The sequence below is a fragment of the Niabella drilacis genome (assembly GCF_900101395.1).
Taxonomy (GTDB): Bacteria; Bacteroidota; Bacteroidia; order Chitinophagales; family Chitinophagaceae; genus Niabella; species Niabella drilacis.
Genome location: NZ_FMZO01000008.1, coordinates 173015 through 230685, shown reverse-complemented (window position 1 = coordinate 230685; position 57671 = coordinate 173015). Strand labels below are relative to the sequence as shown.

General features: G+C 46.6%; 46 protein-coding genes, 1 tRNA gene and 1 riboswitch (2 of these 48 running past the window's edge). Of the genes, 16 read left to right on the top strand and 31 right to left on the bottom strand.

Features of this window, described 5'->3' with window-relative positions:
* Window positions 1-869, bottom strand: partial view of a sensor histidine kinase gene (locus BLS44_RS15500; RefSeq protein WP_176954443.1) — the 5' portion only. 343 nt of this gene lie to the left of the window's left edge; 869 of the gene's 1212 nt are visible here — the first part of the coding sequence; its start codon is at window positions 867-869; its stop codon lies off the left edge, out of view.
* Window positions 870-1151: 282 nt separating this feature from the next.
* On the opposite strand from BLS44_RS15500, the gene BLS44_RS15490 reads away from it, so the two are divergent.
* Window positions 1152-2090, top strand: coding sequence for a sugar phosphate isomerase/epimerase family protein (locus tag BLS44_RS15490; RefSeq protein WP_090391124.1), 939 nt, complete (start codon window positions 1152-1154; stop codon window positions 2088-2090).
* A 138-nt stretch (window positions 2091-2228) separates the two neighbouring features.
* Here the strand turns inward: BLS44_RS15490 and BLS44_RS15485 are convergent, their stop codons facing one another.
* From BLS44_RS15485 to BLS44_RS15470, 4 genes are all read right to left on the bottom strand, one after another.
* Window positions 2229-3503 (bottom strand): DUF2264 domain-containing protein, encoded by a 1275-nt coding sequence (locus tag BLS44_RS15485; protein ID WP_090391123.1) that lies wholly within the window; start codon window positions 3501-3503, stop codon window positions 2229-2231.
* An 83-nt stretch (window positions 3504-3586) separates the two neighbouring features.
* On the bottom strand, window positions 3587-4873 hold the full coding sequence (locus tag BLS44_RS15480) for a glycoside hydrolase family 88 protein (protein WP_090391122.1): 1287 nt from the start codon (window positions 4871-4873) through the stop codon (window positions 3587-3589).
* 233 nt (window positions 4874-5106) lie between these two features.
* Entirely contained in the window at window positions 5107-6846 is a 1740-nt protein-coding gene (locus tag BLS44_RS15475; RefSeq protein WP_176954442.1) for a RagB/SusD family nutrient uptake outer membrane protein, read from the bottom strand.
* A gap of 46 nt (window positions 6847-6892) precedes the next feature.
* Window positions 6893-10036, bottom strand: coding sequence for a SusC/RagA family TonB-linked outer membrane protein (locus BLS44_RS15470; RefSeq protein ID WP_090391120.1), 3144 nt, complete (start codon window positions 10034-10036; stop codon window positions 6893-6895).
* Window positions 10037-10291: 255 nt separating this feature from the next.
* Here BLS44_RS15470 and BLS44_RS15465 point away from each other — a divergent pair, with 255 nt between their 5' ends.
* Window positions 10292-14425 (top strand): hybrid sensor histidine kinase/response regulator transcription factor, encoded by a 4134-nt coding sequence (locus tag BLS44_RS15465; protein ID WP_245729231.1) that lies wholly within the window; start codon window positions 10292-10294, stop codon window positions 14423-14425.
* A gap of 186 nt (window positions 14426-14611) precedes the next feature.
* Here the strand turns inward: BLS44_RS15465 and BLS44_RS15460 are convergent, their stop codons facing one another.
* The 9 genes from BLS44_RS15460 to BLS44_RS15415 all read right to left on the bottom strand — a co-directional run bounded on the left by BLS44_RS15460 (window position 14612) and on the right by BLS44_RS15415 (window position 24247).
* Window positions 14612-15589 carry a family 43 glycosylhydrolase gene (locus BLS44_RS15460; RefSeq protein WP_090391118.1) on the bottom strand — a complete coding sequence of 326 codons (978 nt, stop codon included), beginning with the start codon at window positions 15587-15589 and terminating at the stop codon, window positions 14612-14614.
* Window positions 15590-15811: 222 nt separating this feature from the next.
* Window positions 15812-17110 (bottom strand): voltage-gated chloride channel family protein, encoded by a 1299-nt coding sequence (locus BLS44_RS15455; RefSeq protein ID WP_090391117.1) that lies wholly within the window; start codon window positions 17108-17110, stop codon window positions 15812-15814.
* Window positions 17111-17144: 34 nt separating this feature from the next.
* A riboswitch (Fluoride riboswitch) is annotated at window positions 17145-17219 on the bottom strand.
* Window positions 17220-17359: 140 nt separating this feature from the next.
* The gene (locus BLS44_RS15450) at window positions 17360-18232 is read right to left on the bottom strand and encodes an isocitrate lyase/PEP mutase family protein (protein WP_090391116.1); all 873 of its coding nucleotides are present in this window, start codon (window positions 18230-18232) and stop codon (window positions 17360-17362) included.
* 816 nt (window positions 18233-19048) lie between these two features.
* Complete coding sequence (locus BLS44_RS15440) at window positions 19049-19822, bottom strand: hypothetical protein (protein WP_090391114.1); 774 nt, start codon at window positions 19820-19822, stop codon at window positions 19049-19051.
* A gap of 132 nt (window positions 19823-19954) precedes the next feature.
* Entirely contained in the window at window positions 19955-21592 is a 1638-nt protein-coding gene (locus BLS44_RS15435) for a hypothetical protein (RefSeq protein ID WP_090391113.1), read from the bottom strand.
* A 34-nt stretch (window positions 21593-21626) separates the two neighbouring features.
* Window positions 21627-22241 carry a M15 family metallopeptidase domain-containing protein gene (locus BLS44_RS15430; RefSeq protein ID WP_143019797.1) on the bottom strand — a complete coding sequence of 205 codons (615 nt, stop codon included), beginning with the start codon at window positions 22239-22241 and terminating at the stop codon, window positions 21627-21629.
* Between the two features lie 151 nt (window positions 22242-22392).
* The gene (locus BLS44_RS15425) at window positions 22393-23130 is read right to left on the bottom strand and encodes a hypothetical protein (protein WP_143019796.1); all 738 of its coding nucleotides are present in this window, start codon (window positions 23128-23130) and stop codon (window positions 22393-22395) included.
* Window positions 23131-23370: 240 nt separating this feature from the next.
* On the bottom strand, window positions 23371-24027 hold the full coding sequence (locus BLS44_RS15420; protein ID WP_090391109.1) for a hypothetical protein: 657 nt from the start codon (window positions 24025-24027) through the stop codon (window positions 23371-23373).
* Between the two features lie 10 nt (window positions 24028-24037).
* Entirely contained in the window at window positions 24038-24247 is a 210-nt protein-coding gene (locus BLS44_RS15415) for a hypothetical protein (protein ID WP_143019795.1), read from the bottom strand.
* Window positions 24248-24445: 198 nt separating this feature from the next.
* Between BLS44_RS15415 and BLS44_RS15410 the strand changes: the two genes are divergently transcribed.
* From BLS44_RS15410 to BLS44_RS15400, 4 genes are read left to right on the top strand one after another with little or no spacing between them, the layout of a single operon-like run.
* Window positions 24446-25555 carry a hypothetical protein gene (locus BLS44_RS15410; protein ID WP_143019794.1) on the top strand — a complete coding sequence of 370 codons (1110 nt, stop codon included), beginning with the start codon at window positions 24446-24448 and terminating at the stop codon, window positions 25553-25555.
* Window positions 25552-26226 carry a hypothetical protein gene (locus BLS44_RS26605; RefSeq protein ID WP_176954441.1) on the top strand — a complete coding sequence of 225 codons (675 nt, stop codon included), beginning with the start codon at window positions 25552-25554 and terminating at the stop codon, window positions 26224-26226. The genes BLS44_RS15410 and BLS44_RS26605 overlap by 4 nt, the downstream gene beginning before the upstream one ends.
* Window positions 26184-26975, top strand: a complete 792-nt coding sequence (locus tag BLS44_RS15405; protein WP_176954440.1) for a sensor histidine kinase — start codon at window positions 26184-26186, stop codon at window positions 26973-26975. Before BLS44_RS26605 ends, BLS44_RS15405 begins: the two co-directional genes overlap by 43 nt.
* A gap of 10 nt (window positions 26976-26985) precedes the next feature.
* Window positions 26986-27642, top strand: a complete 657-nt coding sequence (locus tag BLS44_RS15400) for a response regulator transcription factor (protein ID WP_090391102.1) — start codon at window positions 26986-26988, stop codon at window positions 27640-27642.
* Between the two features lie 88 nt (window positions 27643-27730).
* Here BLS44_RS15400 and BLS44_RS15395 read toward each other — a convergent pair whose 3' ends face one another.
* From BLS44_RS15395 to thrS, 4 genes are all read right to left on the bottom strand, one after another.
* Window positions 27731-28129: a hypothetical protein gene (locus BLS44_RS15395; RefSeq protein WP_090391100.1), complete on the bottom strand. Its 399-nt coding sequence runs from the start codon at window positions 28127-28129 to the stop codon at window positions 27731-27733.
* Window positions 28130-28200: 71 nt separating this feature from the next.
* Window positions 28201-28590: a hypothetical protein gene (locus BLS44_RS15390; protein ID WP_090391098.1), complete on the bottom strand. Its 390-nt coding sequence runs from the start codon at window positions 28588-28590 to the stop codon at window positions 28201-28203.
* Window positions 28591-28647: 57 nt separating this feature from the next.
* Complete coding sequence (der, locus tag BLS44_RS15385; protein ID WP_090391097.1) at window positions 28648-29961, bottom strand: ribosome biogenesis GTPase Der; 1314 nt, start codon at window positions 29959-29961, stop codon at window positions 28648-28650.
* A 140-nt stretch (window positions 29962-30101) separates the two neighbouring features.
* The gene (gene thrS / locus BLS44_RS15380) at window positions 30102-32042 is read right to left on the bottom strand and encodes a threonine--tRNA ligase (RefSeq protein WP_090391151.1); all 1941 of its coding nucleotides are present in this window, start codon (window positions 32040-32042) and stop codon (window positions 30102-30104) included.
* Between the two features lie 387 nt (window positions 32043-32429).
* Here thrS and BLS44_RS15375 point away from each other — a divergent pair, with 387 nt between their 5' ends.
* On the top strand, window positions 32430-33122 hold the full coding sequence (locus tag BLS44_RS15375) for an outer membrane beta-barrel protein (RefSeq protein ID WP_090391095.1): 693 nt from the start codon (window positions 32430-32432) through the stop codon (window positions 33120-33122).
* A gap of 41 nt (window positions 33123-33163) precedes the next feature.
* Entirely contained in the window at window positions 33164-34156 is a 993-nt protein-coding gene (locus BLS44_RS15370; RefSeq protein ID WP_090391094.1) for a WD40/YVTN/BNR-like repeat-containing protein, read from the top strand.
* A gap of 194 nt (window positions 34157-34350) precedes the next feature.
* Here the strand turns inward: BLS44_RS15370 and BLS44_RS15365 are convergent, their stop codons facing one another.
* From BLS44_RS15365 to rpsU, 5 genes are all read right to left on the bottom strand, one after another.
* On the bottom strand, window positions 34351-34935 hold the full coding sequence (locus BLS44_RS15365) for a DUF6799 domain-containing protein (protein ID WP_090391092.1): 585 nt from the start codon (window positions 34933-34935) through the stop codon (window positions 34351-34353).
* A 123-nt stretch (window positions 34936-35058) separates the two neighbouring features.
* Window positions 35059-35601 carry a YMGG-like glycine zipper-containing protein gene (locus BLS44_RS15360; protein WP_090391091.1) on the bottom strand — a complete coding sequence of 181 codons (543 nt, stop codon included), beginning with the start codon at window positions 35599-35601 and terminating at the stop codon, window positions 35059-35061.
* 302 nt (window positions 35602-35903) lie between these two features.
* Window positions 35904-36203, bottom strand: coding sequence for an HPF/RaiA family ribosome-associated protein (locus BLS44_RS15355; RefSeq protein WP_090391089.1), 300 nt, complete (start codon window positions 36201-36203; stop codon window positions 35904-35906).
* 149 nt (window positions 36204-36352) lie between these two features.
* Window positions 36353-37258, bottom strand: coding sequence for a tyrosine-type recombinase/integrase (locus tag BLS44_RS15350; protein WP_090391087.1), 906 nt, complete (start codon window positions 37256-37258; stop codon window positions 36353-36355).
* A gap of 56 nt (window positions 37259-37314) precedes the next feature.
* Window positions 37315-37512, bottom strand: coding sequence for a 30S ribosomal protein S21 (gene rpsU / locus BLS44_RS15345; RefSeq protein WP_018626743.1), 198 nt, complete (start codon window positions 37510-37512; stop codon window positions 37315-37317).
* Between the two features lie 124 nt (window positions 37513-37636).
* On the opposite strand from rpsU, the gene BLS44_RS15340 reads away from it, so the two are divergent.
* On the top strand, window positions 37637-38224 hold the full coding sequence (locus BLS44_RS15340) for a riboflavin synthase (RefSeq protein ID WP_090391086.1): 588 nt from the start codon (window positions 37637-37639) through the stop codon (window positions 38222-38224).
* Between the two features lie 27 nt (window positions 38225-38251).
* On the opposite strand, the gene BLS44_RS15335 is transcribed toward BLS44_RS15340, so the two are convergent.
* Genes BLS44_RS15335 through BLS44_RS15325 form a run of 3 tightly spaced genes read right to left on the bottom strand, consistent with a single transcriptional unit; the run spans window position 38252 to window position 45529 of the window.
* Window positions 38252-39352, bottom strand: coding sequence for an acyltransferase family protein (locus BLS44_RS15335; RefSeq protein ID WP_090391084.1), 1101 nt, complete (start codon window positions 39350-39352; stop codon window positions 38252-38254).
* A gap of 2 nt (window positions 39353-39354) precedes the next feature.
* Window positions 39355-44406: a putative type IX secretion system sortase PorU2 gene (gene porU2, locus BLS44_RS15330; protein ID WP_176954439.1), complete on the bottom strand. Its 5052-nt coding sequence runs from the start codon at window positions 44404-44406 to the stop codon at window positions 39355-39357.
* Window positions 44407-44419: 13 nt separating this feature from the next.
* Entirely contained in the window at window positions 44420-45529 is a 1110-nt protein-coding gene (locus tag BLS44_RS15325) for a putative type IX sorting system protein PorV2 (protein ID WP_090391150.1), read from the bottom strand.
* A 292-nt stretch (window positions 45530-45821) separates the two neighbouring features.
* Here BLS44_RS15325 and tyrS point away from each other — a divergent pair, with 292 nt between their 5' ends.
* Window positions 45822-47111 (top strand): tyrosine--tRNA ligase, encoded by a 1290-nt coding sequence (gene tyrS / locus BLS44_RS15320; protein WP_090391081.1) that lies wholly within the window; start codon window positions 45822-45824, stop codon window positions 47109-47111.
* Between the two features lie 237 nt (window positions 47112-47348).
* Here the strand turns inward: tyrS and BLS44_RS15315 are convergent, their stop codons facing one another.
* Together BLS44_RS15315 and BLS44_RS15310 are read right to left on the bottom strand one after the other, a co-directional pair.
* A complete protein-coding gene (locus BLS44_RS15315; protein WP_245729230.1) occupies window positions 47349-48023 on the bottom strand; it encodes an SGNH/GDSL hydrolase family protein in 675 nt (224 codons plus the stop codon).
* 135 nt (window positions 48024-48158) lie between these two features.
* A complete protein-coding gene (locus BLS44_RS15310; RefSeq protein WP_090391079.1) occupies window positions 48159-49553 on the bottom strand; it encodes an exonuclease domain-containing protein in 1395 nt (464 codons plus the stop codon).
* 35 nt (window positions 49554-49588) lie between these two features.
* On the opposite strand from BLS44_RS15310, the gene BLS44_RS15305 reads away from it, so the two are divergent.
* Entirely contained in the window at window positions 49589-50533 is a 945-nt protein-coding gene (locus BLS44_RS15305; RefSeq protein WP_245729229.1) for a class I SAM-dependent methyltransferase, read from the top strand.
* A gap of 266 nt (window positions 50534-50799) precedes the next feature.
* Here the strand turns inward: BLS44_RS15305 and BLS44_RS15300 are convergent, their stop codons facing one another.
* The 3 genes from BLS44_RS15300 to mdh form a co-directional block, all read right to left on the bottom strand.
* Complete coding sequence (locus tag BLS44_RS15300) at window positions 50800-51522, bottom strand: hypothetical protein (protein WP_090391077.1); 723 nt, start codon at window positions 51520-51522, stop codon at window positions 50800-50802.
* Window positions 51523-51591: 69 nt separating this feature from the next.
* Window positions 51592-52689 carry a lipase family protein gene (locus tag BLS44_RS15295; protein ID WP_090391075.1) on the bottom strand — a complete coding sequence of 366 codons (1098 nt, stop codon included), beginning with the start codon at window positions 52687-52689 and terminating at the stop codon, window positions 51592-51594.
* A 209-nt stretch (window positions 52690-52898) separates the two neighbouring features.
* Window positions 52899-53828: a malate dehydrogenase gene (gene mdh / locus BLS44_RS15290; protein WP_090391074.1), complete on the bottom strand. Its 930-nt coding sequence runs from the start codon at window positions 53826-53828 to the stop codon at window positions 52899-52901.
* Between the two features lie 190 nt (window positions 53829-54018).
* Here mdh and BLS44_RS15285 point away from each other — a divergent pair.
* From BLS44_RS15285 to BLS44_RS15265, 5 genes are all read left to right on the top strand, one after another.
* Window positions 54019-54089, top strand: a tRNA-Gln gene (locus BLS44_RS15285).
* Between the two features lie 73 nt (window positions 54090-54162).
* Window positions 54163-54378, top strand: coding sequence for a DUF4143 domain-containing protein (locus BLS44_RS27180; protein ID WP_090391072.1), 216 nt, complete (start codon window positions 54163-54165; stop codon window positions 54376-54378).
* A gap of 84 nt (window positions 54379-54462) precedes the next feature.
* A complete protein-coding gene (locus BLS44_RS15275) occupies window positions 54463-55443 on the top strand; it encodes a Gfo/Idh/MocA family protein (protein ID WP_245729228.1) in 981 nt (326 codons plus the stop codon).
* On the top strand, window positions 55443-56834 hold the full coding sequence (locus tag BLS44_RS15270; RefSeq protein ID WP_090391071.1) for a sugar transferase: 1392 nt from the start codon (window positions 55443-55445) through the stop codon (window positions 56832-56834). Before BLS44_RS15275 ends, BLS44_RS15270 begins: the two co-directional genes overlap by 1 nt.
* A 7-nt stretch (window positions 56835-56841) precedes the next feature.
* On the top strand, window positions 56842-57671 hold the 5' portion of the coding sequence (locus tag BLS44_RS15265) for a hypothetical protein (RefSeq protein WP_090391069.1). Its footprint extends 85 nt past the window's final position; 830 of the gene's 915 nt are visible here — the first part of the coding sequence; it begins with the start codon at window positions 56842-56844; its stop codon lies beyond the right edge, outside the window.

Here is a 57671-nt window from a genome sequence, read left to right as displayed (position 1 = left end):
GCATCGGGCAGATCGCTGATGGAAAACTCAAAAGCCCTCCCCTCCGGCTCCTGCTCCTTCAGTGTATTGAAATATTCGACGGCCATCGCCTTCATGGAAACATTAACACTGTTGAGCTCCTTTTTTGAGGTTGTGAAAAATGCCAGGAGGTTATCGATCAGCTGGCCCATATTTTTGGTACTCTGCTCAATAAGCCCCATTAACTCCCGGCTTTCATCGTCGAATTGCAGGCTGTATTCTTCCTGCAACAGCTGTACCAATCCCTGTATACCGGCTAACGGGCTCCGGAGATCGTGCGTTACCGAATAGGAAAAAGCCTCAAGTTGCTTATTGGCGACCTCCAGTTCTGCGGTACGCTGCTTTACACGTGCTTCCAGCTCTTCATAGATCTGCACGTTCTCCAGTGTTACGGCAGTAATGTCGGCCAGCGACTGTAGTATCTGTGCCTCGTCCTTTGTAGCCTGATGCATATTGGCCCAGTAGTTGCCGATGGCCCCGATGGGATCCATGATACGGATGGGTACCATTACCAGGCTTTTTACAAAGGTGGGCCGGTAGGCTTCGGTAGGGATCCGGCTGTCCTGGTATATATCCGGGATGATCACAGACTGCCGGTTGAGCATGGTCCAGCCGCTGATGCAGGTTTCTATCGGGAACCGGCTGCCTTTCCACAGGGGGCTGATGGCATCTTCATCCACATAGAAGCATTTATCTTTATCCCTCAGCACAAAGGTGGCGCCATCGGCGCCCGTCAATTCCCTCGCAGCCTTGCGCACTATGCGGGTGACCGTTTCCAGGTTCCGGGCAAGCGATAATTCCTGTACCACATTCACCAGTTTTTCCAATCTTTTACCAGGGGTGGTTTCCATAATGAGTGCGGACGGTTTTAGAGCCTGTTTAAAATTCATTCAATGGCTTTATTATGGCTGTTTTGGGCTGCAACTGCGTTAAATTTTTCGCCATAGTGGCCTACTATGCCTGCAAAATTTTCCTTGTTTCGCTCCAAAATAGCTTCATAATAAATTCCATCAATAAAATTTAAACAGGCTCTTAGTGAAAGTAATTTGTAAACGAATATAGAGAAATATGTTATAATAAAACGGAGCACCGTAACTTTGGAGCCATCAACGATAATTAAAAACAACAGATATATGCTTGCAGCAAACGACCAGTCCGGCCGGGTTTCACGCCGGGATTTTCTGAAAAAAGGCAGCATTGCCTCATTGGGATTATTAACCACGCCTTCTCTTTTAAGGTCCGCTGACCTGTTTAGGGGCCCCGGATCAAAGTTTTCGGGCGTACAGATCGGTGTTATCACCTACTCCTTCCGGAGCATGCCCGGCAGTTTACAGGAAGTATTGCAACATACAATAAACAGTGGTGTGAGTGCCGTGGAACTGATGGGTGAGGCAGTGGAAGCGTATGCAGGTTGCCCTGCAGATAAAGCACAGATAGCCAACTGGCGCGCTACGGTTTCAATGGACAAATTCAAAGCAGTAAAAAAGATGTTTGACAAAGCAGGAATAAAAATCTACGCGTTTAAACCCAATGCACTGGGCAGCAACAATACCGATGCTGAAATCGAGTATGCCATGCGTGCGGCAAAAACGCTGGGTGCAACTTCCGTTACCGTAGAGTTGCCAAGGGACCCGGCACAAACAGAACGGCTGGGCAAACTGGGTGCCAAACATAAAGTTTATGTCGGCTATCACGCACACACACAGGCTACCGATACCTTGTGGGATACGGCATTGGAACAATCGCCCTATAACTCTATGAACCTGGACTGTGGTCATTACATTGCTGTAAAGGGACATACCAGCGCTTCATTGCTCGCCCTGATCCGGAAACGGCACGACCGGATCACTTCCATGCACATAAAAGACCGGCAAACGGCAGCCAATGGTGGTGAAAACCTGCCCTGGGGTGAAGGCGATACACCCATAAAGGAGATCCTTACCCTGCTTAAAGAGAACAAGTATAAGATACCGGCTACTATTGAACTGGAATACAGGATACCCGCAGGATCGGATGCGGTTCAGGAGGTAAAAAAATGCCTGGACTACGCCCGGAAGGCACTACAGGGGTAGGTCTTGTTCCTGGTTCAAAGTTTAACGTCAGAGCCGTGTTTCACTTCTCACGGCTCTTTCTTTTGTTCCGAGCCTTCGCATGAGCATCAAGGTAAGCGGCAAAGATTCCGGATGGGGTTATCGCCGGGTAGCCGGCGGTTAATACTCCACCTTATAATCCTTCTTAACCGGTTGCCCGCTCCAGGCTCTTTTGCTGGTCCAGTCTGCCGGGGGATCTGTCCAGAATTTATTATCCGCCGGCAAACCCAGCGGTAAAAACCCCAGTGTGGCCATGTACAAGCTTCCGGTAGAAGTATATACGTCCGCCATCATAGGCTGATGCCCGTTAAAACCCAGCACCAGCCACCCGTTGGCATCAAAGTTCTGGTTGCCGTCAAACATATTGGTGATCACTTTCGTCAGCGCGCAGCGTACCTGGGCGGGCTGTATATGTTCCGGCAGCTTTTCCATAAGTGCTACCTGTCCCAGCGCCTGGAATGCGGCAGTACGATAGGTAACCGAACGCCCGAAAGCGGGATAAGTGCCATCCGGACCAATAATGCGTTCCAGGAACTCTGCGTGGCGTACCATCCGGCTCAGGGCCGTCTCATAATCGCGGGTGGTCACATGCACTTTCCCCGGCCGCTTTTCCAGCAGGGTTCTGATAAGATCGGTAAGCATCGGATGAATGACATAGGAGTTGTAATAGTCCATACTAAACAGATCCCCATCCTTATACCAGCTATCACCGGTATACCAGTCTTTCATTTTGTTCAATGCATAGTCTACCCGAACAGGGTCATAATCCTCTCCTATATACCGCAAAAAGCCTTCGATCAGCGCAGCAAATACCAGCCAGTTATTATAGGCTCCGCTGCGGTTACGCAACGATTTGAAGGCATCGATATAACGTCGTTTGGTTAGGCTATCCAGCGGTTCCCACAGGGCTTTTGGCGCCCTGAGAAAAGCGTGCGACAGGTATGCCGCATCTACTATGGGCTGGTTCTGCTTTTTAAAATTCAGGCAGTCCGGGTTTTCGGGGTCAACCGCGTTCCGGAGTCCCTGTAACAATTCGCGACGCATTTTTGCCCGCAATGCCCCCTCTTCCGTTGCATCATCCGGCAGCTCCAGCCAGGGTGCAATGCCGGCAACCGTGCGGCCCACGGCCTCCAGGTACGTTACATCTTTTACTACCAGGTTATAATCCGGCCCCTGCTCCAGCGGCAGGTTCTTCTTTAGTGTACCGGCTGCCAGGTTGTGCACTACGGGCCAGGCTATCTTATATAGCGCCTTTACCCATTGGGCACGGTCCTTTGCCCCCGTTGTAACGACAGTGGGTACCGGTGTTCCTTTTTGCCCGCGGCCTGCCTGTCCGTTTACCGGGCCCCATAAGAGTAACAGCAACAGAACAGGCAATTGAAGTTTCCGGATCATGTATATCATTTTATATCTTGTTTTAGAAGTTGTTTCAACTGGCCGCTATTGCAGCATTGTTTCCTTAAAAGTCTGAACAGCTTTTAAAATAACCTTTCGTTACGGGTAAGCTTCCGGTACCGGAGCAATGCTTCCAGGAAATAATAATCGGCATATACCAGGGGCACATCAATTTCATTATTATGGGGAATGCTGCCCACGCTGTGCTTCAGAATAAAGTTGCCGTTCGTGTGTTCCGCTGCCCGGTATCCCGGCCCTGCCAGTGTTTGCAGGGTTGCTTCGGCAAATTGGCGGTACACCCCGGCCTTCCCCTGGTCCACATACCCGCTCAGTTCCAGTAATGCCGACGCCGTTATGGCCGCTGCAGAGGCATCGCGGTAAGGGGTCTTTACCCGGAGCGCATTTGATTTTATGCCGGGCGTATACCCCGGTTGCCCGATATTGAAATCCCAGTACGGAATTTTATCAGCCGGCAGGTTCTTATTATTTATATAGTAGTCGGCCAGTCCCTTTGCTGTTGTAAGAAAACGTTCATCTTTTGTAAACCGGTAGATCATGGTAAAGCCATAAATAGCCCAGGCCTGTCCCCGGGCCCAGGTAGAATTATCGGCATAGCCCTGCGCCGTTTCCCGGCCCACCACCGCGGATGAAGCCGTATCATAACAAACAACATGATAGGTACCGAAATCCGGCCGTACCTGGTTTTTCATTGCATTAAGGGCGTGGGTAACGGCAATATTTTTAAACGAAGGATCGCCCGATGCTTCGGAGGCAAAAAACAGGAGCTCCAGGTTCATCAGGTTATCTACAATTACGGGGTAATGATAGGTCTTATTTCCATGCCAGGAATCAAAGCGGTTCCAGGATTTGATACTACCCACCCGGGGATCAAAACGAGTGGCCAGCGAGCGGGCCGATTGTACCAGTACATCTTTATATGCTGCATTTTGTGTAAGCCGCCAGGCATTGCCGTAGCTGCAATACATCATAAATCCCAGGTCGTGATGTTCGGTAAAGTTTTTCAGCGGCTCCAGTTTTTCCGTCCAGCGAAGGGCTTCTGCTTTCAGCGCCGCATTCTTTGAATATTCATAGGCATACCAAAGGTTGCCGGGAAAGAAGCCGGGGGTCCAGTCATATATGGAGGTGGTCACCAGCTGCCCGTTCTTACTGATCGTACGCGGGTAAGCGCCCCTGGGAGTTGAAAATTTTGCGTTGGCATCTTTCAGCAGCAACTGCAGCATTTTTTCACCGTTCAAAAGGTTTTCCTCCGCTAAATCGTTAACAGAAGCCCGTTGGCTGCCTTTAGACGCCGCACAGGACACCAGTACCATCACCACCAAGGGGAGTATAAAATTTTTTTTTCTAAGCATTGTTAAACATATAAGTTAAAGTTATTTACATGAAGACCGGCGAAGTGTACGTACAGGCATACAAAGCCAGGAACAGGCGAAAGCCAATCCCCTCCTATTCTATCATTGCAATACTAATACGCCCGAATCTATCGCCGGCTTGCAGGGAAGCTTCCTTATATAACAAGGAATGTAAAGACAACGCTTATCCGCAGGGGGCGCTTGTCTTTACATTCCTGTTTATCGGCCAGCCATTACCAATTTGGGTTCTGGGTGAGCGTATTATTGCTTAATCCAATCTGAGTAGATGGCAAGGGCGATAAATAATCCCGCTGCGGATTGAATTTCCTTTTATCTGCTGCCTGCATAAGCACATATCCATTCAGCATGGTCGGTTTTGTACTACCACCATAATCCAGGCCTTCAAAATATTTGCGTTCAAGAAGAGGCTTTACCAATTCTGTTTCTGCCGTTTTCCATCTTATCAGATCCCAATAACGGAACCCTTCATAAGCTAATTCAACAGAACGTTCCCTGCGGATCTCATCTCGCATGCTGAGTCCATTGGCCGTAACAAATGCATTGGTCAACAATGGTAATTTCAAATTATCATTGTTCGTAGCTCTTTTCCGAAGCAGGTTAATTGATTTATCCAGATCGATATCCGATATGCTATTACCTAATTCATAAACAGCCTCCGCATAGTTAAGCAGTACTTCCGCATAGCGGATGGCAATAAAATCTAAAAACAGGTTGGGGCTCGCCAAAAAGTCTGCCTGGCCGGTCCAGTACTTTTGCTGATGATAGTAGTAGGTATTTCGGTAAATAGGATTGCCGCCGGCTATCGATGCATAAGGATCGCCTACTTTAAACAATGTCTGCACCATTCTTGGATCCCTGTTCTGGTAATCGGTAAGTAAGCCTGTTTCTTTTCCATTGGAATCCAACGGAGATTTTCCGGCAGGCAACCCGTCCGAATAAAGCGCAGTTAGCACGAATGCCCGGGTTGCTGCATTACGGCCATCTGTCAAATAAGGCCGCATATATCCTCCGTTATTGGACACATTGTTTGTTATATCCTTTCCGTATAAGCGCGCCAGTATATTTTCCTTATTATTGGCGTAGGTTTCCCCGGGATACCGGAAAAGGTTTTGAAAACTTAATGCCCCGCCGGCGGTGTACAGGCCGTGCTTTCCTTCAGTCATTACTGCCAATGCCGCATCGCGGGCTATGGTAAAATGCTTTGCAGGGTCCTTATCCCCCGGCAGTTCAGGTGCACCATGAAACTTTTGCCAGCTGCCTTCATTCAATGCCACACGAGATTTAAAAGCCAGGGCGGCGCTGCGTGTAATGCGGCCGTACTCCCTTCCTGCCGTTCCGGATGCAGAAGTGCTGGCAGGCAATTCATCTGCCTGCGGACAATTCGCCGCTGCGAAATCAAGATCGGCATATATAGAATCAATAACAGCCCTTCTGTTTGTTCTGGGTGTATATAATGTAGGATCCTCGCGCCCGGTAATGCTTTTTCCGATATACGGAACATCCCCGTAAGCTCTTATCAGCCGGAAATAATTCAGTGCCCTGAAGAAACGAGCCTGTGCAATACAGTAAGTTTTCATCGGGCTGTCCGCAATTCCGGCGGATTTCTCCATGACATTATTCGCAGCTCTTATGTAGGCATAAGAGTTCGTCCATGTACCGTCGTTTGAAGGGACCGTTCTTGAGCCATCGCTCACTGTATTCAGCGAGCCTCCAAATACATCTGAAGAAAAATCACTATACAGATCCTCCAAAGGAGTGTCGAAGTTAGGCAGGCTGTTATACAGATAATTTGTTCCGCCGATCAGGTCACTTTCCGTTTTCCAGAAAACAGGGTCGGTGATCACTGTTTGTGTATTCTGCTCCAGCATTTTTGTACAACTGCTTGTCATAGCAACTGCACCTGTTAAGATCGCAACGATAAATAAATCGTTTTTATTAAAATGTATTGCCATTGTTTGTGTCTTGTTAATCGATTTACAATTTTTTGACTTCAGCATCTTAAAAACTTATATTCAAGCCTGCTGCATAACTCCGCCACAGTGGGTATCCAAATGTTACCTTGTCTGTATTTTCGGGGTCAAAGTAGTTAAACCACATCCCGGTTTTTTCCCATAGGTCCTGGCCGGAAAAATAAACACGTATATCACCTACTGCTTTGATATGGTGCACCCGCTTAGACAGGGTATAACCTACCTGCAAATTTTTGAGGCGTATATAGCTGGCATCCTGCACCCAATGAGATGAAACCACATCATTTACCCGGTCACTCATCCGGATTGCCGGGAATTTTGCGTTCGGATTCTCAGGGGTCCAGTAATCCTCGTGGATGGCCCAGGGCATTCTCCAGCCGTCATAAAAAGCTATAGTGGCATATGGTTCCAGTAAGAGACTTCTCTTGCCCACACCATTAAATAATACTGAAAGATCAAACCCTTTCCAGTTCACCCCTGCATTAAAACCGAAAACATAGCGTGAATTCGTATTACCGAGGTATACCAGGTCCCCATGGTTTGCAGCCGTATTAATTCCCTGATTGATAACCCCATCTTTATTTACATCCACTAATTTAATATCACCTACTCCGGTGCTGGGTGTTCTAACAGGAACGCCCTTCAGTTCATCCTGTGTATCGAAATATCCGTCTGCCTTATAACCGAAAATCGAATTGGTCGACATCCCGGGAATGGCGGCATTGATACCCGAGTTATAAGAAACCGATCCGTCGTACCGAACCACTTTATTCCTGTCGTCGCTGAGGTTTGCTGATATAAAATAACTACCATTATTGAACCGGTCATTCCAGTTAACCGTTACACCCCATCCTTTCACCTGTACGGCTGCCAGGTTTGCCTGGTTAGGCGTTACCCCCAAAAGTGCAGGAAGCTGCTGCCCAACAAAAACATTATTATTCTTTTTAATAAAATAATCGTAATGAATGGTCAGTCTCCTTTTCAGCACTTCAAGGTCAAATCCGAAATTCGCTGTTGAAATCACTTCCCAGGCTTTGCTTTCTGACGGAAGGCTTCCCTGTAAAAAATAGGCCGTACGTGAATCATTAAACGGATAATACCCTCTTGAAAGCGGGCTTTGGAAATCATAATTGTTCAGGTTGGGATCTGCGGTTTGTGCACCACCGGCCGTACCATAGGAAATAGCCAGCTTCAATTCATTCACCCAAGGTAAGGCATTTCTAAACCAGTCTTCCTGTGCTACCCGCCAAAATACGTTACCGGCATAAAATGACTGGAACTTATGACCCGGTGCCAGACGGGAACTGCCATCCTGCCTTAATGTTCCCTCAAAATAATATTTGTTTGCAAAGTTGTAGGATAACCTCCCGAAATAAGACAGCCATGTATTTACCTGCATATTATCTCCAACGTTGCCCACATCAGCAGTAGCCAGGGTTGTATAATTCAATGTAGGAAAATCATTCAGCAGGAGTGCACGCTGTATGGCCTGTACCCAATCGAATTTATACGATTTAAATTCGTAACCGCCCAACAAATGAAAACTATGCTGATCAACCTTATAATCATAATCAGCCGTAGCATAAAAATTCTGGGTAATTGAAAATGGTCTCGTTTTATTTAATGAATTCACCTGGTTAATGGGCGTGCCCGCTACCGGGTTCATATCTTTATCGATCGTATAACGAGGAACGGTCCGGTTAAAAATCACCCGGTTCGACAATACCATTCCCGGGCTATACACAGCTTTCAGATCGAGGCCTCTCAGCAACTGCTTTGCCGATAAGCTGAATACTCCGTTCATGTTATATTTATCCTCCCTGTCATACCCGCCGTCTTTCAATATTGGGTAGGCTGTGGATATTGTACCGATGTAAGCATATTTGGTTTCGTCGGTCCCTGGTGTAAATATCGGGTTGCGCGCAGCCCGTATAGAATATACACCATACATAAGTCCTTCTCCCGTTACACCGGTTGGAGGCGCATCTATATTTTCCCTTGCAAATGAAAGTCTTGAATCCAGACTGAAGATATTAGACAATTTTGCATTATAATTCAGGCGTGCATTGAATTTATTATAATTATCGGGCCCGAATTTAAACACCCCTTGCTGGTCCATATACCCTAAGGAGAACAGAAAAGTTGATTTATCTCCGCCTCCGCTGGCCGTAAGATTGATGTTTCGCTGCGGACTCTGCTTACGCATTAAAATGTCTTCTAGGTTATAATTATAGTAATAATCCCAGGCATTTGTATTGGTGTTCCATACTTCATTGATCTTCGGATCATCCAGCCAGTTCAGCTGTTCATCTGTAAAATCCGGGTTTTGATTTGCATATTTTCTTGCTGCATTCTGCAACTCGGCCTGCTTCCTGGAACTGATCAGTTCGGGGCGGGCATAAGGCGTTCTCCATGTATACATGGAAGTAATATCCACCTGCGTCTTTTGGTTCACCCTTCCGCCTTTTGTTGTTACCAATATTACACCACCCCCGGCCTTAGCACCATATATTGAAGCAGAAGCCGCATCTTCAAGCACTGAAATTGACTGTATATCATTGGGATTTAATGCATTAATATCTCCTTCGATACCATCGATAATCACTAATGGCGAATTACCCGCACCCAGGGAAGTGATTCCCCGTATACGTGCTGATAAACCTTCCCGGCCAGGCTGACCATTGGTACGGGTAATAACAAGTCCCGGAGCTGTACCCTGAAGGGCTGCAAGGGTATTTGTTACGGGTCTGTCTTTCAGCACTTTTTGATCAACTGATAATACTGCGCCCCCTACATCTCGTTTACTTTTGGAACCATAACCTACCACCACTACATCTTCCAGGCTTGAAGCGTTTGCCTTCAGGCTGATGGCCAGGGGTGCCTGTGTGCCCACGGTAACGGTGGCTGTTTCATAATTGATCGCAGACACTTCCAGCACGTCACTGGCAGCTGCACTGATCTGAAACCGCCCCTCGTTATTGGTGGCAGTACCCGTTCCGGTGGCCTTGTTTACAATAGACGCATTGGGTACCGGTGCATTGCTGCCATCCGTTACAATACCCTGAATTTGCTTCGACTGCGCATGCAGCAGCGAAGGCAACAGTAAAAATAATACGGCGATCACCCAGCATACGCCGCGATGAAGCCAATGGCCTGAATCCTTTAATGGCATAGACACAAACTTTTTAAAATTGATAAATGATAGCAGATGTAATGATTGACAGCAATTCGGACAAGCATTTCTCTCATGTACAATCTCTTGCTGCAATATCTCTCCATATGCGGGCAACAGGGGGTGAAAATTTTAAAAGACTTGGGTTGTTTTTTTAAACAATCAAATAAAAGACTGATAATCAATTAAATATTTTTATTTATTTAAAGCCTTTTCTCTGCTTATCTTTAACTGATTTTTAAAAATACATGAGGCGTGTTAAAAAGAGCATCTGAAATGTGCTGCAGCTTACTACCCTTTAAAGGCAAATTCCAAAACATTATAAAGAGGTGGTTCTTCCTGTATTTCCTGATAGGTACAACCGTTTGTTATTCTCAGGGTATCAGTTTCAGCCACCTGACATCCGAAAATGGCTTATCCAATAACTCGGTGCTGTGCATTACCCAGGATGCCGAAGGTTTTATGTGGCTGGGCACTTCCAGCGGCCTGAACCGGTACGATGGTTCCCAGATCAGGATATACACTACAGACAGCAGCCAGGGGACCGGCCTTTCTTCCAATAACATCCTTTCACTTTTCCGCGATACCCGGCAACAGCTTTGGGTAGGTACCAGTACAGGACTGAACTCCTACAATGATGAAAAAGACCGTTTTGAAAAGATCATTCTCCCGGTAAACGGCCCTGTAGCAGTGAACTGTATTTTCGAAGACCGCCTGCAGCGGCTCTGGATCGGAACATCGAAAGGTATTTTTATTCTTACCGGCAAACACCGCGACCGGGTTTTCCGTTTTGTAACACCCGGTAAACAGGACCTGGGAGGATCCATGATCAAAAGCATTTTTCAGGATCATGCCGACAATATCTGGATCGGCTCCACTGCCGGCCTGGTGCGGATGTGGAAAACCGGCGGCCTTTATCATTATGAGTCCTTCCACCACGACCCCGCAAACCCACAAAGCCTGAGCAGCGATAATATATCCGCCATTTGCGAAGATGGGTCGCACCGTCTGTGGGTCGGCACCCAGAACTCCGGTCTGAACCTCTATGAGCCGGTTACAAAAACCTTTGCACGATTTACGAAAACCAATAACCCGCAGGGGCTTATCCATAATAATATCCGGACCCTGATGGTCCGCAACGACAGCGCTCTCTGGATCGGTACACAGGAAGGGCTGAGCATCTTAAATACCCGTACGCTGAAGATGGCTTCTTTTCAAAACGAAGGTGCAGATCCCAGGAGCCTCAGCCAGAACTCTATTTACAGCCTGTACAGGGATGCGAACGGATCGGTCTGGATCGGCACCTATTTTGGAGGGGCCAACCGCGCTGATGCCTTTACCACCGGGTTTAAGGTCATGCGCAATGACGGGAGCCGCAATTCCATTCCCAACAACGTGGTCAGCACCATCCTGGAAGACCGCAATACCGATCTATGGATCGGAACAGAGGGTGGCGGCCTTGTATCATATAACCGCCGGAACGGACAATTCAGCGTTTTTAAAACGGACCGCGACAACCCCGGCAGCATCGCCTCCAATCTTGTAAAAGTGGTGTATATCGACCAGCAGGGGTATATCTGGTGTGGTACGCACGGCGGCGGGTTGAATGTACTGGATCCTGCCACCGGGATCTTCCGGCATTATTTATACCGGCCGGAAGATGTGGAAAGTACCGGGCTGGAGATCACCTCGCTGGAGGAAGATAACCAGGGCCGGTTCTGGCTGGCCACCAATTCCGGTATCCGTATCTTTAAAAAGTCGGGCCTTCAGCTGGAGCCTGTCCCGGTTGACCGGGTCAATGAACAGCTCAGCCAGCTTTCCGTTAATAAGATCTATAAAGACCGGGACGGGTGGATCTGGATGGGGGGACTTTCCGGTCTTTTTGCTGTAAAGGGCAACCAGCTCCATACCATCAATACTTCCCTGCCGGCCAATACCTTCCTGGAAGATGCTGCCGGCAATATATGGGCCGGGGCCCGGAATGGAACGCTGATCTTTTACGACAAAAAGAAGCAGGCACTCTCGCAGTACTTTATACTTTCCGGTCAGTCGACAAACATTGTCGGGATCCTGCAGGATCATCGCGGGTTATTGTGGCTAAGTACAGATGAAGGATTGGTACGTTTTGACCCGGCAACCCGGGCAGTGCTTTCCTATACTGTTGCCGATGGTCTTGCAGGCAGGGAATTTAATTACAACTCCTATTTAAAAGATCACCAGGGGGCCTTTTACTTCGGCGGATACAGAGGCATTACGTATTTCTTCCCGGACCAGATCGAGGTGAATACTTACCGGGCGCCACTGGTCTTTACCAATCTGCGGCTCAACAACGCAGAAGTACGCATTGGCGCCCCGGATGGCCTGCTGCAGCGTAACATCAGCCATACCGGTCATATCACTTTTGATCATAACCAAAACCTGTTTACCATTAATTTTGCCCTGCTCAACTTTATCAAAAGCAATAAGAACCGTTATGCTTACAGGCTGGCGGGCTTCGACAAGGACTGGAAACAGGTACGGGGTCCCTCTGCAACCTATACCAACCTGCCACCCGGCAGTTATACTTTTTCCGTACGGGGGTCCAATAATGATGGGTTGTGGACCCAGCCGATCAGCATGAAGATCACCGTACGGCCTCCGCTCTGGCGTACCTGGTGGGCTTACCTGATTTACCTGCTGTTCTTTATTGGGATCCTGTTCCTGGTAACCCGTTTCTTCTTCCTCCGGGCATTGCTCAAAAAGGAAGATGAACTGCACCAGGTAAAACTGAATTTTTTCACCAACGTTTCCCATGAACTCAGAACCCACCTGGCCCTGATTATGGCGCCGGTCGAAAAACTGCTCGACATGAACCGGACCGATCATTTTACCACCCAGCAGCTCACACAGATAAAGAACAATTCCAACCGGCTGCTGCGGCTGGTGAGCGAGCTCATGGACTTCCGTAAAGCTGAGTCGGGCCATATGAAACTGCAGGTAAGAGAGCAGGATCTGATCTCTTTCCTGCAGGAGATCTATAACAGCTTCAGCGAGTTGTCCCTGGCCAAAAACATCCAGATATCGTACACGCATACGACCCCTGAAGCTCACCTGTATTTTGATGAAAAACAGCTGGAAAAGGTCTTTTTCAACCTGCTGGCCAATGCCTTTAAATTTACTCCTGAAGGTGGACGTATCGCCCTTACGGTAACGACCAACGCTGCGTTTACAGAGATAACGGTAGCCGACACCGGCAGGGGTATTTCCACGGCCTACCTGCCCAGGCTGTTTACCAATTACTACCAGGTAGCGGACCACGGAATGCAGAACACGGGATACGGGCTGGGCCTGGCACTCTCCAAAAAGATCATGGAACTGCACCACGGAACCATCCGCGTAGAAAGCACTCCCGCCACCCCGGGAACAAACGGGCATACCTGTTTTTTTGTAACCCTCCAGCAGGGAAGCAGTCATTTTGAAAAGGACCCGGATATAACCCTGCTTTCACCGTCGGTTCCTGAAGCTACAGCCGGAAGCGGCCAACAGCCAGTGCCCGAAGCAACAGGCGCCGAACCACATCAGCAGCCTGCGGAACGCAAGCACCGGGTATTGATCGTCGAAGATAACCCCGAGCTACGCAGTCTTATCCGCCAGCAGCTCGAAACCAGTTACCAGGTGCGGGAAGCGGCAAATGGCCGCCTGGGTTGGGAAATTGCAGCAGATGAGATACCGGACCTGGTCATCAGCGACGTAATGATGCCGGAAATGACGGGTATCGAATTATGTAACCGGCTTAAGGCGGATGAACGCACCAGCCATATCCCGGTAATACTGCTAACTGCGCGGAGCACGCAAACCGATCAGATCGAAGGGCTGGAAAGCGGGGCGGATATTTATATTACCAAGCCCTTCAGCACAAAAATACTGGAGCTGCATATCCGTAATCTCCTTGAAGCCCGCCGGAAATTGCAGCAAAAGAATATCCGGGAATTTACACGGCTGTCGGCCGATACCTCGGAAGGGTCCGGTGATCCGGATAGCGGGTTCCTGCTAAAAGTGATCGCCCTTATCGATAGTCACCTGGATGATCCGGACTTTGGAGTCGACAAACTATCAAGAAAAGTAGCCATGAGCGCTCCGGTCCTTTATAAAAAGATCCGGGCGCTCACCAATATGTCCGTTAATGAATTTGTTAAGACCCGCCGCTTTAAGAAAGCCGCGGAACTGGTCCTGCAAAAGAAGCTCACCATTAATGAGATCTCCTATGCTGTGGGCTACGAGGACCGTAAATATTTCAGTAAGGCATTCAAAAAATATTTTGGCGTGGCGCCCAGCGATTTCAACCAGCATACCGCGGACCAACACCGCCCCCCCGCTGAGGAAGAGGAGCCGGAGAGCGGCAAGGAGTAGCTTCCGGTTAAACCCGCCTTATACTCCCGCTGTATCGATCTGAGGTTGACAGCTTGTTGCTATCGCTTTTGGGAGATCCCACCCACTGCTCTTAACCAATGGCGATCGGGATCCAGCCGGAAGCGCTCCTTTTACTGGCAGTCACCATTTTGGGGTTAAGATAAAGGCAGAAGGCTAAAACCCGGGTCAATTCCCTTTCAGCATCCACCCTCTTTTAAACAAGACCTCTTTTTTCGAAAGGTACCAGGATCGCCCCTTATCCTTGTTTCCCTGGAAGAATAGATAATAGTGCTGGTTGGGGGCTTTAAAAATATCCGGGTGTCCGGACTCGCTTTCATTCCAGGTGCCGGGTTTCCCGTTGGGTAAAAAAGGCTGGGCAGACAGGCGTTGCCAGCGAATACCATCGGTGCTCCGGGCAAGGCCGATCTGTTGTGGTTCATTATTATAGCCTCCCGCATAAAACATATAGAGGTATCGCCCCTGCTGTATACAGGTAGCGGCTTCGATGCAATTTTTCTCCCAGGGAAGTTCGGGCTTCAATATGGCACTGTCTGTAAGCTGGGTCCACTCCTCCCGGTTAAAACTGGTGTTCATGCTGGCTGTTGCCGCAACACCCTGCATCTGCACTTTATAGTCCGGATCACGGGTGGCAAAGTACAGGAAATAGCGGTTCTTAAAAGCCACAACCTCGGCATCAATAGCCCTCCCGCAGGTCCAGCTGCCGGTAGGCCGGAAGATAGGGTTGGTGCTGTTCCGGGTAAAATGAATACCATCTTCGGATACCGCATGGCAGATAGCATCGCTTTTCCCATTGCCATAGGTCTGGTAAAACAGGTTTACCCTGCCATCTTTTACAAGGGCACCCGGGGCACAAAGCCCGTTCTTTTCATAATCTGCGCCGGGTTCAATGGTGCCGGCCTTTTTCCAGTTGGTGAGGTCATGGCTTTCCGCAATCCCAATGCTCCAGTTTTTATTGTCAGATCCCGGCACCGAATAGTACATCAGATAGCGCCCCTTAAAAAAGATCACTTTAGGATCCTTGGCCACGGGTTTTGCCGTTACTCCTGAATCACTGTAATACATGTGCGGCCGTTGCTGTGCCGCTGCCATCATAGCGGCAAGAACGCAACAACCGATAAGAATTCCTCTTTTAAAATGGTTCATATAGCGTAACGTTTTTTTGAAGCGTCACAAGATAGCGATAAAATAACGGGTTGGGAAAATCTCTTTATAGCAAGCGGCCTAACAGCGAACAGTAACAGGGGCAGGTGGTCAATAGCGTACAGCATATTAAACGGGCCCCGACCTCCCCCCAGTGTCTCTAATCCGTAAATCATGACTATAAAACATTGAACGTTGCGCCCGAAACGGCCAGCCTCTATGTATTTATTGTTGCCGCCCCCCTGTCCTGTGAAGTTTTGGAACAGCGATCCGTTGCGCTTTATAAATACCGGAGTGCCCGCTAAAATAATATGCCGTAAAACAGGCCACCGCAAAATAAAGGATGTTTTCACCACCAAACAGCTCCACGCCCATTACCATACAGGCAATAGGGGTATTGGTAGCCGCCGCAAATACGGCAATAAAACCAAGTCCGGCAAAAAGATCGGCCGGAGCGCCGCTCAATGCCGCAATCGTATTTCCCAGGGCTGCGCCAATAAAGAATAGGGGGGTCACTTCCCCACCCTTAAAACCCGCGCTTAACGTGATAGCCGTAAACAGCAATTTCCACAGCCAGCTCCAGGTGTCCACGCCCCCGGCGGCAAAAGCGCTCACAATGCTATTATGCCCGTCCGGGTTCACCACGCCCAGGCCCAGGTAATCAAAATTGCCCAATGCGTAGCTGAAGCCGATGATCAGGATCCCGCCCGCCACCGGTATCAGCCATTTTACCGGAATCAGCCGTGTCCAGGCCTGTTTCATCAGATGCGTACAACGGGCAAAAGCCATCCCCGCCAATCCAAAAGCCATACCGGCAGCAATCACTTTCAGCAAAAGAAACAGGTCGAATGTAAAGCCGGGGATCCAGGTGGTAACGGCCCGGGCGATCCGGGTATCGATGGCATACTGTGTATGATGGATGCCATAACTGATACAAACGATATGGGCCAGCACGCTCGAAATAAGACAGGGGATCAAAGCATGGTACTTCATGCGTCCGATAAACAACACTTCCATAGCAAAAAGCGCTCCTGCCACGGGTGTACCAAACACGGCGCCAAAGCCCGCTGCCATTCCGCACATCAGCAGGATACCACGGTCCTCCTTACGGATCCCGTACCATTTGGCAAATAGATCGGCAATACTGCCTCCCATTTGCACCGCCGTGCCCTCCCTGCCGGCAGAGCCGCCAAACAGGTGCGTAATGATCGTTCCGGCAAGCACCAGTGGCGTCATACGGGCAGGTACCCCACCCCCGGGTTCATGCACTTCATCCATCACCAGGTTATTACCCGCTTCTGCATCTTTACCAAAATAGTGATACAGGGCCCAGATCAGAACACCTGCCAGTGGCAATAAAAAGAGCAGCCACCAATGCTGCCAGCGGGTATGGGTAGCCCAGTCCAGCAGCCATAAGAAGAGGGCTACAAGCGATCCTACTACAAAAGAAAGCGGAACCAGGCGAATGGTCCAGTGCGCCAGCTGATAAAAGATTTTTCCCTGCTCTGTTTTAAACCGGTACATCCTACAAATAGATTAATGATGTAATAAAATATTACTATTTGTAGGCGCCATCAGATCCCGCCAAAGACGTGAACGGTTGGGTCAGGAAGACACCATTTCCTGTTTTGTATACCGCAAATATACGGCTTGCCTGTATAATACACTAAAAGGCTATTTTAAAAGAGCGCATCCCCGTTAAAAGAGCATACTATTTTTTAAACGATCCCTGTTTTGCACCGCGAAGAAGCGGGGATCGTTATTAAACCCTTCTTAAACAGCTCCGGGTCTGGTTGCCATTTTATACGCCAATGCCGTTTCGGGGATCGGCTTCATAGCATCCAATAAAATATGGCAGGTTCCCTGGTCCGACAGCTCATCAGCCACCTTCTTAATTAAAGCCAGGGTGGCTTTCATCAGGCCCGAACCCAGGCTCAGGCGGGCAACGCCCAGATCCTCCAATTCCTGTACAGACGGAGGTACTCCGCCTCCTATAGTTGGGTTTGCAAGAATATTGATGGGCGCATTAATTTCCCTGACCAGTGTAGCAATCGTTTCCTTTTCCCATACAGGCTGTACAAAGATGCAGTCAGCACCGGCTTCGCGGTATTTGTTACCCCGTCTTATCGATTCCGATAATTGCGCTGCCGGTGAACCGGACGAGGTATAAAAGGAATCCGTACGGGCGTTAATGACCAGATGAAAGCCCAGCGAGTCAGACAGGGAGCGGATGGCAGCGATCCTTTCACAAAACTCCATTTCATCTGTCAGTACCGGGTTCAAATTGATGCTGTCCTCAATATTAATTCCAACAATGCCGGTATCAATGATCATTTTTACCGATTCAATGATCCCATCCAGGTTGCTCCCATACCCCGCTTCGATATCCACCGTTACCGGCACCTGTACTCCGTTAACAATCGATCTGATCACACCAAGCATCTCCGGCAAGGGTATCACCTGGCAGTCGGGGTAACCCAGCGACGCCGCTATTCCCATGCTCGTTGTAGCGATCGCTTTATAGCCGCAGGCCTCTATTAATTTCGAGCTCCCGGCATCCCACGAATTTAACAGGACCAGTATTTCTTTATCATGGTGTAATTTCAGGAACTTTTCAGCCTTTTCTTTTTGAATATTTGGAACCATAACCCCTGGTTTTTTAGAGCCTGTTTAAATTTTATTGATGGAATTTATTATGAAGCTATTTTGGAGCGAAACAAGGAAAATTTTGCAGGCATAGTAGGCCACTATGGCGAAAAATTTAACGCAGTTGCAGCCCAAAACAGCCATAATAAAGCCATTGAATGAATTTTAAACAGGCTCTTAATCCGGACATCCGAATGCGCTGTTACCCGGCGCGTACAGTAAGTTACACCTATTTTTTGGCAACGGCACAATTTCCCGCGGATAGCAGGAATGAAGCGTCCGGGGAAATGGCAGGAGTCCGCAGGAGGTCAAAAAATGGACTCCTGCACCACCGCTACTTATACAGGAGGATTTGCCGGCGATGTTGAACAAAATCCTGCCCTGGTTAATCAACAGGCCTGCGGCAGGAAATGATTTTATACCATCCCACAAGGATTGCGATCACAATTGAAAGCAGCCCGCCTTATTTAATGATCCGGCCATTTCCACGGTGATGTCCGCAAACCCGGTTTAAAATTATTTCGGGCTGAACCAGCAATTTTGGCATCATACTTGTATTATAGTTAATCCCTTTAAACTTATCTTTTGCAGTGGTAAATCCTGCATTTTCCCGGATTGGTTTAAAAGGAGCATTTATCAAATTGGTACAAATTAGTCAATTTTCTCATAAGCAGTTAGTTTTGGTTGCGTCCCCTGTTTCTACAGGGGACTATTTGTAATATCCTGTCTTCAAAAGTGGCAGACCATTTACCGGCCGGCCCCTTAGTCGTTGTATCGCTTTGCAGACTTCAAAACTGTTTGATACCAGAACTATTTTTATGTCTTATAATCATTGGTGGCAGATCGGGATGGTGGTTTATCATTTGTAAACTTTACTTTACCCAGAATATATCCGGCAACGGAGCCCAATAGCGCCGACAATTCTTTCCCTTCCAACACGCCGGTCAATCCAAATAAGATTATGGCAATTACAATACTGAACAACGTGACAAACTGGATCCCTGAATCCGAGCCGAAAATAATTTTCCGGACATTCTCATCCCTGCTCACTACCCGAAAAAACGTATACAATAAAATGCACATTAAAACCAAGAAAGCAATACTGGCCCAAAACATAAAATTTTGCTGGGAAAGCCTGGGAATCATCAGCTGATTAATTTTATATTCAACATCACTTCTCGCATTATTGGCGCTATCAAGACTTTTGATCATCAACGTTCTTAGATTTACATTCTCTTTTGCGCTTTTTAACTCGTCAAGCAAACCATCGTATCTTTGTTTGCCATCTTCCAGCCAGTATTCAAGGTTCAATTTCGAAGTATCTTCCGGACGGAGACCTGCAATTTTACCTTCACTCCATTTAATGTTATTCTCAATATACTTAATATCTCTTTGAATAATTGAGGTATCCCTGTCTAAATTCAACTTCGCCAACCGGCTTTCTATACCAGGAATTAAAACATTGAGCCGGGTCCTTCTTTCACTTAATTCACTAAAAGAATTTACATCAAACGGTCCCGGAACACTTTGTGCGTATACCTTTTCCACTTCAAAGAGAAAAAAGAGCAGGAGAACAAGGATTGCTTTCATATTATATACATTTTAAAGCTTATATTATATAACGGTCCGGCCTATCGTTTCAAATAATGCCCAAAAACAACGGTGTACCACAGTAAATCAATTCAGGCAAAGGCCTTCTTCTCATAATGCATCAGCCCCGTCTCACTTATTACCCAGAATATAAGTAGCATAGCCAACCTGGAATTGCATAAAATTACTCCTGGCATTACCCGTTTCCCAGTTAAACCTTACCCGGCCAAACAAGCGGCTATTAGGGTTTGTACGTATTCCCATTGCCAGCTCTGATACTCCTAATATAGAGGAAGATTTAGGGTACATTAGCTCCGGGTTATTATTTTTAAAAGAGGTTTGCAGAATAGTCGGGCTAAGTGTTTTAAAATAGACCCATTTTTGAGAAAGAGAGAAACATACCCGTTCTTCCGGTAAAAAATTGAGCTTTATCTCCGGATAAAATTGAAGCGTGCTCACCGAATAGTTGTTTACCAGTCCCGTTTTAAGCAACTTTCCTTCGTTATTCTTCAAAGTAAGTGAATCAGAAACTGCCGAAAGCCCAAAACGACCGCCAACATTCAGATATACTTCGTATTTTAAATTGTGATTATTAAAATATACGAGGTTCCAATCAGTTCCGGCAGATATCCATTGATGTTGATATAGCGATAGCACATCGGCATAACGATGGTAATTTGTATCAAACGTAGAAGAACCCGTTTCCCCAGCAGCTTCTATAAACATATCCAAATCGGAAAGCACCAAATATTTATTATTCGCTTCTACTTTGTTTACTGAAGCCACAGGCGCTATATATTGAAAATATCCCCAGGTCCCCAATGTCGGATATATAAAACGCAAGGGTAAGCGTTGGACACTGTTTATATTTATACGCTTACTCATTTCTGCCTGAATCAGTCCATTGGGCTTTTCAGCATTTAAGCCTTCAAAATCTGAATAAATCTGCGCTTCAAAAAGCTTTTTTGTCTCCTCCTTATGGAGCGCCACACTTGTTCCTCCCAACATATCCAAAACCGTATCCTTAGGACTATAATCCCGGCGCTTGGGTCCAAGCATATAGTTATAATCAAGCAGATCCTCCAGAACTATAGAATATTGCACCTGGTCCGAACTATATCGATTCTTGCTTTTCTTTGTTATGGGATAAGGAGGAGACTTTAGCTCAAACAATGATTGCCTGGAAAACTTCTTGAAATTTTCTTCTGAGGTTATTCCAGCAGGGATGGGTAAGGTAAACTTATAAGTGCCCGTCCCTATTTTAATATAGGCAACAATATTTTCCAGATAACCGTCATTGATTTCGGCCTGTAATCTTAATACCTTCTTTCTGGAAGTAAATTTTCGTTTTGATCTCCATCGACCGTCAATTATACCGGCATTCCATACGTAAACAGAGTCGTTAACAATAAGTGTACCAGCAACCGGCGCCGTGTTTAACATATTGGTTAAATAGTTTTTCAATAGTTCCCGTCCAAAGATAAGCATTTCGTTATCCTTCGTTTTACAGCTATCCTCAAGCGATGTAATCCCTTTAATATGAGTTAAAAAGTTCTTAGCAAATACTTCCGTATTCGTTGTCCATGTATAATAGCTGCTCAAAATAGAATCATTTTGCTTTATGGAAGTCTTTATGGCCGTTTCAAGCGTCGGTTCGCATTGAATTGTAAGCGCCCTGTCACATACAATAAATGTTTCTGTATATGACTGGCTGTTTGCACTTTGGATTACAGTAAAAGTAAATGCTGTTATTACAAATAGTTTCTTCATTTTATTTTTCCTCCCTATCTATATTTATGAGCCATTAGCAATTTTCGTCCATAGCGGCCCACTCCAGATCACCTGTGGGATTCCTGTCACATATATACTTTTTGCCCCGGTAGCATTTTTCTTCCCCGTAGACCGTACAAACCCCGTAAGGCGCATCCTCCATATGATCCAATAAAACAAACTTTTTTTCTGCCTGCTGTTTGCCCGCAACAGCTTCGCTTACCATATCGCGCAATCTTTGCTGCTCAGCAACGGGTATATATTGCACATGCAGCGGGTCCCACATTCCAAGAATAGTGAGCCCGTTATCGTTATATATCTTGCGCAATAGGTTCACATCTCCTTTATACGTTTTTTTACCACCGATGATAAAGATGGAATCCCCCGCAATACCAAAATGATGCATGCCGTCCTTTTTAACCTTGCTGGCTCCATCATTATAGTATTTTTCCTGCAGAACATTGCTACGATAGGTCTCAGTAAATGTTACATCCTGATCTGGATATCTGTTCTTATACTGTTGCACACAGGTCGCAAAAACTGTCTTAAAATCAGGTAAAAGCAAATCCATATTGGCAACCGGATCAGGAGAATTAAACTCAGCACTTTTGAGAATAGTACTAATATAAAAATCAACGATCTTCTTCATACTATATTTTTTTTCGCCTACTCTATGATCCTCTTTTCGGCTTCCGAGGTTTTCCAGGTATTTTTCCATAGTAAGCAGGACTGTCAGCGTTCACCGTCTTACAACAGCACCTCCCCCCGGTTTCCCGTATTTTTGTGATCAGGTGCCGCGCTTAAAAACTAATATTCAGCTTTAACTGCAGGCTATTGGCCTCTAACTCTTTTTGCCCATAAGTATACTCCCCGGAGGTACCCGTGCCCTCTTCATAATTCATTTTTATCTTACCCGGAGCATAATCCAGGGCAAGACCGATGATACCCCGGCGAACAGTAAGCCCAAACGAAGGCTTAAGCCCGAGCATTAAGGCACTGGTCACCCCGTTATCATCCTCATTTTTTTGAGCATTGATCAAGTGGAAATACCGGCTGCCGCCTGCATATTCAAAATTGTAATAGCTGGCGCTGGCAACCAATTGTACCCGGGCATCGATCACCAGCTTCTCAACCGCGTTTACAGACAACACCGGCCCCAGTTTTGAGGATAACCCCATTATTGCGGGCGTTGTAGTGGCCCCCGGATCACCTGCGGTTGTTTCATAAGCCTTCCACCTATTCAGCGGATTATAGCTCGCCGAAAAAACGGTCCAGTCCAGCCCGTAACCCAACCGGTCCCCGGCCTGCGGCCGGTTAAAATAATAAGCCTTCCCTATTTCCAGTACATAGCCGGTACCCGATCCATATTGGGAAGCAAGGATATTTTCTTTAGGGCTCATCGCCTGGTTGAGCTTACCGGGGATATTGCTGATCCCCAATCTTAAATACCCCCTGCGGAAAGGAGAACGTTCCGTACCCTGCGCATACAGGGTTGTAGCCATTATTGTTATTATGCAAAAGAAAAACAGTTGTTTCATTGATAAAATTGTTTTTAACAAATTGGTTGAGTCCTCCATTCAATCGTTGACAAGAGGCTTAATCTTGAGTCGTTCTTACATTCAGCCGCAATAAATCAGCATCCGCCTGCAGCGCATTGCTACCAACCCAAAAGTTTGCAAAAACGCTCTTGCCCCGCAGGAAAATGCATCGGGCCATCACGCACAGCACCACCTGAATCTGACGGATACAATGTACCCGGGTTCAACGCTGCTCCTGCCCTATTTCCCCAGCCTGCTTTGCAGCTCGGGGATCGCATTTTCGAAAGTGCGCAACACCCGGTCCCATTTTTTAAAGGCTTCATCGGCATTGGCGCTGGTGCCCGCATCAGCATATTCCGACACCAGCTTTGCTTTATACACCAGCGGATCGGAAGAACTGGTTTTAATAATAAGCCGGGTGCGGATGGTGGCCGCCTTAAAAGACTTTACAGACCAGGCGGTACAGAGATACCCTGTCGTTTTATCGGTAATGGCAATGACATCAAAGTAGCCTGTAATGATCCGGCTCAGCGTTATCCAGGACTCCGCCTCCGGTTTTGAAGCCCTTATATCAATGTCCTGGTTGGCAATATTGGTCACAAAAGAATTTTCAAAAGCATCGTCGGGTTCTAACCGGATATACTCCTTTTTGCTTTCAACATCGCGGTACGAATAAGTCCTTTTCTGGGTAATAAAGCCCACTTTCTCGATGCGTACATACATATCCTGATCGGGGGTCACCACTATTTTCACCGGCTGCGATACCTGTTTGCCGTTCAAAAAAACGATGGCGCCCTCATCGGTCGTCAGCCGGATCATTTTTGATTTGGCTTCCACGGTAAATGACAGCAGGGAGCAAACGATCAGCAAAAACGAAAGGGTTGTAATTTGTTTCATGGTATATTATTTAATAAAGAATTACCGTATAAAAATCGGTCCCGGTTTTACCATCACCATTCCCGTCCGCTGCGAGGCCGGCGGTATAAGCCGCCAGTTTCCAGCTGCCGCCGGCAGGCAGCCCGGCTTTGGTTTTACTGCCGGTCTCATCGTTGTTCTTGCCGCAGGAAAAAAGAAGGGCCAATAAAGCAGTTATCAATATTTTGATTCTGATGTTCATTTTACTTAACTTTAAGGGAGCAATGACACGTTTGTTTCCATAGCAAAACTGCTGCTGAATTTTGCTCAAAGCAATCGTTCAACCACCCAAAAAGCCGGTTTAAGAAGCGGGGATACAATACCGTGAAAACACGGGATGCACCGGTATGTGGCTCTGTTTATTTTGTGGAATGATTTCATTATTAAATACGAAACGATTATGAGAATAACAAGCCGTCACGTTCAACTTAAGTTCCTGCTTTATATAACTACCGCCATGCTGGCCCCATTTTACTGCAGCGCCCAGCTGCCAACGGGCACGACGATCCCGGATGCCGAAAAACGTCTTATCGCCGCACTTGAAGACTACTCCATTCTCATTAGATTGGAAACAGCCAGGATACGGCGGAACGAATATGCAGAAGGGAAAAAAAAGATCCTGGATCGCATTACCAGCTCCCGGGGCAAAGGACCGGAAGCCGACTCGCTTTTTATGCGGCACACCTCCGATTTCCAGGACTTCCTTGACGATAAAATCCTAAAAAAAGGCGTCACCGGAATGCGCATCTATATTGGCACCCGGTGGAAAGAAAACTTTTACCGGCGGTGCCCGGATAAACAAAACAGGTGGAAACTGGTTTTTATTTTTACCCCTACCATAGGCAAGGATGATCAGCATCCCTCATCTGACTATTCAAGAAAGACTTTTTATATTTATACTCCTGAAGGGAACAAACCTTTTCAGGCAATTAATAAACAACGGGCAGGCAGGTATGTCCGGAATTTTCAAAAGCCGCGTAGAACCAAAAAGCGCATTGAGCTCAACAGCACTATAGACGCATATACGAGGGCCCTATATGGCAATGAAACAAAGCATATTTTTTTCAACCGGAATAAAGTATGCGAAATGACAAAATATATACAGAGCCTGAATGCTCCATCTCTTAAAATGCTGCTATTTACCTACCCTAAAGCAGAGTCTGACTCTTTGCGCTCCCGCCTGGGGCTTGAGTTTATTTTTGCCAATCCTGATGGGAGTGATTATGCGACCAATGCAGATACCGCCCTTGTTTTGGAAAGTATTGGAACAGCTCTTGGAAGCTTAAGCGGTGAAACAAAAGAAAAGCTTATACCTCTGTTTATGCAGATGCAGAATGCGGGGGATGGTCAAAAAAAACGAAACCTGTTAGCTTCAATGATAAGAACTTTAAGACGAAATGAAGCGTTGACAGATGACGAGATCCTTGCTTTTGACACGGGGAGCCCTACCCCTCCACCCAAAAATACCGGCGGCGAATCTCTTGACCCCAGCGAACCAATGACACCATGACCGAAATACTGGAATATCCCTATATTGCGACCCTGTACCTGGCCGTCATTACAGGAATCATTGTGTTTAGCAGAATAACATCACCGCCTGTGAGGCGGGTATTTATATTGGTGGTCTATACTACGGTACTGGAGACCAGTGTTATATTTTTCAGAGAAAAATTCTCCACAGATACCAACGTACTTCCCCAATACAACTTCTTTATGCTGATTGAATTTCTTTTCTACGCCTGGTTTTTTAAAGGAGTAATTAACATCGGAGCCATAAAGAAAAGTATTGACGTATTTTTACTATTATTCCCTGTGCTTTGGTACATCTTCGTATTCGGCTTCTTTAACATTTCCCAGTGGAACAGCTACACTTTTTTATTGGGCGGCAGCTGCATGGTTTTTTTTGGTCTGACATACTATTACCAGCTTTTCAAATGGTTGCCGCCAAACTATTCCATAGCCAGAAGCAGCGAGTTTTGGATTACAACCGGGATTATGATCTTTTACACAACCGGGGTACCCTATATGGGAATGTATAATTTCCTAAGTAGTAATTTTGAATGGCTGGCGCAAAGTCTGAAACCCGTGCTCCAGGTTACCAATATCATAATGTATTCCTTATTTGCTTATGCCTTTATATGCCAAGTGAAAATGACAAATACAACGAGGTCATCATTGTAATCATAGCAGGCATCATTATTTTTTGGGCCCTTATCGGTTGCATTGTATATTTCATAATGCAATACCAAAGGCGCCGCTTTCAGCATGCCAGGGAAAAAGCAGACCTGCAATCCGCTTTTGAAAAAAACCTCCTTCAATCCCGGGTCGAGATCCAGGAACAGGCTTTTGATCAAATCAGCCGCGAACTGCACGACAATATCGGCCAGCAGCTTTCTCTGGCAAAGCTGAACCTGAACACCCTGAAAACAATTGCCAGCCAGCAGGACCAGGATAAGATTGAGAGCAGCCGTGAGCTGATCAGCAACAGCATCGACCAGATACGCAACATCTCCAAAACCCTGCTGGGCGAAAAAATAAACAGCATCGGTATTGCCGAAGCCATAAAAAACGAAACTGAACGTCTTAATAAAACAGGCATTTTCGAAGTATCTTTCACAAATGCAAGTCCAACCTTTGAGCTCAACCCGCAAAAAGAGATCATTCTCTTTCGCATGGTGCAGGAAACCCTGAACAATATCATCAGGCATGCCGGAGCAACCCATGTAATGATCCGGATCGGTTATGAAGGAACCTTGCTGAAAATTTTTATACAGGATAACGGAAAAGGCTTTAATTTAGAGACGGAACGTATCAGCGGCATCGGGTTGTTGAACATGAAAAACCGGGCCCAAACCATTGGGGCGGTACTGAACATTACGAGCGCTGTTGACCAGGGAACTACTGTTGAAATAATATTAGAAAGCAGCTAAATAACTAACGATGCTCCAGCCTGTATCCATTGCCATTGTTGACGATCATGCAATGCTACGTAAGGGCCTTGCCAATATCTTAAACGAGGAAAATGACTTTTCCGTTATTCTGGAGGCTGACAACGGCAGGCGGTTTATAGAGCTCCTGGAGCGGGAAAAGCTGCAGCCCGATGTGGTACTGCTTGATGTTCACATGCCCGAAATGAACGGCTACGAAACAGCCCTTTGGATTGAACAAAACCTGCCACTGGCAAAGGTTTTAGTGCTCAGTATGAACGATGACGAGGAAATGGTGATCAAAATGCTGCGCTGCGGGGCCAAAGGATATATACTTAAAGATGCGGACCCCCCGGAGCTCTACCGGGCTATCAGGGATATCAATGCCAATGGCTATCATTTATCAAGACTGGTGACCGGCAAACTGCTTTTTACCATGAACAGATCAAAAGAACAGCCGGCCAATCCTGCAAAATTATCTGCAAGGGAAAAAGAGTTTCTTGTTTTTTGCTGCAGCGACCTTACCTATAAAGAAATTGCGGATCGCATGTTTGTAAGTGCTCGTACCATCGATGGCTACCGCGACAGCCTTTTTGAAAAACTGGAGCAAAAGTCGAGGGTAGGCCTGGTATTGTATGCGATCCGGCATGATTATTTCCGCGTCAGGTGAGTATTGGTGATGGGACCTTTTAGCAGGGTCAAACGCTGATAACGCCCGCTGCGGTCCCTGGTACATCCCGGTTAAGATTCATAGACAGTTACTCCCCATTGAGCGTCTTGCGGGCCTCATCCACGGTTTTGTGAACAGCATCCGATGTCTTTTTAACCCCCTCTGAAATTTCTTTTGCACTTTTGGAGCCGGCTTCGGTAATCTTCTTTACTTTATCCAGGCCTTCCTGTACCTGGTTCAGTCCCTCCTTCATTCCATTGGCGATCGTTTCTATACCCGGGGTATCGCCACCGGATGTATCGGACACGCCTGCAGTTCCTGTTACAGCCCTTGCCTGGCTGATGCTGTCGGCAATGCGCACTTTCCACAATGAATCGGCTCTTAACGAATCGAGGTCGGCCTGCTGATCGCCCGTACCGGTATTGCAGGATATAGAGAACAACAATATTCCAAAACCAAAAGCGGTTGTAAACAGGACTTTCTTCATAATAAAAATAGCGGCATTTGAGCCGCTATACGCTAAACAAAATCTGTTCCAAAACAAAAGATCCCCGGCCCCTATTTTTTTAACGCTTCTTTGCCGGCCTCAACACCAGCTTTTGCAGCATTGCCGATCTTTTCAGCACCTGCTTTTACTGCATTGATGCTCTCCCGCGCTTTTTCTTTTGCTCTATTTCCCAGCTCCACCGAACCGTCCTTTACTTTGTTGGCCGCATTCTCAAGGTCTGCCTTTAAAGAATCACCCAGGCTTCGCAACGAGCTATCGGCATTCCTGCCGGCCTCTGACAGGGTTTCAGAAACCGCCTTTGTTGTACTGTCTGTAACTTTTGAGAGCGAATCGGATGACAAAGAATCCCGGCTCGCCTCTGTGCCTTTACCAGAGCTCAGATCACAGGAAGCCAGCAATAATACCATTCCCAAAGCGGTCAATTTCAATCCATTTTTCATAATGATCTTGTTTTTTGTATTATTCCGCCCGGCCCGGAAAGTAACCCGCTGTAAGGGTTATTTTTTTCTAAAGAACAGGCGTACAGAAACGCCACTGAAATCGAAGTTTTTACGCAACTGGTTTTCCAGGTAGTTCCGGTAAGGTGTTTTAACATCGTCCGGGAAATTGCAGAAAAAGGCAAAAGAAGGCACCACCGTGGGCAATTGGGTCACAAACTTTATTTTGATCGCATGCCCTCTTACCACCGGTGCATGATGCGCTTCCACTGCTTTAAGCATGACCTCGTTCAGTTTGTTGGTGGGGATGCGGCGCTGCCGGTTCTGATATACTTCCAGCGCTGTTTCAATGGCTTTATAGATCCTTGTTTTTTCGGTAGCCGATACAAAAAGAATGGGCACGTCACTAAAGGGAGCCAGTCTTTTCTTTAACAGGTCCTCATATTCCTTGGCCGTATTGGTCTTCTTATCCTGCACAAGGTCCCACTTATTGACGAGCAACACGATTCCCTTGCCTTTTTTTGCCGCAAGACTGAAGATATTCAGATCCTGGGCGGTGATCCCTTTTTCGGCATCCAGGAGCAATATGCAAACATCTGCCTCATCCATGGCTTTGATGGCACGGATAACAGAATAAAATTCCAGGTCTTCATGCACCTTGGCTTTACGGCGGATACCGGCGGTATCGATGAGAACAAACTCTTTCTGAAACAGATTATAGTGCGTATGAATAGTGTCCCTGGTAGTACCCGCAACATTGCTTACGATGGAACGTTCCTCTCCAACCAATGCATTCAGCAGGGAAGATTTACCTACATTGGGCTGGCCAATGATCGCAAATTTCGGCAGCCCCGCAATATGCTCATCAATACCGGTATCTTCTGTCATGAGATCCGTAACCGCATCCAGCAATTCGCCCGTGCCACTTCCGCTGGCCGCCGCAATAAAAAAGACCTGCTCAAAACCCATGCTGTAAAATTCACTGGCTTCAAGCATGCGCTCGTTATTGTCCACTTTATTAACAACCAGGAACACCGGTTTGGTGCTTCTGCGCAGTACTTTGGCCATGGAGTCATCCAGGTCTGTAATGCCGGTAGCCGCATCGGTCATAAAAAGGATCACATTTGCCTCTTCTACTGCAACCAGTACCTGTTTGGCGATCTCCTTTTCAAAAACATCGTCGCTCCCGTGTACAAATCCCCCGGTATCTATAACGTTAAAGGTTTTACCATTCCACTCGCTGATCCCGTATTGCCGGTCGCGGGTTACACCGCTGACATCGTCAACGATCGCCTTTTTTTGCTCCAGCAAACGGTTAAAGAGCGTGCTCTTTCCCACATTGGGCCTTCCTACAATTGCTACGGTAAAACTCATTTTTTTTATTTTTTATATCGACTGTTGTACTTCGATCTTCTTCCTTGCCACGCTCGCTTGTACACCGGTACAAAGGGCAGCTTTAAATTTGAAAATGCAACATCGGGCACGAAACGGGATTCAACCTGAAACGTTGAACTCTATACCGCATCCTCCCTGTTAGCGATCTCTTCTTTAACCCCTGCAATAAATTCCTCAGTGGTTTTTGTACCGGCATCGCCTTTGCCCTGCCTGCGGATGGCTACTTTGCCCTCATTCATCTCCTTCTCCCCGATCACCAGCATATAAGGGATCTTCATTAACTCGGTATCCCGGATCTTTTTGCCGATCTTCTCATTACGCTCATCAATCTCCGCACGGATGCCGGCCCTGCGTAAGGCCCTGTACACATCTTTGGCATACGCCTCAAATTTGTCGCTGATGGGCAGCACCTTTACCTGTACCGGTGCCAGCCATACCGGGAATTTTCCGGCATAATGCTCCAGCAGGAACCCGATAAAGCGCTCATGGGTACCCAGCGGCGCCCGGTGAATGATCAGCGGCACATCATGTCCGTTGTCCGCCGTGGTATACTGCAGGTTAAAGCGCCGTCCCTGGGCAAAATCTACCTGGTTGGTGGCCAGCGTAAACTCGCGGCCAATAGCGCTCCAGATCTGTACATCGATCTTGGGACCATAAAAAGCCCCTTCACCCTTTACTTCCACAAACGGGATATTGGATTCTACCAGTACTTTCCGTACCAGTGCTTCGGTTTCGAGCCACAGCTCCGGTTCGTTGATGTATTTCTGTCCCAGTTTTTCCGGATCATGTAACGACAACCGCATTACATAACGATCGATCCCAAAGATCTTAAAATACTTCAGGTACATATCGTTTACCGCGCGGAACTCATCGCCAAACTGTTCCTTGTTACAATAGATATGTGCATCGTTCATATGCAGGCAACGCACCCGCATCAGTCCAAACAGTTCCCCGCTCTGCTCATAGCGGTAGCAGGTTCCGTATTCGGCCAGGCGCAGCGGAAGGTCTTTATAACTCTTTGGCTCTGCCGCAAATATTTTGTGGTGGTGCGGACAGTTCATCGATTTCAGGTAATATTTCTGCCCGTCTACCTCCATCGGCGGGTACATACTGTCCTGGTAATACGGGAGGTGACCGCTGGTAAGGTACATACTCTCCTTGGCGATATGGGGTGTTACCACCCGTTTATAGTCGCCGGCATCTTCAGTTTCCTTGGCCAGCTTTTCCAGCTCTTCAATAACAATGGTTCCATTAGGTAACCACAACGGCAGGCCCTGTCCCACATCATCATCCATGGTAAAGATACCCAGCTCCTTACCCAGTTTGCGGTGATCCCGTTTTTTTGCTTCCTCCAGCATCTGCAGGTATTCATCGAGCTCCTTCTGATTGGGAAAGCTGATACCATAAACGCGGGTCAGCATTTTATTTTTTTCATCTCCCTTCCAGTAGGCGCCTGCTACGCTGGTTAATTTCAGCGCCTTAATGATGCCGGTGGCAGGGATATGCGGCCCGCGGCACAGATCGGTAAAATTCCCCTGTGTATAAAAGGTAATATTTCCATCCTCCAGGTTATTCAGCAGGTCCAGCTTATAAGCATCGCCCTTCTCCGCAAAATACTGTATGGCTTCCTGCTTCGGAACTTCTTTACGTACATACGGATTATTCTGCTTTGCCAGTTCGTTCATTTTCTTTTCCAGGGTTCCCAGGTCATCCTCGGAAAGCTTACGGTCTCCCAGGTCCATATCATAATAAAAGCCTCCTGAATCCAACGGCGGCCCTACCCAGAATTTAACACCGGGGAAAGAAGCCTCAACCGCCTCGGCCATTAAGTGGGCCGTTGAATGCCAGAATGCCTTTTTACCATCCGCATCGTTCCAGGTCAATAAGATCAGGTTGCTGTCCGAATAGATGGGACGCGTAGCATCCCAAACAACTCCGTTTACATTTGCTGCAATTACCTTTCTTGCCAGCCCTTCGGAAATAGACTTGGCGATATCCAGCGCTGTAACACCGGCTTCATAAGAACGCCTGGCCCCGTCAGGAAATGTTATATCGATCATATTCATTAAAATTCAATAAAATAAGGTTGCAAAATTAGCGAACTATTGGCAGTATGCAAAGGACGGATCTCAAAATGTCTCAGCTACCCCGAATTTATTTCGGCAGCCGGATATTTTATGGCCCGCAGGTACGCCCCCACCGATCCGGCCGGTCAGCTGGTTGACCGGGCTCATTCCGGGAATAACGAACACAAAACCGGATTCGCAGCATGCCATTCCTGAACAAATTGATGATCAGGATGTATTATCCTGTAACAGCATTATCCTTTTCAGGGCTCCGGGCAACGAAAAATTGCGCTCTTCGCCTGAGGATCAGCATATAAAGCCTGGAGCATCAGGCTTTCTGGCACGGTTTTGCCGGCTTTATTCATAAATAATAATATACATATGAAACAATTATCTTTTATTGCTTTTTTGCTGATAGCCGGCTCCCTGCCCGCTACCGCCCAAACCGGATGGAATATCGGAGACCGGGCTGCTCTTGGGCATAGCTGGACGGTTGGCAATAAACCCAATAATACCAAGCGCCGGTTCCATCCTGTGTTTGAGCTGGGCCGTATCGCCACTTACAATTTTACCGACGTTGCCGGTATTGGATTTGGTACCTTTTTCAGCAGCCAGGGCGCCAGTTTTAAGGATGAGAACTCTGAAAATCGGCTGATCGGAAGAGCCAATTATATTAAGATCCCGGTTTTTGCCAGTTTTAATTTCGGAGAGGCAGACCAGAGAGTACGACCAAGACTCACTATCGGCCCATCTGTACAGTTCCTGGTAGGGGGTAAATCTTTTATCAGAACAGATGCAGATGCTTTTGCCGGTCGCTATACCACCAGGGCCATGAACACCAAGATAGATGTGGGCGGTAATGCCTCTCTGGGATTCAATATCCGTATTTTTGATGGGTTTTACCTAAACCACGAGATCAATTACTATCATGGATTTGTGGAGCAAAAGCCCAATACCCCCAGCGAAACCCCTTCGTTTACCAACCGGAACCTGACCATGAGCCTGGGCATGCAGATCAACGGCGAAGCTATGCGGAAATGGAAAGGGAAAATGATGAAAATGCATCATAAATAACAGACGCGAAAACACGGTATCTTAGCTTCCAAATCGTTTATATGTTCAGATACCTGCTTTTTGTTCTCCTATGCATCTGTGGCGTGGGGGCAGCTTCGCAAAACCTGGAAATACTGACCAGCGGAACCGCTGCCAATATCCGGGGGATCGGTGTTTTTAAAAATACCATATGGGCCAGCGGCAGCAATGGTTATATTGGCCGTTCAGCCGATGCCGGCAGATCCTGGGAGTGGAAGCAGGTGCCCGGGTTTGAAACAAAGGATTTCAGGGACATCGAAGTGCTGGATGAACATACAGCATTGATCATGGCCATTGCCAGCCCGGCTTATATCCTTAAAACATCTGATGACAGCCATACCTGGAAAACAGTGTTTGAGAACAGGGATTCCGCTATGTTTCTGGATGCGATGGCATTTGCAGATAAACAACGCGGGTACGTGATCGGCGACCCGGTCCAAAACAGCCTGTTCATCGCTCAAACAAAAGACGGGGGCAATTCCTGGGCGCCGGTGCCCGGCCCGGCCGCCCTGCCGGGTGAAGCCTTTTTTGCCTCCAGCGGCAGCAACCTGGTTATATCCCGGCAAAAGCCGGTAATGGTGAGCGGCGGCGTCCATTCAAGGATCTTTAAGGGCAGCAAAATCACCCGTCTTCCCCTGATGCAGGGCAGGCAAAGCACCGGGGCCAACAGTATTGCAGCTCTTGGCCCCATACTGATGATCGCGGGTGGCGACTTCCAGGATCCGGCCCGCAGCGACAGCACACTGCTTATTAGCCGGGACGGGGGCAAAACATTTCAGCAGCCGGAAAAAGGGCCTGGAGGCTACCGGAGCGCCATCGCGCCGGTAAATAAAAACACCTGGGTTACCTGTGGACTCAGCGGTGTGGATATTACAACGGATGGAGGCCGGCACTGGGATCCCGTTTCCGACAGGCCCTTTAATGCTGTTTATGTTGAAGCAACTACCGGGACGGTGTACCTGGCCGGGCCAAAGGGCACTATAGCCCGTTTAGTCCTCCGGACAATACGGGAGTGAAAAGTATGAAATCGAATATTCTGAATTTAAAATCCCGGGAACCGGGAGAAACCGACCGAAGCTTAATTTACAGACCAGGGGCCATTTCTACATTCCGCGTTTAATTATTTCATATTTTTTTTCTTTTAGTACAAAAGAAAGGGACCGGTTCCCCGGCCCCCTGATCAAAACATAATCGAAAAGACTTATGACGGCTATTTTTTAATATCTTCTATCACCTCTTTGGTCTTGTCTCCTACTTTTTTTGCGCCTTTCTTGATAGCCTCGCCGGTTTTCTGTGCTGCATCTTTGGTAGCTTCCACACCCTTGTCTACTCCTTCTTTTGTTGCTTCCGCCGCTTTTTGCGCTGCATCTTTGGTAGCCCCGGCTCCCCTCGACACGCCTTCTTTTGTTTTATCCCAGGCATTTTCAACAGCCTGACCGGTACGGTCAAAGAAATTGCCCGACTTGCTTATATATTCCCCTTCTTCCAGTACCACAACCTTCCCTTCTTTGCTTTTTACAGTACCATCGGGAGTAATAATAATGCCGTTGTCCAGTTTAACCTCCTTATCGGCAACCACCCAGTTCCCGTTGGTATACACCAGTACCTTCCCTTCTTTCAGTATCACATCTCCTTCATTGTACCGGATCGTTTCAACAGGTGCAACCGCATTGGTATCCACAGTAACCAAAGCAGCAGCGGATGAATCGGCGGTATTTTCCGAAGACTGTGTCTCGGAGCTGTTACACGCAGCCAGCAGGGTGATACCCAATACAAAACCTAATGTTTTTTTCATGCTCTAAATTATTTTCCAGGATTAATAATAGCTTAATAAAACAAATACTCTGCCAACAATGTATCATACATAGAACGGTCCGGATAAACGCCCCGGACCGTTCCTTAATATTATGAAAGACCTTTAATAGCCGTCGCGTTGCCGCTGTTTTTTATCAACAATAGCACCTACCCCGGCGCCCGTTGCAGCCCCGATAACACCTCCGACAACACCACCACCCAAACGGTTCTTGCGGTTAGCCACTGCACCGATAATGGCGCCGGACGCGGCTCCTACAATTGCTCCTTTAGCGGTATGGCTCATTCCCTTCCGTTTCTGGGGAGCGGGCGCCTGGGCTACAGTACCGGAGGATCCGGATTCATAATTTCCATCTCCACCCCCGCTCCTGTATGTAGTGCCCCGGCTGCTGCTGCTTCTGGAGCTGCTCCGGGAACTTGAAGCGGATGAACGGGCAGCTGCTGCCGGTGCCGCGGTATTTTCCATCTGCTGCTCCTGCTGCAAACGGTTGCGTACTTCATTTTCCATTTTCCATTTCTGGTACTCTGCCAGGCCCAACGTGTCCTGCACCGGTATAGCGCCTGTGCTGTCTTCTTTCTTCGTATTGCGGCAGGCTACCGCCAATATCATAATAGCAATAACTGCAAATGGTATAATTTTCTTCATCATAGTAGATACGTTTTAAAAGTCCGAATTAAAAATCTATTTGATATAATATAAAACTGTGCCAAACTATCCTAAAAAGAGCAAAAAATAATGCTTAAATAACTAACATTCTGTAGTTTATAATACGTAATCAACTCATGTATCGTTATTAAGAGGGCTTTTCTTCAGAATAGCAGCACCGGGCGGGGTTAATCATTTGTTATTATCAGCCCCTCCTGAAAAATAAAAGCCCCGCTACGGTTTTCCGTAGCGGGGCTGAACAAATATTGGATAATTAAATTATTTTCTTTTATAAGTTATATGATCTATGCGATCAATTTTTCTTTACGTCTTTTTACCTGGTTTACTAATGAATCAAATGCATTTTCGAACGACTCTTCAAAAGATTTGCTGGTGGTTTTTACAAAAAAACTGTGCCGCGGCACCTGCACCCTGATCTCTACTATCTTGTCTTTAATGTTGTGTACGATATTATCTAGTTTCAAATAGACATCCGTACCAATAATGCGATCCTGGAAGGTAGCTAATTTTTCCATTTTGTGGTTGATTGATTCAATCAACTTCCTATCTGCGTTAAAATTAACGGTTTGAATGTTCACATTCATGATCGTTGAATTTAAAAGTGAATAATCGATATTTTCCTATGTCAAAGACCTAAAACTCTTTAGCCTAAAGTTAGGTAAAAAAGATATCGATTCCCAAAATTAAATGCTAATTTTTAAGAGAATTTAACTGCTTTTCCCGGGGGGGCTTTTCAGCCTGCTTTCGGATGTGCCTTCCGGTATTCTTCTTTCAGTTTTTCAATGGAATTATGGGTATACACCTGGGTGGCGGCAAGGCTGGCATGCCCCAGCAGGTCCTTTACAGCCTTTATCTCCGCACCATTATTCATTAAGTGAGTGGCAAAGGTATGCCGGAGCACATGCGGGCTTTTTTTATCCAGTGTGGTAATCGTAGAAAGATATTTCCTCACCAGCAGGTATGCATATTTAGGATAAAGCTTCTTGCCCTTTTCGGTTACCAGCAATTCATCGGGCAGATCGGTAAACTGTTGCCGCTTCGCTGCATCATATTCTTTTATTGAGCTGATCAGGGCCGGATCGAGGGGCAGCACCCGCTCTTTATTGCCTTTCCCCAATACCTTAACCTGCCCACGGGAGCTGTCCACCTGGCTTCCTTTCAGCTGGATAAGTTCACTTAAACGCATCCCCGTTCCGTAAAAAAGCTGGATGAGCATTTTTGCATTCAGGCTTTTCCAGTCTTCCGTTGCCAGTACAAGCGTTTCGTTCAGGCTCTTCATGTCCTGCTCATTCACAAAACTGGGCAGCCGCTTGCTGGTTTTGGGAGCAACAACCCGGAACATGGGATTTTCCCCGATTACCCCCATCTTTATATGGTATTTAAAAAAGGATTTCAGGGTGGAGATCTTCCGGTTGATGCTCCTGGGTGTGATCCCTGCTCCCATTAAATCCGCCAGCCAGCTCCGGACACAACCAAAATCTACCGCGCCCAGCGGCAATTTACCGTAAGTTTCGCTGATAAAAATGCAAAACTCCCGCAGATCTGTGGAGTACGCCGTTACTGTATGTTGGGAATACCTTTTTTCGAACCTCAGGTAGCGGGTAAACGATTCAATATGATCGGGTAAAAGTTCAGGCATAAAAAAACCTCAGGAAAACTCCCGAGGTTACAATATTATATAAAATATCAGCTATTTTATAATTCTATTTTACCGCTGGCGATCTGCTGCTTGTAAATTGCTTTTAAACGCTGGCCACGGCTCTTCACAGAAGGCTTTGTAAAATGCTGACGTTCACGCAATTGCAACAAAGTCTTTGACTTTTCGAATTTCTTCTTGTACTTCTTTAAAGCCTTGTCAATGTTTTCGCAGTCTTTAGAATCAATAATTAACATAAAATATTTATACCTCCTTTCGGTCGTTTTTAATTCCGATCTTATTTACCGGGATGCAAAAATAGGAAAAAAAATATCAACTATCAAATATTAAATTTCAAATTTCTTCCCGGAAATTTGAAGCATGTTTACAGGAATCATTGAAGCGATGGGAACGGTTATTTCCCGGCATGAGAACGGCAAAAATATCACATTCTGGATCGGGAGCACGGTTTCAAAAGAGCTGAAAGTGGATCAGAGCATCAGTCACAACGGAGTATGTCTTACCGTAGAAGCCGTTGAAGAAGACCGGCACCAGGTTACCGCCATAGCAGAAACGCTGGAGGTAAGCAACCTGGGCCACTGGCAGGCGGGCACCCTTGTAAACCTGGAGCGTTGTATGTTGATGAATGGCCGTCTTGACGGGCATATTGTGCAGGGACATGTAGACGGCAAGGCCATTTGCAGGGATATAGTACCCAGGGAGGGCAGCACGGAATACACTATCGAATTTGACCGGAAATTTGCCCCGATGGTGATCGAAAAAGGATCCATCAGCCTGAACGGCATCAGCCTTACAGTATTTGATGTAACCGGAACAACTTTTACTGTTGCTATCATCCCCTACACCCTGGCCCATACCAATATGGGGCAATTGCAAAAAGGAGCCGCCGTTAACCTCGAGTTTGATGTGATCGGCAAGTATATTTTGAGGAGCCGAACATTGGATTAATACGTCATATAAATCTCAGCATATAAGTTACCCACTTTTTATTCGAGATTTCAATCTTAAAAAATAGGCCTCAAAAAAGTAGAAGCTTAACACTGCCAGTGTGTAAGTTATGCAAAGGCTAATCAAAATTAATATGACGTTGTTCTGACAGGCTAAAAGTTTAACTATAAAAATGCTCGTAATAGAAATAGCCAGACCATGAAATACATATAGTCCGTACGATATCTTTCCCGTAAATATTAAAAACCTGCGTCCCACACTGAATAATACCCACCTTCTCTTATTACTTAATCGTTCGAGAATAAACAATCCTGTATAAATAACAATTAAGCATCTGTTAGAAAAATTCAGATAAAAATCACCCTGGTTGCTGTTAACCATATAAAACAATACAAGCTGAAAAGGAATATAGCAATAGAAAACATTGAGCCAGAGCGATGGTAGCCTATCAAAGAAATTACCAATTTTACATTTGAAACGTTTATATACAATTGCGGTAAGACCACCCACCGAAAAATCAAGGAAGTAATTGAGCGTACTAAAATAAGAACTCTTCTTTTCATGAAAACTGAAAAGAATAAATCCCACACCAGTGAAAAGCAAAATTACAAAAATAATCGATAGTTTTCTATGGAGTAGTTTCAGGGCGAACCCTAGGATCACATAAAATTGTTCTTCCACAGAAATGGACCACAATATCCGAAGAAAAAAGACATGGTCTGGAGCATAAAAATTGGAAATAAACAGCACATAAAACAGTGGGGCCGGCAAAGTGAGCCGATCTCCAAAATGTGTAGATACCGGTTTTAAAACGAAAAAAGCAACAGCCAAAAAAGCAAAATAGAGTGGCCATATTCGCAGCACCCGGCGGGTAAAAAATTTCAGCAAAGAAAACCTGCCGGTAGCTTCATATTCATATAGCCCCAATAGTGTAAGCAAAAATGACGAGAGGATAAAAAAGATCTCAATCCCCATCCAAAACTGCGTGTGCAAAAAAGACAGGAAAGAAATCCCCTCCTGGCTTCCATTTTCGGGATGCCACGCATGAAAAAAGAAAATCAACAGAAAAGCGATCCCCCTTAACACATCAAGCTGCGGGAAATAAATCGATTTAGATATACTGGCCATATCTACCGCATAAAATACATCTTGCCATAACCTTTATTGAAGTACTTATCCGTATTGTCATCCTTTGCCTTGTATTTTTCCAGCGACTTCCCGTTCAGGTTTGTAATAACCCGGTACAGGTATACCCCGTTGGCAACCTTTTGTCCGTATTGGTCCGTTCCATCCCATCTGAACTCCGTAATATTTCTTCCAATACGCAATGGTCCTAATTCCGCCTGCGTGATCTCTCTTACGATTTTACCCGTGATCGTAAGAATCTGGATCCGGATATTCTGGGGCACTTCAGAACCTGTCAGAGTAAACACGAAAGCAGTAGCTGTTGTAAACGGATTGGGATAATTCAGCATATTGGAGATCATCGGCTTATTGATCACCTGGAACCCAACGCGATACTGCACCTGGCCGGATGCATTGCCACTCTTATCCTTTGCAGCAATAGCCAACTCATAGTCCCCGTCATCCATATGCGGTTTAAAATTCATCATAGCCATATTTCCGTCGCTCTGGCCGGCCGGGGTAAACCGAAGCGTATCTGTACCTACTTTGTAATTATATGTAATATCTCTGGTCTTATCAATCAATTGCACTTTTATCAGGTCCGGGTTATCCAGCAGCAGCCACTTGGCATCATCTGTCAGTTTTACCAGGATATCCGGTTTGGCAGAAACAATATCCTTGTTTAGGATATGGGTTCCATCAAACGTCACATCGATATATGGGTTGACAGAATCACTCCTAACATAAATATCTTTATAAAAGAAGTTATTAAAATGATATTGTTCTAACGGCGCATTATTAGGATTAAACTCCAAAAAAACCGTGTTCTTTCCCAGGAACTTTTTCGTATCCAGAGGAACGATCAGTTTAATTGTATCACCCGCTAAGAGTTGTTTTTGCTTCAAAACCGGAATAACTGTCTCAATGTTATTTTGGTTCCGGATACTAAGCTTTACATTCACACTATCAAAAGCAGAATTGCTCACATTTTTAAACGCGATCCCAAGATTTAATGGTTCTCCCGGATCAAGGGTATCTTTTGCTGAAAAGTACAAGCCTGGTGCGATAGTCCCTTCTGGAACAGGAGTATAGTACACTTTCAGGTCCTTAAGCTGGTAAGGAGTATAATTTACAGTATCAGAAATATGTAATATAAACCTTAAGCCCGGGTATAAACGGGCATCAATTGCAGAAATATCCACAACGCTTTTGACTGGCGCAATATCATTCATTAATGATACCCCCTTTCCATCTTTATCAATACCAACAACCTCCAGTTTGACATTATCTGAATTAGGGCTGTCCTGGCTCGTTCCTTCCCATATTAATGACTGCCATTTCTTAGCAGGTCCAAATATAGGAGAACTGATGACTCCTGACGCATTCAGGGTTTTTACCCGGACCGTCTGAGAAACGATCTCTCCTGGTTGTTGGCTAAAGGCTTCCCCGATAACCTTTCCTGTTTTATTTTGAAAAAAGAAAACGTATTTGGAGGTTTTATTGATTTCATCAATATGCGCAAAACCAAGCGCTTTTAATTTGTGGTACAACGACTTGCCGGCCCCATTGAATAATGTATCCCCCATCCAGATTCCGGGTAATGAATTAGACTCAACCGAACTATTTGCCAAAACAATATAGTACTCTGCAGGTATAGAATCAACGAAATTCATTGCACTATTTCGTCCATTAATGGTCGTTAAATCAAATTCAAAAAAGGTGGGAGTAACCGTTCCATTAACACCAATAGGTCTTCTGCTACCATATCTTCCTGAGCTACCTAGATCTTCATTTTCTATCACTTTCATATTCCTATTGTTCACCACATAGAAACGAATCGTTTCTCCCTGAACCGGAGATAATAATCCTCTTTGGGTAATAACATCTGCAACAGTCAGCTGCCAGGCAGTAGTTTGTCCGTTAGCCGGGTACATTCCTGTGTTTACACCAATTGAAGAAAGTGTAGAATCAAAATAATATCGGCGATCGGCAGCCAGCTGAATTCCCGAAAAATCGGATTCCAACAACTGATGGTAATGAGACTGGCTAGCGCCTTCCTGGGTTCCGTTCGTATAAATAAATGACGCATAGTTCCAATGTGGTTCTTCATTTGCTGGTGGAGTATCTGCAACTCTCCAGTAATAGACCATATCATTTTGAAAAGTAACCGATGGCTGAAACTCAACCAACCCTCCTACGATTGTTTTATTCAATATTATTTTAGCGGGGGAATTAAATAATCTTGTGGTATCCAATTCCATAATGTATTGCTTAGCCTGTGCAAAGGGGTCCGCTGTTGACGCTGCAAAAACGATATTTTGCTTGTTGACTATAGCATAATCATATGGATAAACCGGGCGGATCTCATCCTGATATATATAAACATCCTTTACTATAACATTATTGCCCTTATTCAGCTCTGCAATCGTATTTTCCGGATCAATGGAGATCGTGATCTTATTCTGCCCCTTATGTTTTACCGGGTCGATCGGTATGGTATATTGCAGCGAATCAGCAAAGTGGATCGGAGAAAGCGTATCTCTTTTAAATACAGACGAAGAACCATCGGGCAAAGTCCGCCTCAACTCAACAATTACGGCTTTGTTAATCGCTTTTCCAAGATTGTTGATCCGGGCCTTTACAGTAAAATTTGTTTCCGCTACTGAAATAAAACTGGGGGCAATACTTACCGATGCATCCTCAACCGCATAATCCGGTTTGTCAAACTGGTATAAACGGATGGCCGGGTCCCCGTTCAATGTATATTCTTCGCACTGCGCCCTTTGCAGGAAATCGTTCTCGCCGCTGGGCCGTTTATACACTTCGGCAATCGCATGTACCATCAGCTCACCAAGTGTTTTTCCATAATCTTTTTGCGCTAAAAGAGTATAGAATCTTGTATTGTAGATATCGAGCGTGGAAATATAACCCAGGCTGGTACCGGCCATCATACCGATACTGCCCCTGTCTTTTGCCAGAACATATTTTTCTGAAACCGTTTCCAGGGTCGACAGCCGGGAAGTGCTATAGCCGAAAATATCGCCCACGTTACACCCCATCATATTAAACACTGGGTATTTACCGGAATTGGAATAGCTGGCAGGGTCTTCCATATTAAACCCCAGTGTTGTTGCAGAAGAATGGCCAAAATACGTCAGAAGTGATGCCCCATTATTAATCCTGTTTGCCAAACGCTCCGTTAATTGTTGTCCCTGATTAACAGTCGAGGGAATAATATTCTCTACATTCATCCCGGAAAGGGTGTCCTCAATAATTTTTTGATGCAGTCCCAACAAACTTCCGAGAAGATCCTGTGTAGACTGATCGCTGGCACCTACAATGTGGATGACCGCTTTTTTCCAGGCACTTTCATCGATACCGGGCGGCGTGGATGCCAGATGCTGCTCATACTGTTTGATCTTTTCCAAATAAACGGAGATCTCGTTCCCATTTACTACCGACAGCCGCCCGATGGGAGTAAGCGGTTGCGAGCTGCTCCCCTCTGCCGCCAGCAATACATCGGATGCCGGGTACCCAAATGTAGGTACCAGGTTCAGCTGTGCTAATTGCGGAGCCAGCTCATTGGTGGGATATACTCTCGACGAAACATAGGAAACGCCTTTACCGATAAGAAAAGCCTGCCCTGGCTGCTGCGAAAATTTGCTGCGGGCAAACCGTAAAAAGTTCCGCACCAATAAAGGGTGATACTGGATCCCGTAGGCAAACTGGTCGGTGAGCTGATCGACCAGGTAGATCTTTGCGTTGTACCCGCCACCAGCTGCAGAAGCACGGTAATCGCGGTAATCGTCTACAGGCCGTGAACCGTCGCCGCCGGAAAGCAGTGCACTATTCGTGATCATTAAATAATTACCCTGGTTTTGCGCTGTACTATAGTTGACAAAGGTCCGCGACTCCAGGGCAGACACCTGCCGGATATTTGCCGCGGCCTGGCTTACAAGCACCAGGTCCTGTGTTTGCCCGGCAGCAGGTAAAAACACTTTTAACAGCAAGGGATTGGTTGCATCAACAGCATAACGGCGCCCATTAGCTTTGTCGTAGAGAACGGGGGCGCCACCGGAAAAATTAAAATTAGAGATCTCCAGGTAATATCCTGAACTGCGGGCGGGCAGCGTGAACGCGAAGTTGGCCGCGCCACCAAAATCAAATTTACGTGCGTAAGTAACCCCAACGGAGGCTACCCGCATACGGCTGGAAACCGTGGCAGCATTGGTGATCACAAAACCCTCTGCTCCCCCGGTGAGCATGCCCGCCGGCATTGTCCTGGACAATTTTGCGTAATCAAAATTCACCAGCGGCTGGTCAAAGACCAGGTTCCCGTTTACGGTAAGCTGCGCCTTCCTGGTAGCTGCATTATTGCCTGCAACGTTCATCTGCACCGTAGCATCAGGCGCTCCTGTGCCAGTATAGGCATAAAGATTCCTTTGGAAACTCCTGGACTGTCCTTCACTGATATCAGCAGAAGCCCAGCCCTCTCCCTCTTCAATAGAGGCCACGTACAGGATACCGGTACCGGAGCCTTCTGGCCGGCCTAAATGGATCTGCTCGCTAAAACTTGTATCAGCCCGGTATATAAAATAAGGCTCGGGCGTGGCCCCCGCCGGTATATTCGCGGAGACAATACTCAGCCGTTTATTACCCCCTGCCGGGTTTACGGTCAAAAAGTAGGCTGAGGAATCTGTAAAGAGGCTTTTGGCATCGGAAAGCTGCTGCTCCGGCAACCGGTATAGGGCATTATCCACCTTACCGTCATTCATCTGTCCCCAGAACTCAATATAACCACCCGCACCCAGTGCGCCCGATCCTGAAGAAGTGTAGAGCGGTACTTCCACCCCATTGCGCCATAATTGAAAATGAGCTGCATCCACCGTCCCCAGGTTGGCCGCAGCAAGCGTTGCCGCAGGAATGCGATATAAACCGTTTGCGGCTATTTTAAACTTATAATAGGTTTTGCTATAGTCGATCCACTCATTACCGAACTGCTGCGCACCTGCAGCAATTGAAAAGATCAGCAATCCTATAGTGAGCAGTTTTTTCATTCGTTGCCACGTATTAATTTTGGTTTCTTTTTCTCCGGACATCCATTTTAAGGGAGAACACATGCGTAAACAGCGGGTTCGACTGGTTGGCCAGGTTCGTGAACGCATAATCGATCATGAAGGATTGCACCCGAAACCCGACGCCAATGCTTGGCTGAAAGATCCACACTCTTTTCTGGTTCACGGTATCACCATCCGCAAGTCCCTTCTGAAAATTGTTGACCCCGCCCCGTATAAAAATAACATCCCTGTAGTTATACTCAAGTCCCAGTTTAGGATCAATACTGACCGGATCGCCGCTTACTACGGTATTCCGCTTCCCGTCGAACGTCAGATCCAGGTTTGCTTCAGCCAAAAGCCCGGATCTTTTGCCAAATGGAAATACACGGGCACCACCCAGTATTAAACGCGGGGAAGTCATTTCAGTCGATTTTACAGGAATATCATTTTTGGCAAGGTAGAGTGCTTCCTTTTCTTCTTCTGTAAAATTAAAGGCCCAGCTGTTGAACGTTGTTGTAATATCCCTGCCCACGATCCCGAACCGCCACCGGTCCTGCACAAACTGCAGCCCTGCATCCAGTCCAAATCCCCAGGCCTTGGCAAAGCTGCCCACGCTCCGGTGGATCACTTTGGCATTAATGCCAAAATTGACGCTTTTCTTTTCCGTACGTTTCAGGTTCTGAGCATAAGACAAAAGGAACCCGTAATCTGCAGAGGAAAAGGATTTAATATTATTATAATTGAGCGATCCGTCCGGCTCTACCAGGAACAATGTATTCATGATATCGTCCACCGCAAACCGGAGGGCCGTGATACCCAGTGTCCGTTTGGAGCTGGTTGTAGGCAATGCCATACTGAGATAGTCATATTTGCCGATACCAGCAAAGTATTCGGCGTGCATCAGGTTCAGCTGAATGTTGTCCTGCACATTTACCAGACCTGCGGGGTTCCAGTAGCCGGCAGTACCATCTGCAACCGTTGCTACCTGGGCGCTGCCCATACCCAGCCCCCGGGCGCCGGCGCCAATATTCAGGAATTCATTGGAATATTTCCGGAACTGGGCCTCCGAAACAAGGGTCACCAGCAAAAACAGCAGTAAAAAGCATGGTTTCAATGCTTTCATTCTATCAGATTAAGTTTAGGGTCCACAATTTTCCAATAAGTACAATTATCCGCAACGAAATTAGGCATAAAGCACTTACAAACATCGGTTTTTAGATCAGTGCTATCATTTATTCGTTCAACCGGGTAAAACCACATCCTGACCGCTGCATTATTTTTTACGTTCCTCCTGCTGTTGGCAGGAACACAGGGCCGCAAAAAGGATGGAAGAAAAAATGTTATACAGCCCGGGAACGCACATTCTTAAAGACAGATAGCGTACCTTTGCAGCCTTTATTAAAGGGCTATAGATTATGAATATAATATCAGAACTGAGATGGAGAGGCATGATCCAGGACATTATCCCCGGCACCGAAGCGCAGCTGGAGAAGGAAATGACCACAGGATATATTGGTTTTGATCCCACCGCCACCAGCCTGCATATCGGGAGCCTGGTACCCATCCTGCTCCTGGTGCACCTGCAAAAAGCAGGACACCGCCCGGTGGCCCTTGTAGGAGGCGCCACCGGTATGATCGGTGATCCCAGCGGCAAAAGTGAGGAACGGAACCTGCTCAATGAAACAACCCTCGCAGCAAACGTGGCGGGTATCAAACAGCAGCTGGAAAGATACCTGGATTTTTCACCGGCGAACCCCAACGCGGCCATCATGGTCAATAACTACGACTGGTTTAAGGGCATCAGCTTCCTGGAATTCCTCAGAGACGCGGGAAAGCATATTACCGTCAATTATATGATGGCCAAAGACAGCGTTAAAAAGCGCTTCGAAGGCGAAGTAGGGATCAGCTATACAGAGTTTGCCTACCAGCTGATGCAGGGTTTTGATTTTTATCACCTGTATACAACGCAAAATGTAAAGCTCCAGATGGGCGGTAGCGACCAGTGGGGTAATATCACTACCGGTACGGAGTTCATACGCCGCAAAGCGGGAAAAGAGGCATTTGCCTTTACCTGCCCCCTGATCCGGAAAGCAGACGGCACCAAATTCGGGAAAACCGAAAAAGGAAATGTGTGGCTGGACCCGGAAAAGACCAGCCCCTACCAGTTTTACCAGTTCTGGCTCAATACCAGCGATGAAGATGCCGCATCCTGGATTAAGATCTTCACTTTCCTGGAAGAGCCTGTTATTAACGACCTCATCAGCCGGCACGGACAAAATCCCGCAGAGCGCCTTCTTCAAAAAACACTGGCCAGGGAGATCACCTGCTTTGTTCATGGAGCACAGGAATACGAAAAGGCCGTCATTACTACCGAAAAGCTGTTTGCCAACCAAAGCAAGCCCGCGTCCGAAATGAGCATTGAGGACCTGGAAGGACTTGAAGGCGTTATAAAAGCCACTATCCCCGGGGCTGCATTGGAACAGGGTATTGATATTATTTCGCTGCTGGCAGACACGGGGGTAGCCTCAAGCAAAGGAGAAGCCCGGAAACTGATCCAGGGCGGCGGCATCAGCCTTAACCGCGAAAAAGTAAACGATATCCAGCTGCCGGTTACCCGTACCCACCTGTTGCACAACCGCTATATTTTATTACAAAAAGGGAAAAAGAACTATTACCTGGCGGAAGCAATAGGAATGGAAATATAAGATCCCATTCAGAACATAAAATAAAAGCTCCCGATCTTTAACCGGGAGCTTTTATTTTGTAACAATTTTCTATGCCGGGAAAATATTTCAGGCACCCACCGCTTTACCAGAACTGAAAATATGAAGCATCCGTATCTCCAGGCTGTAACAGGACCATTGAGCAGCGGCGGGACCAATGAGATTTTTTAATGTAAAATCCCCCCGAAGCGCCGGAGGCTATTTTATGTTTCCTGAAGTTTACTTCAGGGACCTGATCACCTTCCACATAGCATCAGCTACCAGCTGGTTCCCTTTTTCATTTAAGTGAACACGGTCCACTGTCAGGATCCCCCGGTCTTTATTTTCCGGGTTGTTCTGCTGCAAATAATCCAGGAATATCTTGCGGAGATCGACCAATGGCACCCCGTTTTTAGCAGCATACTCCCGGATCCATTTTGCATACAGGTTCAGATCACCGTCCTGCTGATTGGTACCGTCATTCCACTCGCCAATTACAGAAGGCGTACAAACGACCGGCTGTATCCCCTGTTTCTTCAGCGTGGAAATAATCGCGTCGTAGAATTTCCCAAACTTGTCAAAATCGGTACCCGTTCCCATTGCTTTATGCCATACGTCATTGATGCCAACATATACCAGCACAATATCCGGTTTCTGATCCAGCACATCCGGCTGAAACCGGAGAAACAGGTCGTATACCTTATTGCCGCCAATGCCCTTGCCCACAAACTCAAACTGATCGGCCAGGTGCGCTGCCTTGCTCATACTATCGATCCGCATAATATATCCCCCCGGGCCTGCTCCCTGCTGGGTGATCGAATCTCCAAAAAAGATCACTTTCTTTTTTTTAACCGGTTGAAATGCTAACATCAGTAATACCAGGGGCAACAGCAATGCCGTTTTTTTAACCATCATATTCATTTTATATTTTATACAGTTTTAACTACGTGATCCATGCAGCGCCACCTTCAGTAACCAAAGCGATCGTTCCCCGTTCCTGTGCCCTGCACTCCAACGGCAGGGCGCCTCTTCACATCACGGGCCATAAAATTAATGAGATTCCGCCAGGTTCGCCGGCTCAAAACGGATAATTTTCGAGGGGTATCTTTTTGCATAGGCAAACAACATGTTGGTAATGGTACTGTTTTCCCTATAAGGCGTTACCTCTTCACGCAGCTGTTCGGGGCGTTCGATCTGAAGATCCCCCGGAATAAACCCCATGCCATAAAAGCTGCCTTTCCAAACCAGGATGCAGGACTTTTCATCATGATGAATACCCTTATCAACGATCGCAAATGACGGAAGGTTCTCCAGCTGGGCAACGGCCTGCAGAACCCGGCTGTTATATACATCAGGAGCCTCTCGTTTTTCACAGGCGCCACGGCAGAGCAACCGGTGCATTTTTTCATCATAAAGGGCTTCGCCAATAAAACACAAACGGGGGCACAGCTCATATTCCTGCACCAATTGCCGCAGCGATGCTTTGGCCCCCTCCATATGATGGAACGAATTCAGCAGCACTTTACCCCGTACCGTTTTGTCAACGCCCAGTCTTAAATAACCGTTCTGGTCCTCATAAGATATGATCCCATACAGATCTTCCCTTCTTTTTTGCGAAGCATTAAAACGGGGCCAGAGCCGTTTGATCTCCGTTGATTCCTTTACAGCAGCCATCAACTCTGTACCACACTCTTCGTAACTGATGTGATATACATGACGCATGAAATTCTGTTTCTGCCGCCCGGTAGAATTGTTACTGAAATGACTGCTGACCCGGTAGCGGATATTTTTCGCCTTGCCTACATATACGATCTTTCCTTTATCATCATGAAAATAATACACGCCGGGGGTATAGGGCAGCTGCTCAAATTCCGACCGGGGTACATTGGGGGGCAGCGCCTGTTCTTTCGATGTTCTTTTAAGACTCCGGAGTATATGTTGCTCGGTGTCGTTCTTCAGCAGCAGCTGAAACAGGGTTACCGTGGCATCCGCATCCCCCCCGGCCCTGTGCTTATTGGAATGCGTGATCCCCAACGCTTCACAAAGCCTGCCCAGGCTATAAGATGCGTGCCCGGGCAGGATCTTCCGGCTTAAACGTACCGTGCAAAGCTTGTGGGTATCGAGTTCGTACCCGCAATAGGATAACTGGCTCTTTACAAAAGAATAATCGAAATTTACGCTATGGGCTACAAAAACCCGGTCCTGCAGTAATTGGTACACTTCGGCTGCTATGGCTTCAAAGAGAGGCGCCTGCTCCACCATTTCATTGCTGATCCCCGTAAGCGCCTGTATATAGCCGGGGATCTGCTGTACCGGGTTTACCAGGCTTTCAAAACGGTCCATGACAATCCCTTCTTCATCCAATACCTGTATACTGATCTCCGTAATGCCGCTGGCAGCAGCATAAGAGCCGGTTGTTTCAATATCAACAATTGCGTATTGCATTCCTGTAAAAGGCTAATTTCGCAAAAAAATCAAACTTGAACGAAGAAAAGTTTATCATGTTCCATAACCGGTTAACCAAAGTTTACCGGCACCGTTCCAAACAGGCTCAGAAACAGGGCATCAGCTGTTACCGTATCTATGATCATGATCTTCCTGAATTCCCCGTCTGTATCGAATTGTATGAGGCACACATCTATATAGCCGAATACAAACGGAACCATGGCATGGATGAAACCCTGCACGGGCAATGGATTAAACAAACCATTGAGGTAATTGCAGCGGTAACGGGTATTGCTCCGGAAAAAGCGCACGTTAAACTCCGCCAGCGTAAAGCCGGCCGCCAGGGACAATACCAGAAAACCGATATTACCCAACATGAGATCATTGTACAGGAACACGGGCTTAAATTTATTGTGAACCTTGAGGATTACCTGGATACAGGGCTTTTCCTCGATCACCGCATTACCCGTAAAATGGTAATGGAGGAAAGTGCGGGAAAACGGGTATTGAACCTGTTTGCTTATACAGGCTCCTTCTCCGTTTATGCTGCTGCCGGAAGGGCTGCGGCTATTACCACGGTGGATCTTTCCCACACTTATACACAATGGGCAGAGCGGAATATGCAGCTGAACGCACTGGAGCAGCCCGGCTATTCATTTGTTCAGGCAGATGTCCTTCAATACATAAAGGAGGTTCCGGCAAACACCTATGATCTTATTGTAATGGATCCGCCTACTTTCAGCAACAGCAAACGGATGGATGATATACTGGACATTCAGCGGGACCACGTATCCCTGGTCAATGATTGCCTGCGCATCCTGTCCCCTGGCGGTATCCTGTACTTTAGTACCAATGCACGGAAGTTCATGCTGGACAGGGACAGGCTTCAAACCGGCCACATAAAAGACATTACCCGGGCTACCACCCCTTTTGATTTTGAAGGCAAACTGTTCCGCTGGTGTTACAAGCTGGAGAAGTAGTTTAATTCCTTATTTATATTCAATTCTTTATACGTGTTTCCTGATATTCCATATATTAATAGATCCTGAGGTGATGCTGGGTTTGTTGTGTGATCGGCTGCCCTTTTCCAATGAAGCAGCAACGCTTGTTTCACTTGATGAGACAGGTAAGATAAGGGACTCTGTAATCCCTGTAATTAGCAGCCATGTCTATTATCTTTTTTAAAAAACGGCAACTCACGAAAAAGTGATCCGGGAAACCTATTTAAAACAGATCAGCGTTGACCTTAGCGACTTAACGAGTAAACGCGGTGCCGCCCATCCGGGCTGTACAAGCCAAACGGCCTGCGAAGTAGCTGAAAATCTTCAGGCGATTCTATATCCCATTGTCCGTAATAGAAAAATATGTGCGGAATATTTACCTGTACAATAATTGTACTGCCTTTGTAAAGACCTGGCAATTCTTTTAAATATGTTTCTTTATAAAATGCTTTCAGCTGATCATAGTTAATTCCAATAGTGTCCCAATGATCCCCGGTCATTAAAAACCATCGCTGCATCTTATTAGATAACGCATCTGTGAACCCGTCGAAATCAATGAGAGCGGAGCTCAGCGTATCGCCTTCCAGGGTAAGTAGTTTAACAGTATCTATCGTTTTATCGGCATTGCCTGGTTTAAATGAAACCGTTCTCAATAGTTTAATGGAATCAAAAGGGATAAAATGAAAGCTCGTCACCCCATCTTGTCCCCGTGTATATTTACCAAAGGAAACGATGGAACGTTCTTCACATCCTCTTTCCTGAAAAAACACTCCATCCGTGCCTAACACAAGGGTTTTCGAGCACAAAGAACGCATCGGATAATTATCTTTGCTAAAATATTGAACGGTGTCTCTTTGGCCCGATGCACTGCTGCTCAACCATACAATGTTGATGAGGACTAGCGGAATTACTTTAATAAACAGTCGCTTATCTCCAAGCCCAACACGCGTTAATCGAAGAAGATTCATAAACACATTTATATAAGCTTTTCTTGCGTCAGCCGGAAATAATGTTCCATTCCCAGATGGGAAAACATACTACTTCCCATATTGCTGCTGCAATAAATAGAGGTAGGGGGCAAAATGATGATGGGCAAATTTATCAGCAGTATTCGTACCAAATTTCTGGTAGTATGCAGCATCCGGCATCAGGATCACTGGTGTGCCCGCCCGCATATAACTCATCGACGGCACGTATTCCGGCTCTTTCAGATCCGGCAACACTTTCTTTATCGCCAGTTTATAAAGCTTATGCCCAAGGATCTTTGTATATGCTTTCTGAGCCTTTTTTGTGCTCCGGTTCAGCTTGCCGTAATACATATTGCCCACCAGGCGCAGGAAAAATTTTTGTTTTTTTAACGTGCCGGGAATATCAATGATCGGGTTCACTGCGTTCATATCCGAAACCCGCTGAATGCTGTACGGTGTTTCCGGTACCCAGTCTGCGGCATTCAGGACCGAATAGGCCCAGCCTCCCTTATTGATAAAATCGAAATCATATACATACTGCATATTACCCGGCTTGGGTGCCGCACTGCTATAGGTTTTGAACCGGATATCCGCCGGCAGTGCCCCCGCTTTACGCCGGTAATAAAAATAAGAGCTTACCAGGTAACTCAAAACCCCTCCCTGGCTGTGTCCGAAAATAAAAAAGTCGCGCACTCCTTTTTGATACAATTCTTTAATTTTCGGCATCATATCCGTAACCAGGTAGGCCATTCCAATGGTCCAGCCGGCGTGTACATAGGCGTCTTTGCTCTCCGCCAGTTTATAATCAAATTTTGTTGAGGCATTCAGCTGCAACGACCCTGTTGCCGCGATCATCGGGCAATAGTAGTTCTCCATCCAGCTCGCCATATCTCCCACCGTTCCACGGATCACGATCACCGCCTGGTTATATTCGTTTGTATACAGCCACCACAGGTTTTTCATTCCCATTTCCGGCGATTTATATACCAGCTTATAAGGGTCTTTCTCTTTTGCCCGTGCTGCTTTATCCGGTACGCTGCTTTCATAGTGCGCCATCGACAGAAATGCTGCATACTCTTTCACATCAAACACCGGTTGAAACTGCTGGGCAGCAACAGCCTGTACCCAAAAGGCAAGCGCAAGAAGAAAAGAAAATTTTGATTTCATAAAGCTACTATTTAGCTGAGCCAATATGAGCGGAGCTCAGAACGTATCGTGAATATACTTTTTTTCCCTGTTATTCTCATGCCCCTTCTCTCTATATCCTTTTTTAAACCCATGTTTAAACCCCATAACAGATCGGGGGATGTAATCCTAACCGGAAAAAAGGCCCGGTTCAGTTGCTGAACCGGGCCTCAAAATTAACAGGGAAAAACCTAAAGCGTTTTCAGTACATCATTCATATTACGGACAGCATCTGCACTTTTGTTAAAGGCAGCCTGTTCTTCGTCCGACAGTTTAAAATCAATGATCCGCTCCCATCCGTTGCGGCCCAGGATCACCGGCACCACCAGTGAAATATCCTGCTGTCCGTATTCCCCTTCCAGGGCCACACCGCAGGAGATCAGTTTTTTCTCATCCCGCAAAATACTTTCAACCATGGCAGCCGTTCCCGCACCGGGGGCATACCAGGCAGAGGTACCAATCAGTTTTGTCAGCGTGGCGCCACCGACCATGGTAGCGGCAACAATTTTGTCCTGCTGCTCCTTCGTCAGGAAATTCGTAACCGGCGTACTGTTCCAGGTAGCATGCCGGATCAGCGGGATCATGGTCGTATCTCCATGTCCGCCGACTACTACTGCATTCAGGTCCGCGGGTGAACAGCCCAGTTCCTGGCTCAGGTAATACCGGAACCGCGCAGAATCCAACGCACCTCCCATCCCCAGTACCCTGTTCTTGGGCAGACCCGAAGTCTGAAGGGTAAGATAGTTCATGGTATCCATGGGGTTCGATACCACTATAAGGATCGTATCAGGCGAGTATTTCAGAATGTTTTCAGTAACGCTTTTGACAATACCCGCATTTACACCAATCAGCTCTTCCCTTGTCATGCCCGGCTTACGTGGCAACCCTGAGGTAATCACCACCACATCCGAATGTTCGGTGGCCGCATAATCATTGGTAACGCCTTTGATCTTGGTATCAAACCCCAGCAATGCTGCAGTTTGCATCATATCAATGGCTTTACCCTCAGCCACCCCCTCTTTAATGTCCAGCAAAACCAATTCAGATGCCAATTCTTTTCTGGCAATGTTATCAGCACAGGTAGCTCCAACCGCTCCGGCACCTACTACAGTAACTTTCATATAATCGTTTTAAAGATGAATTGAATAGAAACAAATTTAACTGATTAAGTTTCAATAAACCAGCCCAGGTATCAAATCCGCCGATAAAATAAAAAAAACAAAAAAAATATCATAAAACGTATTGTTACAACAATGAGATTGCCTATATTTGCAATCCCAAATCTGACACCCGTCAGCATAAAGGTAGGATTGACCCATGGTGTAACGGTAGCACTACTGATTTTGGTTCAGTCAGTTAAGGTTCGAATCCTTATGGGTCAACAGGCGGTACTGGTTTTCAGTACCGCTTTTTTATTCCCAACTTTACAATCAGCAAGCAGCAGCTACATTATTTATGCTACCCCTGTACAACAACCTCAACAAAAGAATTATCAAAGCACCCAAACGCTTATTTTATAATACCAGTCTGCTTTGTTATTTACCGGGCATCAGCTCAGCAACTGTACTTGAAAAGCACCACCCCTACAGCAATATTTTTGAGAACGGGATCATTACCGGAATTAAAAAGAACCGGTTGATGACGGCGAACAGAATGAGGAAAAAACATTAGCGATCCATACCCCGGGTTGGAGCGTAATCGCTGAAATATAGTATGTATGAGTAAGCGCATTCAATTATCTTTGAACATATAAATATGTATATGCTAAAAATAGGGATCGTTGGCGTGGGCCATCTGGGGAAATTTCATCTGAACAACTGGCTCGAGATTGAAGGTGTTGAAGTCGTGGGTTTTTATGACCCGAACGAGGAAACGGCAAATGAAGTGATCGAAAAATATAAGATCCCGCGCTTTTTTGACGCCGATGCGTTCCTGGAGCTTTGCGATGCGATCGATATTGTAACGCCGACAACCTTTCATTACCAGTGGTGCGAAAAGGCCATCAAACTGGGACGCCATGTATTCGTGGAAAAACCCTTTGCCGACACAATGGATGAGGCACGGGAGCTGGTTAAACTGGCGAAGGAATCCAACATCAAATTGCAGGTAGGGCATGTTGAACGTTTTAACCCGGCCTTTCTTGCACTGAAGGAGGTAGCACTGAAACCCATGTTTATTGAGGTACACCGCCTGGCCCAATTCAATCCCAGGGGTACAGAAGTGAGTGTGATCCTGGACCTTATGATCCACGATATTGATATCATCCTGAGCATTGTAAAAAGCGATGTCAAGCGCATATCCGCCAGTGGAGTAGCTGTGCTTACCGAAACGCCGGACATTGCAAACGTCCGGATCGAATTCGATAACGGCTGTGTAGCCAACCTCACCTCCAGCCGCATCTCTATGAAAAAAATGAGGAAAATGCGGTTGTTCCAGAAGGACGCTTATATCGGGATCGACTTTCTGAATAAAAAGACCGAGATCATCAAGCTGAAGGAGGCTGGCGATGCCAACTTATTTGCTTTTGATATTGACACCCCGGGCGGTAAAAAAACCATTGCGATGGCAAACCCGGCGGTTCCGGAAGTGAATGCTATTAAAAAAGAACTCGAGGAGTTCCGGGATGCCATCCTTAACAATACACAAACGGTCGTATCGGAGATTGACGGGTTAAAAGCGATGGACGTCGCACACCAGATACTTGAAAAAATTGGCAATAATACAATAAAGAATTAGTGAACAATCCTAAAAGCATTTCCGCCTCCTGGTACCTGCTGGCGGATTATGCGGGTGCTGCTTTATCCTGGCTGATCTTTATCAGTCTGCTCCGCCGGGGGCCCGGGAACCTGGGATCGGCAGACTGGCTGGTTACGTTGTTTATTGTTCCGGTATTGTGGCTGCTTTTATTTACGCTGGCCGGCAGCTACAATAATCTTTATAAAAAATCGAGGGCCGAGGAATTCCTGGTCACACTTGTCTGCTCCTTTATAGGAAGCGCAGCCCTCATTTTTATTTTCCCGGAATTAAAATACCATTTATATATCGGCATCCTGCATTTATTGTTCCGCCTTATTTTTTTGCACTGTACGATTACCTGCCTTTTCCGGGGGGTTCTTCTGGCCGTGGTAAAACACCAGATCAGCAACAGGACCGTTGTTTTCAATACATTGCTGCTCAGCGAAGCGTCATCAGTAAACAGCATTGTTGCCAGTACGGGAAAGGGATTGTCTGAGGCGGCTTTCCATTATATCGGTTACATTGAACCTGCACCGGCTCCCCAACCCGACGGGATTATCCTGCCCCGGCTCGGTTCACTGGCAGCCCTTGAAACGATCATTGCCGAGCGCAACGTAAAAATGGTGATCATTAATAAAAACGGGTCATCACACTCCCTGCCGGTTGAAGACGTACTTGCCCGGCTCAGCGAAAAAGACGTTGAGATCAACCTTGTTCCCAAAACCCTCGACATCCTCTCCGGCTCTGTAAAGATCAGCAGTGCATTGGGCGGTGGTCTGGTAAACATCCCCAATACGCTCCTCAGCAACTGGCAGTCGAATATCAAACAGGTACTGGATGTAGCCTGCGCTTTCTGTGGTATGATCCTGTTATCCCCGCTCTATCTTTTTGTGGCCCTGCGCGTAAAGCTCAGCAGCCCGGGGCCCGTTATTTATAAGCAGGAGCGGATCGGCTACAAAGGAAAACCTTTTATGCTGTACAAGTTCCGGTCGATGATAACCGGCGCAGAAACAGGCACGCCCCTGCTTTCCTCAAAAAATGATCCGCGCATCACCCGCTGGGGAAAGATTATGCGGAAATGGCGTCTCGACGAGTTGCCCCAGCTCTGGAATATCCTTAAAGGAGATATGAGCCTGGTAGGCCCCCGGCCGGAACGGGCATATTTTATTGACCAGATCGTAAAAAGTTTTCCCTCTTACAAATATGTACTTAAAGCCCGGCCGGGGCTCACCAGCTGGGGAATGGTACAGTTCGGTTATGCCGAAACGCCCGAAGAAATGATCGAACGCAACCGGTATGACCTGATCTATATTGAAAATATCTCTTTGGCGATGGACCTTAAAGTTCTATTACACACATTTAAAATTATCTTGCAGGGAAAGGGCCGTTAGGCAGTATATGCAGATCCGTTTTTTAAATAGAAAAGATATTGATGTAAACAAGTGGAATGACCTGGTTGCATCCAGTATCCAAAGCAGGATTTATGCCACCACCCTGTGGCTGGATCATTTTTCACCGGGATGGAAAGCGCTCATAGGAGACGATCACCGGGTTGTAATGCCACTTCCCGTAAAGAAAAAATATGGGATCCGTTACCTGGCTCAGCCAAGGTTTACACAACAACTGGGACTTTTTTCCGCACAGCCTGTTACACCCGCAATCGAGAAAAAATTTCTTGAGGAAGTACAAAACCGGTATGCCTTTGCAGAGATCAGCATCAACACAGATATAGAAGAGGATTACAACGTTAATAAATTCCTTATCCGCAACAATCATATCCTGGACCTGAGCCCGGGCTACCCGCAATTAGCAGCCCGTTATGCCAAAAGCCTCCGGCAGCATATTGTAAAAGCACACAGGAATGAGCTCAGCTATCAGTCCCGGGGCTCTGTTGCCTCCGTGGTCAATGCCTCTTATGATCTCAATGCTGCAAAAGCAAGGGTTCATTACCGGTATTATCAACAGCTGCAGAAAATTGCAAAAATCCTTCAGCCGGACGGAGGCTGTTTTGTACGGGAAGCTGTAGCTTCAAACGGAGCCATCGTCAGCTCCGGCCTTTTTTTTAGAGACCGCTACCGCATCTATAAGATCATCACCGCCACCTCCCCGCTCGGACGGTCCTTAAAGGCACATCATTTCCTGATCGACGAATTGATCCGGGAGTACGCCGGCAGCACGCTCCTGCTTGATTTTGAAGGCAGTAACCTGCCGGGAGTAGCCTCGTTCAA

What these genes read in the sequence shown, in the direction of transcription:
- BLS44_RS15490 (WP_090391124.1), top strand. Translation starts at nt 1,152, where the DNA reads ATGCTTGCAGCAAACGACCAGTCCGGCCGGGTTTCACGCCGGGATTTT.
- BLS44_RS15485 (WP_090391123.1), bottom strand. Translation starts at nt 3,503, where the DNA reads ATGATCCGGAAACTTCAATTGCCTGTTCTGTTGCTGTTACTCTTATGG.
- BLS44_RS15480 (WP_090391122.1), bottom strand. Translation starts at nt 4,873, where the DNA reads ATGCTTAGAAAAAAAAATTTTATACTCCCCTTGGTGGTGATGGTACTG.
- BLS44_RS15475 (WP_176954442.1), bottom strand. Translation starts at nt 6,846, where the DNA reads ATGGCAATACATTTTAATAAAAACGATTTATTTATCGTTGCGATCTTA.
- BLS44_RS15470 (WP_090391120.1), bottom strand. Translation starts at nt 10,036, where the DNA reads ATGCCATTAAAGGATTCAGGCCATTGGCTTCATCGCGGCGTATGCTGG.
- BLS44_RS15460 (WP_090391118.1), bottom strand. Translation starts at nt 15,589, where the DNA reads ATGAACCATTTTAAAAGAGGAATTCTTATCGGTTGTTGCGTTCTTGCC.
- BLS44_RS15455 (WP_090391117.1), bottom strand. Translation starts at nt 17,110, where the DNA reads ATGTACCGGTTTAAAACAGAGCAGGGAAAAATCTTTTATCAGCTGGCG.
- BLS44_RS15450 (WP_090391116.1), bottom strand. Translation starts at nt 18,232, where the DNA reads ATGGTTCCAAATATTCAAAAAGAAAAGGCTGAAAAGTTCCTGAAATTA.
- BLS44_RS15440 (WP_090391114.1), bottom strand. Translation starts at nt 19,822, where the DNA reads ATGAAAGCAATCCTTGTTCTCCTGCTCTTTTTTCTCTTTGAAGTGGAA.
- BLS44_RS15435 (WP_090391113.1), bottom strand. Translation starts at nt 21,592, where the DNA reads ATGAAGAAACTATTTGTAATAACAGCATTTACTTTTACTGTAATCCAA.
- BLS44_RS15430 (WP_143019797.1), bottom strand. Translation starts at nt 22,241, where the DNA reads ATGAAGAAGATCGTTGATTTTTATATTAGTACTATTCTCAAAAGTGCT.
- BLS44_RS15425 (WP_143019796.1), bottom strand. Translation starts at nt 23,130, where the DNA reads ATGAAACAACTGTTTTTCTTTTGCATAATAACAATAATGGCTACAACC.
- BLS44_RS15420 (WP_090391109.1), bottom strand. Translation starts at nt 24,027, where the DNA reads ATGAAACAAATTACAACCCTTTCGTTTTTGCTGATCGTTTGCTCCCTG.
- BLS44_RS15415 (WP_143019795.1), bottom strand. Translation starts at nt 24,247, where the DNA reads ATGAACATCAGAATCAAAATATTGATAACTGCTTTATTGGCCCTTCTT.
- BLS44_RS15410 (WP_143019794.1), top strand. Translation starts at nt 24,446, where the DNA reads ATGAGAATAACAAGCCGTCACGTTCAACTTAAGTTCCTGCTTTATATA.
- BLS44_RS26605 (WP_176954441.1), top strand. Translation starts at nt 25,552, where the DNA reads ATGACCGAAATACTGGAATATCCCTATATTGCGACCCTGTACCTGGCC.
- BLS44_RS15405 (WP_176954440.1), top strand. Translation starts at nt 26,184, where the DNA reads ATGCCAAGTGAAAATGACAAATACAACGAGGTCATCATTGTAATCATA.
- BLS44_RS15400 (WP_090391102.1), top strand. Translation starts at nt 26,986, where the DNA reads ATGCTCCAGCCTGTATCCATTGCCATTGTTGACGATCATGCAATGCTA.
- BLS44_RS15395 (WP_090391100.1), bottom strand. Translation starts at nt 28,129, where the DNA reads ATGAAGAAAGTCCTGTTTACAACCGCTTTTGGTTTTGGAATATTGTTG.
- BLS44_RS15390 (WP_090391098.1), bottom strand. Translation starts at nt 28,590, where the DNA reads ATGAAAAATGGATTGAAATTGACCGCTTTGGGAATGGTATTATTGCTG.
- der (WP_090391097.1), bottom strand. Translation starts at nt 29,961, where the DNA reads ATGAGTTTTACCGTAGCAATTGTAGGAAGGCCCAATGTGGGAAAGAGC.
- thrS (WP_090391151.1), bottom strand. Translation starts at nt 32,042, where the DNA reads ATGATCGATATAACATTTCCTGACGGGGCCAGGCGTTCTTATGAAGCC.
- BLS44_RS15375 (WP_090391095.1), top strand. Translation starts at nt 32,430, where the DNA reads ATGAAACAATTATCTTTTATTGCTTTTTTGCTGATAGCCGGCTCCCTG.
- BLS44_RS15370 (WP_090391094.1), top strand. Translation starts at nt 33,164, where the DNA reads ATGTTCAGATACCTGCTTTTTGTTCTCCTATGCATCTGTGGCGTGGGG.
- BLS44_RS15365 (WP_090391092.1), bottom strand. Translation starts at nt 34,935, where the DNA reads ATGAAAAAAACATTAGGTTTTGTATTGGGTATCACCCTGCTGGCTGCG.
- BLS44_RS15360 (WP_090391091.1), bottom strand. Translation starts at nt 35,601, where the DNA reads ATGATGAAGAAAATTATACCATTTGCAGTTATTGCTATTATGATATTG.
- BLS44_RS15355 (WP_090391089.1), bottom strand. Translation starts at nt 36,203, where the DNA reads ATGAATGTGAACATTCAAACCGTTAATTTTAACGCAGATAGGAAGTTG.
- BLS44_RS15350 (WP_090391087.1), bottom strand. Translation starts at nt 37,258, where the DNA reads ATGCCTGAACTTTTACCCGATCATATTGAATCGTTTACCCGCTACCTG.
- rpsU (WP_018626743.1), bottom strand. Translation starts at nt 37,512, where the DNA reads ATGTTAATTATTGATTCTAAAGACTGCGAAAACATTGACAAGGCTTTA.
- BLS44_RS15340 (WP_090391086.1), top strand. Translation starts at nt 37,637, where the DNA reads ATGTTTACAGGAATCATTGAAGCGATGGGAACGGTTATTTCCCGGCAT.
- BLS44_RS15335 (WP_090391084.1), bottom strand. Translation starts at nt 39,352, where the DNA reads ATGGCCAGTATATCTAAATCGATTTATTTCCCGCAGCTTGATGTGTTA.
- porU2 (WP_176954439.1), bottom strand. Translation starts at nt 44,406, where the DNA reads ATGAAAAAACTGCTCACTATAGGATTGCTGATCTTTTCAATTGCTGCA.
- BLS44_RS15325 (WP_090391150.1), bottom strand. Translation starts at nt 45,529, where the DNA reads ATGAAAGCATTGAAACCATGCTTTTTACTGCTGTTTTTGCTGGTGACC.
- tyrS (WP_090391081.1), top strand. Translation starts at nt 45,822, where the DNA reads ATGAATATAATATCAGAACTGAGATGGAGAGGCATGATCCAGGACATT.
- BLS44_RS15315 (WP_245729230.1), bottom strand. Translation starts at nt 48,023, where the DNA reads ATGATGGTTAAAAAAACGGCATTGCTGTTGCCCCTGGTATTACTGATG.
- BLS44_RS15310 (WP_090391079.1), bottom strand. Translation starts at nt 49,553, where the DNA reads ATGCAATACGCAATTGTTGATATTGAAACAACCGGCTCTTATGCTGCT.
- BLS44_RS15300 (WP_090391077.1), bottom strand. Translation starts at nt 51,522, where the DNA reads ATGAATCTTCTTCGATTAACGCGTGTTGGGCTTGGAGATAAGCGACTG.
- BLS44_RS15295 (WP_090391075.1), bottom strand. Translation starts at nt 52,689, where the DNA reads ATGAAATCAAAATTTTCTTTTCTTCTTGCGCTTGCCTTTTGGGTACAG.
- mdh (WP_090391074.1), bottom strand. Translation starts at nt 53,828, where the DNA reads ATGAAAGTTACTGTAGTAGGTGCCGGAGCGGTTGGAGCTACCTGTGCT.
- BLS44_RS27180 (WP_090391072.1), top strand. Translation starts at nt 54,163, where the DNA reads ATGCTACCCCTGTACAACAACCTCAACAAAAGAATTATCAAAGCACCC.
- BLS44_RS15275 (WP_245729228.1), top strand. Translation starts at nt 54,463, where the DNA reads ATGTATATGCTAAAAATAGGGATCGTTGGCGTGGGCCATCTGGGGAAA.